A 42,927-nucleotide genomic window follows, 5' to 3' on the forward strand; every position below is an offset into this window, starting at 1 on the left:
AGGCGCCAACACCAAGATCAAGTTCCTGAAGCGGCAGATGTACGGCCGAGCCGGCTTCGCGCTCCTACGACAACGAATCCTGCTCGCATAGACCAGTCACCCCGACCACCGTTTCTGTGCCAGAGCCGAATGATCGACACTGGGCACCGGCCCTCCAAGGAAGGCATATGCCGGTTCCCCGACGTCCGAGCCCCACGGGTCGCCGCTTGCACCGAGCTGCGGCCGGCCCTCGTTTCAAGATCATCCTCGCTCGTCTTTCCACAGGTGGTGCTATACGGTCAGCAGGTGAGAATCGAGCGTCATTGGTGGAACGGGGACCGGAGTCCGCGGGGACGCCGCGACGTCTACATCCGCACCGACGGCCAACGATGGGAAGTAGAGGCGCAAACCGGCGGCCTCGCAGGCCGGTCGAAGCTGCACCTCTGTCCCAGTCGGGCGTCGGCACAGATCCTCGCCGACGCGTGGCTGGGTGGTCGTCCGGAATGGCGTGAGATGGCGCCCTGACAGTCGGCGTCAGGAGCACTCCTGGCAAACCTGCTGACCATCGCGCTGCGCGGCGCGCTGACTGCGGTGGTGCACCAGGAAGCAGTGCGCGCATCGGAACTCGTCCGGCTGCATCGGCACGACCGCCACGGTCAGTTCCTCGCCGGACAGGTCCGCGCCGGGTAACTCGAAGTTCTCGGCAACCTCGGCATCGTCCGCGTCGACTCTCGCTGACTGCGACGCTGCGCCACGCGCCTTGAGTTCCTCCAGGCTGTCGTCTTCAACCTCAACACCGGGTCGGTACGGTGCGTCGTAGTCGGTGGGCTTGCTCATCCTGATGGCCTCTCCGGATTGGTTCATGGGTTTGACTGAGGCCGTCGAAGACAGACACCCTGCTGCTCCCGCTCTGCTGCCGCGGCCACCGCCGTGGGAACTGGGAGCCGTGTGCCGACGAAGGCTCGACCAGTGGGTCAGCCACTTCGGCGGTTACCCCACTGGCGCGGGCTCTGGACCGAGCCCCGCCCACTGAGGCGCTGACCCTTTCCATAGGGTTGAGGCGAGGCAACCTTGCCCTTCGCGCGCCGGGCGGCCCGATTTGCGTAGACGGCAGGCTCGTCGGCCTGGGACTCGGCCGTGGTTGGCGTGTCGGCATCCTCGGTGTGGGCGTCTTGAACAGGTTCGAGCTCCGGCATCGGAATCTCCCTGGATTCGTGGGGCGCCCTGCGGGCCATCGCCCAGCCCCGGCGGACGCGGACTGCTCGACGCCGATGTGGGCACGTTGACGGTATCGCAACGCCGAGCCTGTCCGATCGACGGACCGTGGCCTCCGTGCGGGTCCCCTGGGTGCTGCTGCTAGGCCGCCGCCCGCCATACTTGGCTCGCCGCAACCACCAGCGGCGGCGGGACCCGCTTGACATGAGCACGTCTACGCGGCCTCGCCCCGTCACCAGGCATCGCTATGGGCGAGAGTAGGCGCCCTTCGGGGGACAGTCTGCCCCGGCCAGTAGCGCACCACGGTGATGCAGCAGTAGCCTGCGTCGCAGCGACATAGACCAGAGCGCCGGCTCATGCGCACCCAGGCGGATATCAAGCGGGGCGCCCGTGATCGGGTAACCTGGTGGCGCAGCGGGCCGTTAGCTCAATGGCAGAGCTGAGGACTTTTAATCCTTAGGTTCTGGGTTCGAGTCCCAGGCGGCCCACCTTTGAACTGGGAAAATAGCCCACCATCACCACCTTTTACCTCTTCCTATCGGGGTATTTGTCGGGTTTTTGGCTTTAGTGTACGAGCGCCCACCGAGCACCCAACCCTGGAATGACGCTTGGCGACATCACGCGTCGCCGCTGGTCAGGGGTGCGTCCCGGCGCCGCGAGGCGACACAGTCCCCTGTGTAGATCTCCATGGTGATGGCGAACTGAGCGTGCCGAGAGGATCTGCATCGCCACCCGGGGATGCGCGTCCAGGTCTGCAAGGAGCGAGGCGCAGGTACGCCGGGCATCCCGGACGGTGATCCGCCGGGCTCCCGCCACATCGCAAGCGCCGGTCCCTGAAGCGGTTGAAGTTGCGCGGCTCGACCGGCCGACCGTTGCGGGTGGCGAAGACGAGGTCCGACGGCTGCCAGGCCGGGCCGGTGGCGTCCCGGGCGGCGGTCTGTGCGGCGCGGCGGCTGTCGAGCGCCACGGTGGAGATGTCCGGCAGGGGCAGGGTGGCGTAGTCCCCGTCAGGCGACCCGCCTGGCTACCGGTGAAACCGTCACGACTGGCCCCTGAGCTGCGGAATGCGGTTCGGGTTCTGCCACATTGAGTCCACCCAAAACGGATACTCAAACGGAGGGGGTCAAACCGGCAGCACGCGCCACAAGCCGGGTCGCGCTGATGATCCACACCTTGCGGCACGGTCCCCCGCATGGCGTACTTGTCGCGTCCGGCGGGGAGGGGCGTCGTAGGTTGGCGGGATGCAGTCCCTCGCCGCTCACCTTTGCGCCCTGACCCAGGAGCAGCTCACCGCTCTGGTCGCGAAACGTCGCGACGCGACCATCGAGCCTGCGCCGCAGACCGCCGACCAGCTCGCCGTACGGCTGCTTCACCCGTCGTCGATGGTGGCTGCCTGTGCGTTGCTTACCCTGCCGCAGCTCCAGGTGGGCGAGGCCGCCGCGGCGCTGGGCGATGGGTGCACCACTGCGCGGCTGGCGGCGCTGTTGGGCGTACCGGAGGGCGACGCGGACCTGGCCGCGGCGCTGCGCCGGCTCACCGGGCTCGCCCTGATCTGGCCGTACGCCGACGGCTTCGCGGCGGCACATCTGAGCCCGATGTGGCCGCACCCGCTGGGCCTCGGACCCGGTGCCGCCGAGCTGCTCGCCGGACGGAACATGAACGAGCTGCGCAGGCTGGCGAAGGTGTACGGCATCCCCGTAGCGGGCCGCGGCAAGGACGAGTTGATCGTTGCGCTGGTCGGCTGGCTGGCGCGGCCGGAGAACGTGCGCCGACTCGTGGCGCAGGCCCCCGCCGATGTTCGCGCCCGGCTCGCCGCGCTCGCCTCGCGGCCGGCACCGTCCTTCCATGTGCGAGGGATCATGTTCGGGTCGGCCGGGGTGGGGCTGCCGTGGGCCGCCGAGCGTGGTCTCGTCGTCGGCTCCGCGTGGGGCGTCGAGGAGATGCCCCGCGAGGTGGCGCTCGCGCTGCGGGAGGGCTATGTCGCTGCGTTCGACCCGCAGCCGCCGGCCCTGCCTACCACTCCCGTCGAGCCCAGGGACGCCGAACGGGAGGCCGCAGCCGCCGCCTCGCAGACCCTCGCCGCCATCACCGCGATCGCCGGAACCATGAGCGGCGGCCCGGTGCCGCTGCTCAAGACCGGCGGTCTGGGCGTACGCGAGGTCCGCCGAATCGCCAAGTCGTCCGGCCTGGACGAGGACCATATCCGCCTGATCATCGAACTGCTCGCCGCGGGCGGCCTCACCGAGGCCTCGGACACCGGTCTGGCCCTCTCGGCGGCCTATGACGAGTTCGCCGCCACCGAACCCGCGGACCAGCTGCTGGACCTCGTCGACACCTGGCTGACGATGCCCGCGTGCCCGCTCGCCCCCGCCGACTCCACCGCGGTCTCCTCCCGTGTCCTCTACTGGAACGAGGGCGAGGAGATGATTTTGACGGGTCTGCGTGCCCTGGCCTTGCGTACGCTCGCCGATGTCTTACCCGAAGGGCATGCCACCGACCCCGGCGCGCTCGCCGACCGGCTGGCCTGGCAGAGCCCCGTCCTGACCGACCAGGCCGACGAGGATCTGCACCGATATGTCACTGGCATCTGGCGGGAAGCCCACCGGCTCGGCCTGCTTGCTCACGGAACAGCGACGAGGCTCTGCCGTAGCCTGCTGACCGGTGACGCCGACGCGACTCATCGGCACGCTCAGGCCATGCTGCCCCGGTCCCGCAGCACGGTCCTGTTGCAAAACGACCTCACCGCGGTGGTGACCGGCACCCCGTCGGCCAACCTGCTGGCGCTGCTGGACGGCGCGGCCCGGCCGGAGTCCCGCAGCGGCGCCTGGACCTGGCGCTTCTCGCCGGCCAGCGTCCGCGGCGCACTCGACGCCGGAAGCACCCCGGCGGATCTGCTGGCCCGGATCACCGAGGTGGCCGAAGGCGGCCGGGTGCCGCAGACACTCACGTACCTGATCAACGACGTAGCCCGCCGATACGGCCGCGTTCAGGTACGCCCAGCCGGCTGCTGCCTGTGCAGCGACGACGAAACGCTGCTCACCGAAATCCTCAACACCCGCTCGCTGCAGGCCCTGCACCTGGTCCGGCTCGCCCCGACCGTGCTCGCCACCGCAAAATCGCAGGCCGAAACCCTGGCCGCACTGCGCGCCGCCGGCCACGCCCCGGCCGGCCTCCGCCTCGACGGCAGCCCAGCGATCGAGATCCCGCAACGACGCCGCGCCGATCCATCACCCACCGAGCCGGACAGTGGTGACAGCTTTCCGCTGCCACGCCTGAGCGACCCGGCCGACGTCGCACGGGCCCTGCTCGGCAACCGCTGATCCCCCGCCACCCGGACTACCTTGAGCGGGCCGAGTCGTTTCCCGGCCGCCTAGCTGTAGCCAGGTGCCACCTCCGGTTTACAACGCGTCCGACCTGCTGTTTCTCAGCAGAATTGTGAGCCGACCAGCGAGGCTCGGGGCGGGACGGGGTCCGGCGTTCAGGCCGGGCGCCGCCACCGTTCAAGGACCCGATCGATGTCGTCCCGGACCCGTTCCCGAGCCTGCTCCCGGGGCACACCGGCCATCAGCAGCTCGTCGTACGCGGTGTCCTCGTGCCGCACGGAGGCGACCACGGCCCGGGTCACGGCGTCCGGGTCAAGGGCCCGACCGGCTGCGCTGCGCCCCACCCGGCCGCTGCCGCGGGTGCCGGTGTGTCGGCTGATCGCCGCCGCCCGCATCGGCGGACAGTTGGGGAACAGCCGGCCGATCCGTTCGGCCAGATCCTGCCGGAACCGCTCGTCCGCGGCCGCTCGCCGCTGCCGGTCCCGCTCGCGGCGGCGGGCACGGGCCTCCTCGTCGGAGAGGCACTGGCGCTCGGCCTGCTCGACCGCGGCCTCCTCGACCAGCAGTCCCTGCCGCTCGTGGCGCTTCCGGGAGCGGCTGAACCGCACCACCACCGCCGAGAGCCGGCTGGCCTGTCTGGCCCGACGGGTCAGCGCCGCGTCGCCGGCTGGCAGGAACACCAGGTGATCGAGGTCAGCGCAGGTGAGACACGCCGGCCCGGCGTCCTCCATCATCAGCATGTCGGCGTCCGTGCGCCCGCAGCCGACGCAGGTGAACGCCTTCAGCGGCTGCACCACCACCAGGTCCGGCGGCTTGCTCTGCCGGGCACCCAGCCGCTCCCGCTGCCGCTCCGGCAGGTCCGCCGGCGTCCAGTGCGTGCGGTACGTCAATTCCAGCGTGAGATCGCCGGCGGCGGTGAAGCGCAGCGGCCGCCGGTCGCGGGTGGCGGCGAGATACTCGACCTGGCTGGGGCGCAGGCCACGACTGGCTACCCAGCGACGGAACACCTCCAGCGCGTCAGCGAGCCGGTCCGCCGACACCGCCGCGACCGCTTCCAGGTGCGGCGCCCGGCCCTGCCGCCAGTCCGTGACCAGCCCGAGCGGCACCCAGCCCATCCCGGTCAGCACGTCGAGCGGGCTCACGTAACGCTTGTGCCGCAATGCCTGTTCGGCAGCGGCCACCACCCGGCGCTCCAGCTTCGAGGCGGGCTGCATGGATGGCAGCCTACCCATGCGACGCTCCGCCCGTCGGCGGCGCCGCCCGTCGGCAGCCTCTCAGCCGGTCTGCGAACTGAAGACTCTGCACACGGCCTACCCCGACGGAGTGCCGGACGACGACTTGGTGACCGTCACCGGCAGGCGCCTGATCCGCTCACGAGCTGATCTGCTGCACGATGGCCGCGAGCTCCCGGTCGGGTCTGACATGACGCTGGTAGAGCGGGCTGCACGGTGTCGCGGCCAGCCGCACGGCGAGGTCGAGGAGGTTCGGCTTGGCGGCGTTGCGCCAGGTGTCGGCGAGGAAGGCGAAGTCGGTCATGATGCCGACGATGCTGCGGTTGGCCGTCGGCGCGATGCGCCACTGGCGCATCTGGTCGACCTCGGCGCGGATCACCAGGTCGGGCACGCTGTGGGCGGCGAGCACCGCGCCGACCTGGTCGGCGGCCCGGGTCGGCATGGTGGCGGCCGGCGCGAGGGGCATGAGCACCGGCAGCAATGTGCGTTCGTTGACGAGCAGCGCGACCTGCGGTCGCCACGGAAGCATGGTGGCGTACCAGTCGCCGAGCAACGTCGTGGACTGCTCGCCGTCATGCGGGGCGGATAGGCCGATGCGTTGGCGTAGCTTCGCGGTCGCTCGCAGGATGAACATCCGCCCATCCTGCAGCCTGTGCGCGCCGCTCCGAGGGTGGCGATGGGCTCGGTGGATGCGGTCGCTCGGGACGTAGCGCGGGGGCTGTCGTAGGGTGCTGCGGTGGGTTCACTCAGCCGGGCCGAGTTGGACGCGTTGGTCGGCGAGGCGACGGTCGACGCTTACGACGACGATGAGCAGCTGACCGGCCTCTACACAATGATCGAGGACAATCTGTCGGTGCCGTTCACGACGCAGGTTCTGGGTGTCGAGGTGACGGTGCGGTGGGTTGACCTGCGCCACGGCGAAGTGGTCGCGATCTGCCATCGCGGCCGGATCCGTCAGGCGATCGGGATTCTGGATCTTCCATTGCCGGAGCCGCCACCGCCCGGCGCGGAGTGGATCGATGCGTACCGGCATTGGGCGGGCAAATAATCATCATGGCGGATGGAGCCGGCGGTGAGTGAGTACCAGTACTACGAGTTCGTGGCGGTCGACCGGCCGTTGACGTCGACGCAGCAGCGTGAGCTGCGGTCGTTGTCGACGCGGGCGCGGATCACGTCGTCGAGTTTCGTCAACGACTACCAGTGGGGTGGCCTGAAGGGTGACCCGCGGGAGTGGATGCAGCGGTACTTCGACGCGTTCCTGTACCTGGCGAACTGGGGCACGCACCGGGTCGCGCTGCGGCTACCGATCGCGGTGCTCGATCCGCGCACGGCCGCCCAGTACTGCGTCGGGGATTCGGCCTGTTCGTGGGCGACCCGTACGCACGTGATCCTCGATCTGCATAGCGAGGACGAGGACGGCGACGACGTCTACGAGGGCGGGGGTCACCTCGCCGCGATCCTTCCCGCTCGGGCCGAGTTGGCCGCCGGCGATCGGCGGCTTTTGTACCTGGCGTGGCTGCTGTGCGTACAGGGCCGGGAGCTGGACGACGACGAGCCGGAGCCGCCCGTCCCACCCGGCCTGCAGGACCTCTCCGGGCCGCTGCACGCCCTGGTCGACTTCCTGCGGCTGGACCCGGATCTGCTCGCCGTGGCGGCCGAGACGAGCGCGCCGCTGAAGGAGAAGACGCCGTCGACATCGGCCCTGTCCCGCTGGGTGAAGGCGCTGCCCGAGTCGGAGAAGGACGACGTTGTCCTACGGCTGTTGCGCGGCGACGACGCTCACCTGCGGTCGGAGCTGCTGGCCCGCTTCCACGGCACGACCCCGAACGAGAGCACCGGTGGTCGCCGCACGGTCGGGGAGCTGTTGGCTGCCGCGGGGGAACGCTGGTTGGAACGGCAGCGGCTCGCCCGCGAGCGTGAGGCGGCCGAGCGGGAGCGTCGTAAGCGGGCTGCTGCCGCCGCCCGCGAGCAACACCTGAACGCGCTCGCCGGGCGACAGGAGCAGGCGTGGCAGCAGGTGGCCGCGATGATCGAGACGAAGAAGCCGAAGGAGTACTACGCCGCCGTGGCGCTGCTGTCTGACTTGAAGGCGCTGGCCGAACGGGACGGCGACACCGAGGCGTTCCACCGGCGGGTGCGGCAGCTGCGGGAGCGGCATGCCCGTAAGCCGAGCCTGCTGGACCGCCTCGACCGGGTCGGGCTCCGCTGACTCGGCAACCGATCAACCGCCGCCGTCGACCGCGGTGAAACCGAGTTGGGCGTAGGAGCGGGATCGTTTGCGCCACATGGCGGCGAGCACGTTGACGTGTTCGTCGACGTAGTCGTGGACCTCGGCGGTGGACTTGCCGGGATGGGCGCGCAGAATCCGGCCGACGTACTGCACCATGCTGCCCTTGAACGAGACGGGATGGGCCAGGAACAGGGTGTCCAGTTTCGGGCAGTCGTAGCCTTCGCCCACGTACTTGTCGGTGGCGACGACCAGCAGCGGTGGCCCGTCGGCGGGCGGGTCGGCGAGGAAGGCGAGGACCTGCTTGAGGTCTTTGGTCTTGCGGGTGGCGTAGAGCAGGTGGGGTTCGTGGCCGAGGTCGCGTAGCCGCTGGGCGAGGGCCTCGACGTGGGCGGTCTGCCGGGTCAGGACCAGGCAGTTGCGGCCGCGTGCGAGGGCGGCGTGTACGTCCTGGCAGATCTGCTCGTCGCGGGTGTCGTCGGCGACCAGGCCGCCGAACACCACGGAGGTGATCGCTCCGGGCTTGGTGGTGTCGGCGTCGTCGGGCAGCGCGTAGCTGGTGTGGTGGATGTGCAGGCCGCGCCGCAGGGCACCCGGGTCACCTTTGTCGATCATCGGGATGGTGTGCCGCTTCGGCCCGCAGTGCATGAAGATGACCGGTCCGAGGCCGTCGCGGCGGTACGCGGTGGCGGTCAGGCCGACCCATCGCCGGGCGGGGATGCGGCGTAGTACTTTCTCGATGGTGGGGGCGCCCGCGTGGTGGGCCTCGTCGACGATGACCAGCCCGTACCCGCCCAGCCGCTGTGCGGCGTCGTCCATGCGGGCGACGGTCTGGATCATGGCCAGGTCGATGTGCCCGGTCGGTTTGGTCTTGCCGCCGCCGATCTGCCCGATCTGCCCGGGGTCGACGTCGAGGACCGTGGTGAGGCGGTCGCGCCACTGGTCCATCAGCGGAGCCCGGTCCACCAGGACGAGGGTGGGTGTGCGGTGGTGGGCGATGAGGGCGCAACCCATGACGGTCTTTTTCCCGATCCGGGTGGGGCTTCCAACACGCCGTGCTCGTGGCGGGCGATGTCGGCGACCGCGGCGGGCTGACGGTCCCGCAACGTCGCGATGAACGTTACGTCGATGGGCGGCGGGTCAGCGCGCCGGTCGGTGATGTCGAGCCGGCTGCCAGCCTGCGCCACCAGTTCGGTGGCCTTGTCCGCCATCGCCCGAGGCAGGTACAGGAACTCCAGATCTTCTCGGTAGCAGCGCACGAAACGCGGGGTGTTCCAGTTCGACAGGCGCAGGTTCTCGTTCTTGTAGAACTCCGGGTTGGCCAGCGACGCGGCGTGCTTGAGTGAGGCCAGCAACGACGCCGGCAGCCCGGCCCGGCGGATCGCGAGCATCCCCGCCCACTCGGCATGGACCACGGCTGGTGCAGCCGCCTCGGGGCGCAGCGTCGACCGGAACAGCACTGCCTCCGGGCCGACCGCCACCGGCCGCAGTTCGGCGACGAGCCGCTGCACGTCGGCCAGGCCGAGCCGGTCGACGTCCGCGAGGAACGCCCACTGATCTGGATACGCGGCGAACGTCTCCGGGTCGACGAAGACTGTCGTGCCGAGATCGCGGCACTGCTTCTGCAGCGGCAACGCGATCAGGTTGCCCAGCCCTTCACCCTTCGCCGGCAGGTGATCCTGAGCAGGGAAGAACCGGTCGTAGCTGTCCAGCCCCAACTCCCCGCGAACGGCCATCGCCTCACGCAACAACCCGAACCCCAACGCCCGCGCGTCCAACGCCGGCACGGGCTCGGTGAAGAAGGTCCACACATGGGCGCCCTGCCCGGAGCGGGATATCTCGACCGCGGTCGGAACGCCGACGCTGTCGGCGGCCTGGACGTACGCCTGGGCATCAAGCTGCCACTGCTCGCCGTCGAAGTCACAGGCCAGGAGCCGACACGAGTCATCGGCCAGCATCGGGTACAGCCCGATGCTGATCCGCCCGGACAGGTGGTCGTGGAGCACCGCATCGGTCAACGGCCGGTACCGGCGGGCCTCCTTCGCCTCCTGCCACGACTGCCCCGGCAGCCGCTCCAACTGCGGGTACCAGCCCTTGCGGCCATCCTTCTCCCACCGCTGGGCGTACACGTCGTCGCGCCCCACGAACAGGGACCGGAACAGGGCCACCCGCTCCGCCGCGAGCCGCTCCCCAGCACCAGCCGGGACCGATCCACCGGCGGCCGACTGCCCCTGCGTCGTTGCCCCAGCGGCCGGCGCCAACAGCCGAGCAACGTCGGCCCGCAACGCGGCCAGTTCCGCGCGAAGCACGGCCAACTCCTCTGCACAGCCGCAGGCGCAGCCAGCAGTTGCAGGATCGATCGATGTCGCCGTCACCACCCCATTGAACAAGCCGCCGCCGTATCCAGCCCCAGGCCCTCCGGCGAGTCGCATGCTCGGGGTCAGCTGCTCCGTGGGAGCTTCAACGTTCGCGGCGGACGGACCGACTCATAGTCAGCCCGGGCTGCGCGGCAGGCCCGCCGCTGCTGCCCGGAACCGGGACCTGCCGCCCGGCGGGGTTGCGGAGTGCCGGGGCCGTTGTCTACGGAGCGGGTATGCCACTGCGTTCAATAGGGTGTGACGTTCGAGGAGTACGCCTTCGCCCGGGTCTCGGCGCTTCTGCGACTTGCCCGCCTGCTCACCGGTGACGAGCATCGGGCCGAGGACCTCCTTCAGGACACCCTCGCCCGGGCGTACGCCCGGTGGGCGCGTATCTCCCGGATGGAGCAACCTGACCTGTACGTACGCCGGATGCTCGTCAACGGCCACCATTCGTGGTGGCGCCGACGCAGCAGCAGGGAGGTTCTGGTCACCGTCGTGGCCGAGCGCCCGGGTACGAGCGACGAGAGCGCCGAGGTTGCCGAGCGGGACGCCCTGTGGCAACTCGTCCGCGCCCTGCCCTCGCGGCAACGCACGGTCATCGTCCTGCGGTATTACGAGGATCTCGACGACTGGACGATCGCGGAAATCCTGGACTGCTCCACCGGCACGGTCCGTACGCATGCGAAGCGCGCCCTGGCGGCGCTGCGCAATCGGCTGGGCCGAGACACCGTCGAACCGATGGGAGTGCTCTGATGTCATCCGACCTCGATCAACGCCTCGCCGTGACGCTCGACGCCCATGCGGGAGCCGACGTCGACCCGGCACCGATCGTGGCACAGGCCGTCCTTCGCGGGCGGCGCCTGCGGCGACGACGTCGCGGGCTGGTCACCGCGTGCGTGGCGGCAGCGTTTGCGGTCCTGGCGGCTGCATTCATGGTGATACCACTCGGACAGACGCCCAGGCAGGCAGGGCTTCTGCTGCCGGCGTCGTCGAACGAGCCCGGCGCCGCCGAGCGGCCCGACCTCGTCGGCGCCGATCCCGCCGTCGTACATTTCACGGCCGACACCCTGGTTTCCGGCGCACGGCACGCCACCTGGACCACGGGCCGCGGCGTCGAAAGCGTCGAGTTCCAGGGCGGAACCCGTCCGGCGCGATTTGTGCTGGCAGGCAGCGCGGCGACGCTGGACGGCGTTCGGCAGACGTTGTCGTCCTCGGGCCGGCCCCAGCCGCCGGCAGACGTACGCGTCGGCGAGCAGCCGGGAAACGCCTGGGTCGATCCGGCGCCGACGGGCAGGTCGGGCTTGTGGTTCGTGCGCTGGCAACCCGTCGACGGCCTATGGGCTCGACTCGAGATCTACGCGGACAACCGCAACGAGGCGGTTAGTGCGGCAGGCCGCGTACGCTTCGACGGCGCCCGGCGCTGCGCGGTACCGTTCCGCCTGCAATCGCTGCCCGCCGGTGCCCGCCTGCTGGAATGCTCGGTCCAGCTCAGCATGGACCGCCCGGATGCCTTCGCCGAAGGATCGCTCGTGGTGGGTGATTCCTCCGGTCGCTGGCTCACCGTTCGAGCCCAACGCCCGGCGGTGGACATCGGCGCCGACGCCGGTGATCTGACAGCCGGACCCTACCGGGTGCGCCGACAGGGCAGCGACGTGCTGGAAATGTGGGTCAAGCCCTGCCAGGTGGAACTCTTCCTCGACGGGCGGGGCCACGGATACGCGGACCTGGATGGCTTGACCGTCCTGGGCGGCTACCGGCCGGCCACTACGATCACCGACCCCGACACCTGGTGAAACACCGCCGTACGGCACCAGTGAGAGGGGCCGGAAACCGGCCGTAGCGCGTCCGGCGGGTAGCCGGGGAAGGAGCAGGCATGTCACCCGAGCCGCGAGCCGGGCCTCGCGCTCGCGGTCCAGGTCGCTGTGGTCAGCGCCCGCGACACGGCGTCCGGACCCATCAGTCAGGCCGGAGAGACGACGGCTGACAGCAACGAGACAGCAACGGACCGGATCGTGGGCACGAGACGGGCGATCATGCTGGCCCTGAACCGGGCGAGGAGCGAGCGGCGGACTCGCACGCGGCAGGCGAAATCGATGCGTACTCAGGTTCCGCCCGTTCAACGGCGAAGCCCCGGCATCAGCCGAGGCTTCGCGAGTGCGCGACAAGCATGAGGGCAACGACAGAGACGCCTTCGTGCCCCTCGCGTCAACTAAGGGTCACACGTTCGCCGTCGAATTCGGCAACGAACTCAGCCTTGCTGCCAAGGGCAGCGATGTACCGGGCGACCGTGCCGACCTCAGCCTTCGGTAGTTCGCCGCTCTCGATGGCGGCGACGCGCGGCTGGGAAACGTTCATGCGGTCGGCAACCTGCTGCTGAGTCAGGCCACGCCTCTCGCGCATCTCGCGCAGTCGCGCTGCGCGTACCTCGCCGCGCATGCGCTCCTTGTGCTGCTCAACCTTGTCCTCGTCGAGGTTCATGCGGGAGCGGACATCCCGCCAGCTACGCGCCATCAGTGCTGTCCCTTCAGCTCTCGCAGGTGCTCGGCGAACTTCTTGTCGGCTTCGAGAATGCTGGTTTCGTACCAGCCCTTCCAGTTGCCGCTCTTGTCACCCGCCACCAGCAGGATGGCTTCCCGCTGAGGGTCGAAGGCGAACAGGATGCGGATCTCGGTTCCCCCTGCCGAGCCGGGCCGCAGCTCCTTCATGTTCTTGTAGTTCGAGCCCTTGACTCGGTCGACGAACGGTCGACCGAGCGCCGGGCCCTCGGCGGCGAGCAGATCTATGGCCGCAGCGACCTGCTCAGCGGAGTCGGGCTCAGACGCCACCGGGCATTTTCAGGCCGATCCATCCGGACGAAGCAGCAGACGAGCGCGGGACGCACCGGCGGCGGGCGCTCGACCCCACAGCGAGATCACTGCGGGATCCAGGTTCGCGCCGACGGGTCCCAGACGCCGATCGCTGTTGCATCGAGCACGGGGTCGAAAATCTGGCTCGCGAGGCTAATGGCGGTGTCGTAGTCAGGAACGGTGCCGGGTGCCTCTGCTGCGACTCTCGGGTAGCGTGCGGCCCAGCCAACGGCGTCGGGCACGACGAATCGTTCGGGAAGTTCGATCTTGCGCATCGCCGCGTTGCTGACGACAGCGGTGCGCAGCGTATCGGCGCTGATGGCGTGTGTGATGGCGATGATGGCGATGTCGACGAGGTCCTTGACCCGGGTGCTGCTCGCGGGCTGCCCGTCTCGGGCGTAGGTACCGATGGTCGCGCAGAGCTTGTCGGCCAGGTGGTCGGCGATCGGAAAGACGCGATAGTTCGGCCGAACGAGTCCCTCGATGGTCAGTGGCGTCAGCGGAGCGACGACGTCTGGTGTGCCTGTCATGACGGTGCCGACAACAACATCGATGTGGAAGCCGGCAAACGACGTCGGGCCGAGTCGGGCGTTGACGTGTACGCGGGCTCCTTTGGCCTCCTCTTGGAGGGAAGCGACGCGGGTGACGTCGAAGGCGAAATGATCGCCCAGGTCGATCCGGAGCGCGGCGCGCAGTGCGTCGACGGCGTCGTTGACATCGGCGTCGGTAGCGTTGAAGAACACGTCGACGTCCTTGCTGTGCCGGGCCGTGGCGAGCCGGGCCAACAGCGCCCCAGCGCCCTTGAGCACCCACCGGTCGGCGTCATCGGATCTGAACAACCGGGCGAGTGCCCGGTCGTAGGCGAACTGACGCTGGAGTTCGTCGAGTCGGTAGCGGCGGTCAACTCGCGCGATCTGCCCGAAGCGTTCCTTGAGTGCCGTCCTGAACGCCGAAGGCGTCTCATACCGAAACGTGGGCCGGCCGGTCATCTACGCGTCTCCTCGCCGACGAGTACCCGGACGAACTCTGCCGGGTCGGAGTGGCCGTAGGCGGCCGCGTGGGGCGCGACGATGGCCTTGAGCGCGTCTCTGTGCAGAAGGCCCAGAGCGAGGGCGTCCTGCACGACCTGTGCCACTGCGGACTCGTCCTCCCCATCGGCGAGCAGATCGTCGATGATCGCTGGCACGGTCCGTACCGGCAGCCCACTCCAGACCTCCCAACTATCCGGGGCGATCTGCGAACGTACGCGGAGCTTGATGTCGTGGCGGCGAGGCCGCAGCCGGGTGGTCGCGTAGAACTCGTGCTCGTGTGGAATCAGGTCACCGAGGCCGCGCAGATGCGCGGCACTGCGGTGGCTGACGATGGCATCGGGGGTGGCGGCGCGTTCGTGCCACGACTTGGCGCCCCCGAGTTGCAGCCAGGCCGCGCGTAGCCGATCCAACTCCGGGTCCTCGGGCACGCCCGTGAGCCGGTACACGCGCGCGGCCTGATCCGCGATGGCAAGCGTGCCGTCATCGACGAGTCGTTTCAGGTCCTGCCGGGACACACCAAGACCGCGAGCTTGTCCCGCAGTGATCATGCCCCACTGCTCGCTGGCCACCGGGCTGATCGCAGCCAGCGCCGTACGCCTCGACATGGAGCAAGCGTAACACTATTGCGACGATCGCTCCATCCGGGCATGCAGTGGTGGCGAGTCCCCGGGGTCACGGCGGAGCGGGCAACGAGCGGGCGCACCGGCATCACGGGTGCTCCACGGGTGCTCGGATGTTCCGATGCCGGACGGATTCACGGCACGACTCCCGGATTCGCATCTCTGCCAGCCACTCACCGCGGCGTCACTCTCGATAGGCGCGCCGCGGACCAGCATCAACACGGCCGGACGACGCGCCCGGAATCCGGACGGCGCGCGGATAATAGCACTCTGTCCCCTTCTGGCTACTTTTAATCCTTAGGTTCTGGGTTCGAGTCCCAGGCGGCCCACTTCAAGTCCTGACATCGCTGTTGACCTGCGTTTTGTGGTTCGTACGGGTAGCGGGAGCCGCTGCGGCGGTCGGGTGTGGTGGTCAGGCCACCGCCACGTTGATCGCGCGACGGGAGGCGTGAATTCCCGCACGTCCGCGCTGGATCCGCATGCCCGGGGTGCCGGTTCAGCGGCTGTGGGAGCCGCCCCTCACACCTTCAGGACATCCACGTCGTACAGCGCTATCGACGTGTCGCGGGAGGCCAGAGTCATCCTTTCGGCGGTCGCCTGTGCCACCAGCATGCGGTCGAAGGGATCGCGGTGATGCGGTGGCAGGCGGCGGGCGGCGATGGCGTGGGCGTGGGTTACCGGGAGTGCGCGAAAGTTCGTGGGCGGGGTAGCGGGTGTGGTCTGTCAGGCTGGTGATCAGCCGCCACTGCTCGCGGCGCAGGCTGCCGTCGGCGAGGGTGACGGTGACCTGCGCTTCGATGACCCGCACCAGGATGAGAGCGGGTAGGGTGCCGTAGCCGATGCGGGCCAGGTAGGAGCCGTCGGGTAGGCGATGCGCGATGGTCGGGCGGCGGCGGGCGGATGAGCGGACCAGGAGCTGCGCGCCGGTGGCGCCGACGTCGCGCAGGAATTCCGCGGCGTCGAAGCCGGCGTCGGCCAGCAGCAGCATCGTGCGGTCCAGGACGCCCAGAAGCCGCTGCGCGTAAGCCAGTTCGCCTTCTGTTTCGGGGCCGAAGGCCGCGGCGAGCAGGGCGCGGGTCCCGCACTCGATCACCACGAGCAGCCGTAGCAGCGGGTAGCCGAACTCCAGCTTGTCTCCTACGCGTTTGGGGTAGCGCCAGGTGACCTGCTCCTCGTCGGGCACGTGCAGGTGGGTGCCGTCGATGGCCACGGTACGCAGGCCCCGGTAGAACACGCCGGGCTGACCGGGCAGGCCGACGGCACCGGCCAGGGTCTCGAACAGGCGCCGTAGCGGCGCTACTCCGACCCGGCGGCGAGCGCGTGACAGTGAGGAGATACTCGGCCGCGTCAGGCACAAGCCGGCCAGGGCCGCGGTCAGCTTCCCCCAGGCCGCTCGGTAGGAACAGCGTTCGAGCAGAGCGAGCGCGAGGACGAAGTACACCACGACCCGAGACGGCAGCAGCCGCAGCCGCTTCTCGCGTGTCCCGGTTTCTTCCAGCACCGCGTCGACCAGGTCGAAGTCGATGATCTGGGTCAACTCGCCCAGATGTCCGGGCGCGTGCACACCCCCGGCTACCTCGATCGACCGGGTGATGACAGACTTCTCCTGCAACGGGACTCCTGAGGCATGATCTTCTTGCTCGACACAAGTTGATCTACCAGGAGTCCCGTTCTCACTAACCAGCAGGGGTTGACCCGCCGATCACAGCCCTAACGCAACGGCGTTGCAGGTCAGGGGGGCCGGCGATCTTGCCCGCGCTCTGCTTGATGGTGATCTCCCACAGGCTGACCGGGGAGAGGAAGATGTCCGGGTCGTGGCGTAGCCGATCGAGGAACTCGTCGCCGAGAGTCGCATCGCCCGTGATGGCCCACAGCGCGACATGAGTGTCCAGCAGCAGGGTCATGCGCCGATGCCGAAGTCAGCGGCGATCTCGGCGTTGGTCTGGGGTGAGTCCCAGTCGCCGGAGAGATCAGGCCACGTGCAGCACCAAAGTGCAGCAGCTGTGGAAGCTGGGGCCTTACCCAGGCCGCTGGCGGTGTGTCGGCCACCAGGGCCGAGCGTCCGCACCTTCCGCCACTTGGCGGAGACGTACGTCACAACGCCCTCCATATGGCGGTAGGGCCTGGCCGTCCGGGCTCATAGGCTGCTTGCGTGCCGAGATGGCGCCATTCCCCACCGTGAAGGGTCTCGAAATGTCCAGCTCTCAACTGCGCTCGACGCGGGCAATCGCTATCAGCGGCATTTTGGGACTAATGCCGGGCGTCTGCAGCACGAGGCTCGAGGACGACTCTGACACCGAGCTGGCCGCAGCTGCTGACCGCGGAAAACCCGAGTCGCTGGTCTTCGTTAGTCCGGCGCGGGATTACGCCGCCCGGAAGACAATCGGTGACTGCATGCGAAAAGCCGCTGAGGCTCGGGGAATCGACCATACCGACATGGGTCCGAGTGGCGGAGCGGTGATCGCCACCTTCCAACTCGACCGTATCCAGCAGGCCATCGCCAATAAGCCTGACGGGTTCAAGGCCCGCTCGTGACCGCCGGCTCCGTCTCCACTGCGAATGGATGGTTGAACCAGGTGCCTTCGCTGCTGAATCCAGATGTTGCTGCCCTGCTGCGCGAGGAGGAGCAAGCGTCGATATTCGACCTCGACACAAGCGACCACAGCGTCACAAGCGACTATCACAGCGTTGTTGCGGCAGCGAGGACAAAATTCGGTCCGGCGATCGACCGGATGCGCGGCCCGTTCGACCTCGCGTCCTGGGAAGTCGATGTCCGAGACGATGCTCTCGAACTTCCGCACTCAATACCGATCCGGATCTATGAGCCGGTCGCGCTATATCGGGCCGCGACGACGATGGTCTACTTCCACGGTGGTGGGTGGGTCCTCGGAACCCTTGACACCTTGGACCCCGAACTTCGCTGGTTCAGCCATCGCCTGGGGTGCAAGATCGTCGCCGTCGACTACCGCTTGGCGCCGGAGCACCCATACCCTGCCGCTTTCTTGGACTGTCTAGGCGTAGTTCAGAAGCTGCACGAACTCTGGCCCAACGAACGCTTGTGTGTCGCCGGCGACAGCGCAGGAGGGAACCTCGCCGCCGCAGTGGGAATCGCGTGCCGGGATCTTGGCATCCCTCTGGTCGGCCAACTCCTTATCTATCCGGCGGTAGACCCGACGCAAGAACACCCATCCCACGAACAGTACGCGCAGGGATATCTGCTGACTCGCGCCGACATGGCGATGTACTGGGCGTGCTACCTCCCGGACAGACGAACGTGGGCGACTCCGACTGCGGTACCCCTCGTGGAAGCCGATCTATCCCGCGTGGCGCCAGCCGTCGTCGTCACTGCCGGCTTTGACCCGCTGAGCGACGAGGGCCATGAATACGCGGCCAGGCTGCGACTCAGCGGCGTTCGAGCGGAACATCTCCGGTCACCAGGACTTCCGCATGGGTTCATCACAATGACGGGGAGGATTCCTGCGGCCGCGGAGGCCGTGGAGCAGTTCCTCTTCCACTTTGCCGACGTCATCGACAGCGGCCCTCAAGGTTGAGCAGCACCATGCGCTGTCGATGGATTAGATCTTGCCCTTGCGGTCCCGAACGCGCTACGGATGGACCGCTCCGCCTAGGCGGTAACATTTCGTTCAGATGCCCCACTTCGGGCAGCTCCAACCGAGCTGGCGTGCAGACCCCAAAGGAGCAGTGCCAGGCCGAGGCGATCCCGGCTCTCAGGGAGCCGGACGTTGAATCGCAATACCTTCGAAACCCGGCTCAATCGGTAAGCGATGGAGCTGTGGTGCATGTGCAGAGCCTTGGCCGTCTCGCGCTCAGATCCGGACACGCAGAGCGTGCGCAGCAACTGGATGTCCGTGCCGCCGTCCCGGAGAGAGGCGAGTTCGGACATGGCTACAACATCGCGATTGCCAACCACGATCCCTGGAGGCAGCTCGGAGAGAAGAACCAAGCAGCCCAGATCCGACACACGCACTACGTTTTGTCGGACGGCGAGCGAGGCGAACCGTACGCCCTGACGAGCCGACCGCCACGCTTTGGAGGACTCCTCAACCGGTATGGGGTCACCGATGCACGCCAGGACGCCGTTGCCGAGGATCCCGTCCTCCAACGGTCCCGATGCGACGATGAGCGCACCGAGGGTGCTGGACAGGGCAGTGCCTGCGACGTGACGCCCTGTCGCGTGGGCCATCTCGGCACGGATTTTCGTCATCGCTTGGTGCATGTCGGTACGTGCATTCAGCGCGATCACGTCGACGAGTTGCCCGGGGGAGAATCCGAGGAGTCGTACGGCCTTCGAGCGATCGACCTCGGTCGCGTCTTCGTCCAACAGTACCTGCACGATCGCGGGGTTGCTGAGGCCCAGAGGCGAGGGCGTCGTCGTGTGTCTGGACCGGCTCTGGCTTGCGGCGACAGTCAACGCCATTCGGTCGACGATGAGGTCGTCCCAGTCACGCTTCGCCCCCGGTCGCTCAACCCACACACGGCCGATGTCGCCGCCCTCGAGGCGTACCTCGGCGACGATCGCGTCCTCCGAGGGACCGCACGGCTCTTGGAGTTCACCGTCGGCGTCCACAGCGCACGCCGTTCCGTGGCGACCGACGATCGCCCCTGCCGTGCCCTCCGCGAGCACGGCAGTGGCCCGAACGATCGCCTCGAGATCGGCGCCGTGGACGACAAGCTGGTCGAAGAACTCGATCAGTCGGATGCCCCGCTCAGCGTCCGAGTCAAGATCCGCGACCTTGCGCAAAAGGCCCTGCACGCAGGCATGATAGGGCAGACAGCCCCGACGTGCCCACTGTTTCCTCGACATCGCGTTCAGTCGTCCCCGCGCGGCCGAGTGCCGCTCCGGGGCTGTCGCCTGGAAGTGCCCTGCGCCGGTGGAAGGAGCGCATGATGGCGCCGAAGCGGCCAATCGATGCTGAGCTTGCGGCGCTGGCCACCTTGCTCCCCGAGATCGACCTTCGCGACCCAGAAGGAGCGAGGGAGATCGAACGGACGATCATCGGCGAGCTACGCCGAAGCTCACGTGCCGACGACTACGAGCGGATCCAGCTGCGCCGCCCCGACGGCTCGGAGCTCTCGGTCGCTCTGCACCGCCCGAGCCGGCCAAAGGCAACGGGCGGCCCAATTCCGGTGCTGGTGTTCCTGCATGGTGGCGGCTTCATCATGGGTGGACTCCATACCGAGCGTGAGCGATGCGCCCAGTACGCCGAAGCAGCCAAGTGTGCAGTCGTATCGGTCGACTATCGGCTCGCCCCAGAGGCCCGATTCCCGGCGGCGCTCGAGGACTGCCTGGCCGTCCTCGACTGGCTGGGCCGTGAAGCTGACGTGCACGGGTTCGATCGGGAGCGCGTGGCAATCGGCGGCCTGAGCGCTGGGGGAGCGCTCGCTGCGGCAACCGTCCTGTGTCTGCGGGACTCCCGTGAAGGCGTGCCCCAGACCCCTGACCTGCCACTTCCCGGCGACGGAGCGTTCTCCGTTCGCCTGGTCCTGCAGATGCTCCTCTTCCCGGTACTGGACGCATCCATGACAACCGTGTCGGCACGTGAATACACGGATACGCCGATACTCAAGGCGTCGATGTTGCCCGTCATGTGGCATCACTACCTTGGAGATCGCGGCGAGGTACCACGCTGGGCCTCGCCGTCTTCCGCTCAGAATCTGACCGGGTGTCCGCCGGCATTTATCGCGATCGCGCAGTTCGACCCACTGCGCGATGAGGGTCTTCACTTCGCGCAGCGACTGCTCTCCGCGGGGGTCCCCGTGGACCTTCACCTCTACTCGCGCACCTATCACTCGTTCGACACATTCCACACGACGCGGATGGGGCAGGTTGCCCGGCAGCACCAAGCTGAGGTGTTGACCGCCGCCTTTCGATAGGTCGACACCCAAACCGACTCAATGCCGCCGCAACCAGACAGGGGATCGGCGGACGACACGGAAACCAGGAGAAAGCAAGATGAAGAATAGCACACCACACACCGGAATCGTGGCCCTAGCTGTCGTGATGGGAGTCGCTTTGACAGCGTGTTCCACTCCAAAGAAGGAATCAAAAACCCCGACGCGGACTCAAGACATCAAGACGCTTCAGTTCGTCAACCCGTTGCCGGACACCAACGTGTGGAAGCAGATCAGCGACTGCATGGGCGAGCAAGCCGAGGCGCAGGGGATCGACTACACAGAGAGCGGCCCTCCGGCGTCGAAGCCTGCTGACGCGACGGTGATGATCCAGCAAATCCAGGATGCGGTCGCAGCTGGCAGGGACGCGATCGTGACCTTTCCAGCCTCTGGCGCGTTCGGTCCGGTTCTCAAGCAGGCTCAGAACTCGGGTGCTCTCACAGCCACCCTGTATGGCGATGGCTCCCCGGAGAGCGGAGCGACTGTCAATGCAGGGGTCGACTGGGGAGTGATTGGCAAAAAGTACGTCGACGCCATCGCCGCCCTTCCGGGGAAGCATGTGGTCGGCCTCGTCGCCGAGGCACCAACGGGCGTGGGTAAGTCCTGGATCGACGGAGTTAGGAAGGCTGCGGAGAACACCGATAACGTGACCGTTGTGGGTGAGGTCTACATCGGCGCCGACGCCTCGAAGGCGCTTCCTGAGGTCACGAGCCTTCTAACAGCGCATCCAGACATCGACATCGTCGCTTCGAACACCGGAATCATGACGCAGGGCGCTGTCGCCGCCATCAAGTCCAGGGGGCTTAAGGACCGCGTTCACCTGCTCGTGATCAACAACGCCAACGGCGGTCCCGAAGCGGTTCGCGACGGTTATGCCATCGGCGTGTACCTGCAGGACCTGTGCGATCTCGCCAAGCGCACCGTCGACGGCGTCGTTCAAGCATCCCGAGGCAAGGAGGTGCCCCTTATCGAGGTCGCGGACGTCATTGCGACCAAGGACAACCTCCAGGAGTACCTGAACAAGGGTTGGAACTGATGAGCGAGCCCGTGCTGGAACTGCGCCACGTGCAGAAGTTCTTCGGGTCCGTCTCCGCGCTCGTAGACATGTCGCTGACTGCATTCCCTGGGGAAATGCATGCCATCGTTGGTGACAACGGGGCTGGAAAGTCGACCGCCATCAAGATCATTACTGGCATCCACAATGCGGACGAGGGTGAGGTTCATTTCCTTGGTGAGCCTCTTCCGCAGCGCCGATCCGCGTCACATCTGACTGATCATGGCATCGCCGTCGTGTATCAGGACCTGGCTCTTGTCGAGTGCCTCGACATCGCGACGAACCTTTCCCTCGGTCGGCTGCCAAAGCGTTTCGGTATCCTCGATCGGAAGCGAATGCGTCGAGAGGCGAGCACAGTTTTGGCGGATCTCAAGGTCCGAGTGACCGACGTTTCCACTCCCGTCGGGCTCTTGTCCGGTGGCCAACGGCAGATCATCGCCATCGCTCGGGCCGTTCGACTCGACAAGCCTCTTATGCTTCTCGACGAGCCGACTGCCGCCCTCGGCGTGCAGGAGACAGCTCACGTGGGCGAAATCATCGATGAGCTCAAGCCCAAAGGCAAGGCAATTGTGTGCGTGAGCCACGACATCGACTTCGTCTTCCAACGCGCAGACCGCATTACCGTCCTTCGGCTCGGCAGAACCGTCGGCACCCGACGGGTCACTGACACGACCCGTTCGGAAATCATCGGGATGATCACAGGCGCGATCGGTCCGGACACGGATGGAGCCCCGGCATGACCAGCGTTGCACCCGCGGCCGCAGGAGACGCGCGGATGAAGGAAGCCACTCCGACTCTGCTTGGGCTACGTCGCGTATTCGCGCGGCAGGAGGTGTCGTTGCTCCTGGTCGTCCTAGCGATTGGGTTTGTGGCGTCCTTGCGATCGCCCCTTTTCTTGACGCATTCGAACATCTTGCAGGTCCTCGAAGGCAGCGTCATCTACTTCGTCATGGCGTGCGGGTCCGCCCTGCTCGTCATCGGGGGAGGGCTGGACTTTTCCGTGGGCGCCACCTTCACGCTCGGGGGACTCGTAACGGCGAAACTCCTGGCTTCTGGTGTTCCGGTACCTTTCGCCATTCTTATCGGGCTCTCCATATGTGTCGTCGTCGGCGCGGTAAACTACTGCGTCATCACTTACTGGCACGTCCCGCCAATCATTGCGACTCTTGGAGTGTTCTACGTCCTGGTCGGGGTGACGACTCAACTGACGGACGGCCTCGACGTGGTCCCGCTCCCGTACGAATTCGAGCTTCTGGCCCAGAGCAGTGTCGCGGGGATCCCGAACACGGTCATCTTTGCGGTGCTCGCTGGTCTTGCCACCTGGTTTCTGCTCGAGCACACGGCCTTTGGAGTGAACATCCGCGCGCTGGGAGGCAATCGCGGTGCTGCGATCGGCAACGGTCTACCCGTTGCCCGTTTGGACTTCGCCGTGTACGCCGCTGCCGCAATCACGGCGGGGGCTGCCGGCATCCTGTATGCATCGCGGGTCGGATCCGGCCAGGTCAATGCCGGTGGCGCTACCTCAACTCTCATGGTCATCACTGCTGTGCTGATCGGCGGCGTCAGCTTGCTGGGTGGTCTGGGGAGCATCCAAGGAGTTGCGATCGGCAGCGTACTGCTGTCGCTGATCGACAACGCCCTCGTGCTCACCCGCGTTCCGCCGACATACAACAGCATCATCATCGGCGCGATTCTCGTCGGTGCAGTCGCCTTGGACCACCTCCGTCGCGTGCGGTTGTACCGGAGGCGATGACAGGTGAGCCGCCTAACAACCCAGTTTCTCGAAATTCGCAAAGGTCTCCGACTTCGAGACGCTCATCGCGACGCCAAGCTGTCGGCCAGCGAGCGGTGACGCCGGCAACGACTATCGGAGCCGGTCGCTGAAACACGGTACCGTAGCACACCTCACTCTCGGCGACATCCAGCTCGCCCACCGACCGGGCGGGTGGGGCCAGCAGAATCCACACGGCTGCCAGGCGCGCCGTACGAAATTCAATCGAGGCGCATCGATGTTAAATCACGTTGATCCGCGATGCGGGCGGCCCAGATACGACCCATCCGGGCTCTCCGTCGGGATTGTTCACTTCGGCGTTGGGAATTTCCACAGGTCGCACCAGGCCATGTTCCTGGACCGGCTGTTCGAGCGGGGCGAGGACCTCGACTGGGCGATCTGCGGCGTCGGCCTGCTGCCCGGCGACCGGCGCATGCGGGACGCCCTCGCCGGCCAGGACACGACCTACACGTTGGTCGAGCGCCGGCCGGGCGGGTCGAGCACCGCCCGCACCATCGGCGCGATCGTCGAGTACCTTTTCGCGCCCGACGATTCCGAGCGGGTGCTGGAACGGCTGGCCGACCCGGCGACCCGGATCGTCTCGTTGACCATCACCGAGGGCGGCTACAACACCAGCGACACCACCGGCGAGTTCGACGGATCGAACCCCGCAGTGCGGCAGGACCTGCGACCCGGCGCGGCGCCGGCCACCGTCTTCGGCTACGTCGTCGAGGGCCTCGCCCGCCGCCGCGCCAGGGGCATCCCGCCCTTCACCGTCATGTCGTGTGACAACCTGTCCAGCAACGGCGACGTAGCCCGCAAGGCGTTCGTCGCCTACGCGCGGCTGCGCGACCCAGGTCTCGCCGACTGGATCGACGAGACCGTCGCCTTCCCCAACGGCATGGTCGACCGGATCACGCCGGTCACCACGGACGCCGACCGGGCGTACGTCGCCCGGGAGTTCGCCGTCGAGGACGTCTGGCCGGTGCTGTGCGAACCGTTCGTCCAGTGGGTCCTGGAGGACCACTTCACGCTGGGGCGGCCCGCCTTCGAACGCGTCGGTGTCCAGGTCGTCGCGGACGTCGCACCCTACGAACTGATGAAGCTGCGGCTACTCAACGCGAGCCATCAGGCCCTGGCGTACCCCGGCTACCTGCTCGGACACCGTCTGGCCCACGAGGCCGCCTCCGACTCCCGGCTGGTCGAGCTGCTCACCCGGTACATGGACGAGGAGGCCACCCCGACGCTGCGGCCGGTGCCGGACATCGACCTCGCCGCCTACAAGCGCTCGCTCCTCGACCGGTTCGCCAACCCGTACGTCCGCGACACCCTGGCCCGGCTGGCCACCGACGCCTCCGACCGGATCCCGAAGTTTCTCCTGCCGGTCGTGCACGACCGGGCCCGGCTCGGCCAGCCGGCACCGATGGCCGCGCTGGTCGTCGCGGGCTGGGCCGTGTTCGCCGCGGACGTCGACGAGCCCGGCGCGCCGGACCGGCAGAACGCCGCCGTCGCCGCGGCCGTGCGACGCCAGCAGGTGGACCCGATCGGGTTCCTGCGCGACGCCGACCTGTTCGGCGACCTGGCCGAACGTCCGGTCTTCGCCGACGCGTTCGCCGCGAGCTACCGCGACATCCGAGCGGGCGGCATCGCCGCCGCCCTCGCGGCCCGCCTCGGCTCGTCCGCTGACGTCTCCTGATCCGTCGTTACCCGTCCTGATCCCTCGCCCGTCCTGAGAGGAGAGCCATGTCCGCCGCATTACCGGGCCCGTGGTCCCGTGCCGAGGCCCGCTGGGTGGCCGCCGACCCCGAGCGGGTCGAGTTCACGCCCGGGCTCGCTGTGGCAACAGGGGCGGTGGCGGCATGACGGGCCCCGCCCGGGCGTTCGTGATCGGCGAGGCACTGATCGACGTCATCGTCCGTCCCGACGGTACCGACGAGATCCCCGGCGGCAGCCCAGCCAACGTCGCCCGGGGCCTCGCCCGGCTCGGTGTGCCGACCGCGCTGCTCACCAGGATCGGCGACGACGACCGCGGCCGGCTCCTGCTGGCGCACCTGGCCAGCGCCGGCGTCGACGTGCTGCCCGCAAGCGTTCACTATGGACGGACCGGGTCCGCGACGGCCACCGTCGACGCCGCTGGCGACGCGAGCTACGCCTTCGACATCGACTGGGACATCGACCCGGCCGCGATCCCCGACGAGGCAACCGTCGTGCACACCGGCTCCATCGCCGCCTTCCTGGAGCCGGGTGCCGGGAAGGTCCGCGCGCTGCTTCGTGACCTGCGGGGGCGGGCGACGCTGACCTTCGACCCGAACGTCCGCCCCGCGGTCCTCGGCGCCGACCCCGTCCCGGCCCGGGTGACCTTCGAGGCCGTGGCGTCGCTCGTCGACGTGGTCAAACTCAGCGCCGAGGACGCCCACTGGCTATACCCCGGCCGCACGCTCGACGCGGTCGCCGAGCACATCGTCGGCGCCGGTCCCCGGCTCGTCGCCGTGACGCGCGGCGCCGCCGGCTCCACGCTCCACGTGCCGGGGCACACCGTGCGCATCAGGGCGGCCGCGGTCGACGTGGTCGACACGGTGGGCGCCGGGGACAGCTACATGGCCGGGCTGATCCTCGGCCTGCTCGAAACACCACCCGCCGCACTGCACCGGCTCGGCGCCCTCGCTGCGGCCGCCGCGGCCTACACCGTGTCCCACCGTGGCGCCGAGCTGCCCAGGTACCGCGACGTCGCAGCCCATACTTCAGAAGCGAGCTGATCGACCATGCAGCTGTTCGAGGGCTGCCTCGAGCCGTCTCGCCCCGTCAGGTGAACACACATTGGGCCCGGCCGCCAGCCCGGATCAGCGCCGCCGCGGACCGCGCCGAAGACGCCGCCGGCCGGATCGCGGCGGCGGCACTCGACGAGATACCCGACGGCGGCACCATCGCCGTGGACGCCGGGGCGATCACCGCACGGATGGTGGCAATGCTGCCCCACGGCCGCGCCATGATCGTGGTGGTCAACTCACCGCCCTGATCACGCGGCTGCCCGCCCGCCGGACGATCACCGCGTTCCTTGTCGGCGGCCGACTGCGCAGCGACACGTTGACGGCCACGGACACGTGGGCCCTGCGCACCTGGGCGTCGCTGTACGTCGACGTGGCCTTTGTTTGCCCCTCGGGCTGCTCCGTGCGGGGCCTCAGCGCGGCCGACCCGGCGCTGGCGGCGGCCGGCCGCGCGTTGATCGCGGCGGCGGGCCGCACCGTGGTGCTGGCCGAGCGGACCCGAATCGGCCGGAACGACCCGGCACGCTTCGCCGCGCTGTCCGACGTCAGCCTGTTCATCACCGACCATCGGCCCAGCGACGCGGAGGCCGCCGCGATGGAGGCCGAGGGCGCGAGGTTTCGCCGGGTCTGACAGGGACAGCCGGTCGGGTAGGAAGAGCGCTGCGGCGGTCGGGTGTGGTGGTCAGGCCACCGCCACGTTGATCGCGCGACGGGAGGCGTGAATTCCCGCACGTCCGCGCTGGATCCGCATGCCCGGGGTGCCGGTTCAGCGGCTGTGGGAGCCGCCCCTCACACCTTCAGGACATCCACGTCGTACAGCGCTATCGACGTGTCGCGGGAGGCCAGAGTCATCCTTTCGGCGGTCGCCTGTGCCACCAGCATGCGGTCGAAGGGATCGCGGTGATGCGGTGGCAGGCGGCGGGCGGCGATGGCGTGGGCGTGGGTTACCGGGAGTGCGCGAAAGCCCATGTCCCTTACCCGCTCGGCCAGGTCAGGGGGGCCGGCGATCTTGCCCGCGCTCTGCTTGATGGTGATCTCCCACAGGCTGACCGGGGAGAGGAAGATGTCCGGGTCGTGGCGTAGCCGATCGAGGAACTCGTCGCCGAGAGTCGCATCGCCCGTGATGGCCCACAGCGCGACATGAGTGTCCAGCAGCAGGGTCATGCGCCGATGCCGAAGTCAGCGGCGATCTCGGCGTTGGTCTGGGGTGAGTCCCAGTCGCCGGAGAGATCCAACTGACCGGCGAGGGAGCCGACTGCGGTGCGGTTGGCCCGCCGTACCAGCGGCACGACCTTCGCCACCGGAGTGCCTGCCCGGTCGATGATGATCTCCTCGCCGTCGGGTCGTCGGGTACCGCTCGATGCCAGTGAGCTGGGCAAACTCAGTGATAGTGGGTCACCAGCGATGGTGGCGGTGTGGTTCGCATGGTGGTACCTCCGGCCCACGTTTGAACTGGAAGGTGGCTCAGCACCACTACCCCCATTTCCATCTATATGAAGTTTGCTCGATTGTGTGTGAACGCGGAGCATGGCCTGGATGCACCAGGATAAGGCTGTGCTCGCCGAACCGACGATGCTCCTCGTCCACAGTCCGCTCCTCACCGCAGCGACGTGGGACGCTCTGCGGCCGCACCTCGAAGCGGCGGGGTGGCGCGTGGCCGTACCGGACCTCCGCCCTCTGGTCGACGCACCGTCCTTCCACGCGGCGGTCTGCGCCGCGGCGGCTGCCAGCGTCACCCCCGGTGCGCCCACCGTCGTCGTCGGCCACAGCCGGGCGGGTGCCTACCTGCCCGGCATCGCCGACGCGGTCGGCGGCGACCGGCTGGACGTCGTCTTCCTGGACGCCCGGCTGCCGCACCCGGGCACCAGTTGGGTCGGATCGCTGCCGCCGGAACGCGTCGCCTGGCTGCGGGAGATGGCGGTGTCGGGCCGGCTGCCGACGTGGGACACCTGGTTCCCCGCCAACTCCCTCGACGAGCTCCTGCCCGACCCTGGCCAGCGTCAGGTGCTGCACGGCCTACCCGAACTGCCGTGGCAGGTCGTCTCCGAGGTGCTGCCCGCGCCGGGCGGGGCGTGGAACTCCGCCAGGCACGTCTATCTCCAGTTGAGCGCCGCGTACCAGTCCACGGCCGAGCAGGCGAAGGAACGCGGGTACCGGGTCCGGCGCATGGACGCCGACCACCTGGCGATGGTCACGCAGCCGGCGACGGTCACGGATCTCCTTCTGTCGGCATTACGGAAATAGCCGGCTCGTTGGTCCGAGTGCTGAGGTCGGCGTACTGGCACAGACCCAGGGCCACGCGCGGCCTGGCGTGGGTACCTGCGGTTGCCGCGGCCTGGAAACATCGAAGGCGGTCGCGAGTCGCCCTGGAGGGCACATGTCCAACCGCGGTTCTGGCTTGGTGTTGCTGGTCTTGAGTTTCCCGCTGCTGATGCTGGGCATCCGGGACTGGAAGGAGGCCGATCGGGAGGCGGGTGTCCGCGCGTGGCAGCTACAGCAGGCCGCGTCGGCCTCGGATCCACGCGTACGCGCGGACTTCGCGGACTACGCCGAGAGCACCCTGTACCGGCAGCAGGACGCCGAGCAGAGCCGCAACTGGCTGCTGGGCATGGCGGTCATCGGCGCTGGCGCCGGCATCGTGCTGCTGTTCACCGGACGCCGCCGGGCGGCCACCGTCGAGGAGTCCGAGGAGGTCGCCGCGGCGGCCGAACCGCCGCCGCCCCGCTTCCGCCCGTGCCGGGCCTGCCAGTGGCGGATGTCGGTCGAGGCGAGCGCGTGTCCGCGTTGCGGCTGCCCACACGAGCCGGAATCGGCGGTCGTGGAGAGTGCGTCGCCGCTGCCGATGCGCAGGGCGCAGTTCGCGTTCTACCTCGCGCTGCTCGTCCTCGGGCTCGGCTCGGCCGTCGTGATCTACACGGTTCTGTTCGACGGACTGTCGGAGACCGAGCTGGTGCGGATCTCGCCGTACTGGTTGTTCCCGAGCGTGTTCGGATACTACGGGCTGGTGGCGCTGCGGATGGAAGCGCGATTGCAGGCCAGCCACCGGGACAATGTCTCGGATCAGCTTCTGGACGTCATCAAGGAGATCGGCGGCCACCTGGGACAGGCGTTCGCGTTCCTGGTCCACGCGCCGTTCCTGATCGTCAAGAGCCGCCAGCCGTGGGTCGTCGCGTTCGTCGGTTCGCTGATCTGGGCGATGGCACTGGTGGTGTTCTTCGACGTGGTCTTCCCCGGGCTGTAGGGCCGGCGGCGGATAGCGCCATGGATGCTCGGACCCGGTCCCGGCTACCTCGTCATGCCGCGTGCCGCGGCCCGGCGGGGACTTCATGGTCTACTTCCGCAGCCGATGGGCCGACCACCTGTACCGCAGCGTCTCGCCGGACGGGATCACCTGTGCGAGCAGCGTGACGGGCGGCACGGCGAGGGGTAGGTCCGCGCGCGGCGGGGAATCCCCGGCGGCATGAGGATGACCAGCACCCCGGCCGTGGCGGCGTCGGGCGAGCAGACCGGCCCCGACGGGGTCCGCCAGCCCGGCGGCGAGGTGCACGCCTGGCTGCCCGGCCAGAACCAGACGCTGTGCGGGCTGCCGCTGAGCCGTACCAGGCTGCGCCGGTTCCCGCACGTCCCGTTCGAGTATTCCTCGACCGACGTCCTCACCGAGGCGGACCCGGTGGGGTGGGTCTGCCCGCGCTGCCTGGCCGCCACGGGGGGCCGCCGGGACCGGAAGCAGAAGCAGAGCTGGGTACGCACCTCGCCGCGTCCCTGACCCGGCTGCGGGGTTTGCTTCCGGCCCAGCGGGTACCGGGCCTGGCATGCGGATCGTGGTGGTGGGGGCCAGCGGCAACGTCGGGACGGCGCTGGTGCGCCGGCTGCGCCGGGAGCGGGGGGTGGAGCTGGTCGGGGTGGCGCGCCGGCTGCCGGGCCGGGAGGCCGGTGAGCCGTACGACTCGGTGGAGTGGCACTCGTGCGACATCGGGGCGCCGGGTGCCGCCGACCAGCTCGGGGTGATCTTCGCCGGGGCGGACGTGGTGGTGCACCTGGCCTGGCAGATCCAGCCCAGCCACGACCAGCGGATACTGCGCCGAACGAACGTCGACGGCAGTCGGGCGGTGGTCGGGGCGGTACTGCGCGCCGGCGTGGGCGCGCTGGTGTACGCGTCCTCCGTCGGCGCGTACGCGTCCGGCCCGAAGGACCACCCGGTCAGCGAGCGGTGGCCTGCGACGGGGGTGCCCGGGTCGTCGTACAGCGAGCACAAGGCCGAGGTGGAGGCGCTGCTCGACGAGGTGGAACGGGAGCACCCGGGGCTGCGGGTGGTGCGGATGCGGCCGGGCCTGACGTTCCAGCGCGCCGCCGGCACGCAGATCACCCGGTACTTCCTCGGGCCGCTGGCCCCGGTGCGCCTGCTCCGGTACGGCCGCATCCCCCTCGTGCCCAGCAACCGCCGGCTGCGGATGCAGGCGGTGCACGCCGACGACGTGGCCGACGCGTACGCCCGGGCGGTGCTCGGGGACGCGCGGGGCGCGTTCAACCTGGCGGCCGACCCGGTGCTCACCCCGGAGCTGGTGGCCCGGCACTTCCACGGCTGGACCGTGCCGGTGGCCGCCCCGGTGCTGCGGGGCGCGGCGGCGCTGACCTGGCTGGCCCGGCTGCAACCGATCGACGCTGGCTGGGTGGAGCTGGCCCTGCACGCGCCGCTGATGTCCAGCGGGCGGGCCGAGGCCGAGCTGGGCTGGCGGCCCGCGGTGGATTCCGTGACGGCACTGCGCGACCTCTTCACCGGCATGGCCGAGCGGGCCCACACCGACAGCCCGCCGCTGTCCGCCGCCCCCGCCCTCCCGGGCCGCCCGGCCGGCCTCCTGAAGGCCCGCCCGGCGGGCGAGGGCAACCCGTACTGACGTGCCCCGGCCGGACATGTCCCCGGTGATCATGGGGTTGGCGGTGCGACACGCCGGGGCGGGGACCGCCAACCCCATGATCACCGAGGCGAGGCCGGCGAGGCGAGGCGAGGCCGGCGAGGCGAGGCGGGGCCGGTGGGGCGGGGCGGGCGCGGCGGGCGCGGCGGGGTGGGGTTGGTCAGAAGGTGGCGTGCAGGTGGGGGAGGTGGCGGGGGAAGAGGCGGCGTAGCTCGGCGGCGGCGTCCGGCGGCACCCGGCCCAGGCTGCGGACGTCCACCTCCGCCGGGTCCAGCACCCCGTACGCCAGCGCGGAGAGCCCCGCGGCGGTGAGCGTCGCGGCGGGCGCGTCGCCCCCGGCGGTCCCCGCCACCAGCTCCAGCCGGCCGGTCGTGCCGTCGAGCAGGTGGCTGCCGCCCAGCCAGCGGTCCCCGGTCAGCTCGACGCGAACCCGTCCCGGGCCCGCCGGCAGGCCGGCCAGCGCGTCCAGGGAGAGCAGCCGGGCCATCGGCGCCGGCGACCCGGGCTGCGCGAGGCGGGCCTCGACGTGCACGTCCAGGTCGGTCAGCCACAGCTCGGGCAACTCGTCGGGCGGCACCCGCAGGCGTACGCGCTCCACCTGGTCGACGTGCCGGGCGAGGAACTGCAGCAGCAGGGCCCGCGCGTACGGGTCGGTGACCAGGAGGTCGTCGGCGGTCAGCTCGCCGCCGTAGTCGTCGATCGTGTACGTCAGCACGCCGACCGTCGTACCGTCGCGGCGAACGGTGACCAGCCACCGGGCGTCGTCGTCGCGCAGCGACACCGCGCGGGCCTCGGGGAAGAGGGCGAAGCCGTGCCGCTCGGCCACGCAGCGCTCGGTGAACGCCCGGTGCTCCGCGTACCCGGTGCCGATCCGCTCCCAGCCCAGCTCGCCGGGCAGCTCGGCGCGCAGCAGCGGGGCCAGTCCGGCCGGGGAGAACGCGACCGTACGCGACATGGGCAGCCCGACGTAGCCGAAGTGCTCGTAGAACGAGGCGCGAAACGGGTACAGCGCGCTCAGCCGGTACCCTTCGTCGCGCATCTCGTCGAGCAGTTGGTGCAGCAGGGCGCGGACGTGCCCCCGCCGGCGGGCCAGGGGATGGCTGGCCACCCCGGAGATGCCGGCCATCGGCAGCACACACCCGCGCAGGTTCTGCCGCATCGGGATGGCCGAGGCCGTGGCGAGCGCCTCGCCGTCCTCCTCGACGACCAGCGTGCGGTTGGCCGCCCCGTACGGCAGGTAGCGGCGGAACGCCTCGATCCGCTCGGGCCGCTTCGGGGACGCCTCGAAGGCGTACGCCTGGAGCGGGAAGGAGGTGGTCTGCCGCTCCTCGGCGGTCACCCGGCGGATGGTCATCCGCCCATACCAACCCGCCCGCCGGGCGGGCGCAACCGCAATTGCCGCGGGTCGCCCGGCGCGCGGCCCGGCCGCGGCTTCAGCCGAGCGGCAGGTGGCGCAGGTGCCGACGGCGGCGGAGCCGGAGGCTGAACACCGCCGCCACGACGACGACCATCCCGACGGTGACCGCCAGCCCGTGCAGCGAGCCGCGGGCCAGGTACCCGTCGTCGGTGTGGTCCACCGCCCAGGTGGCGATCTCCCGGCTCGACCAGAACGGGGTCAGCTTCGCCCCGGCGCCGGCCGGGTCGATCAGCATCTGCACCGTCACGATGGTCAGCAGCAGCAGGGTGCCCTCCAACTCGCGGGGGAGCAGCGCGCCGATCAGGATGCCCAGCGGCGCGGCGACGGCGACGCAGCAGAGCATGGCCACGGCCACCCCGCCGTACCGCAGGTCGGGCGCGTCGAACGCGATGAGCAGGAAGAAGGGCAGGGCGATGACCAGCCCGGCCACCCACAGCCCGAACATCCGGCCCAGGTAGAGGTGGTGCGGGCGGTAGCCGGCCAGCCGCAGCCGCGGCTCCAGCTCCCGGGCGGCGCTGGTGGCGAACAGCGCGGCGGTGCTCACCGCCCAGCTGATCCCGAGCAGCAGCGAGCGCACGGACTGCCCGACGTAGGCGTCCCGCCGGATCAGGTAGAAGGTGAGCGGCAGCAGCAGCATCAGCGCCAGCACGCCCCGGCGGCGCAGCAGCTCCCGCAGGGTCATCTCGGCGACGGTGACCATCCGGTTCACGCCCGTCCTCCCCACCCGGCCCCGCCGTCGCGCACCGTCCCGCCCGCCGGGGTGAGGTCGAGGACGGCGTCCACCCGGTCGAGCTGGTTGAGCAGGTGGGTCACCACCACGATCGCCCGGCCGGCGTCGCGCAGCCGGCCGAGCTGCTCCCAGAAGTCGACGTACGTGCCGCGGTCGAAGCCCTGGTACGGCTCGTCGAGCAGCAGCACGTCCGGCTCGGCCAGGGTGGACATGGTCAGGTTGAGCTTCTGCCGGGTGCCGCCGGACAGGTGCCGGGTCAGCACGTCCCCCGGGGCGTCCCAGCCGAGCTGCCGGGCGGCGGCCCGCCCCGCCCGGCGGGCCTGCCCCCGGGCCAGGCCCTGCCCCGTCCCGACCAGCACGAAGTGCTCGTCGGGGAGGAGGAAGTCGGAGGTGCCGCCCTGCTGCGGGCAGTACCCGAGCCGGCCGGTGACCGTCACCTCGCCCTCGTCCGGGGAGATCAGGCCGGCGCAGATCCGCAGGAACGTGCTCTTGCCGCAGCCGTTCGCGCCGACGATCGCCGCGATCTGGCCCGCCCGTACGGTGAGGCCGGCGTCGCGGAGCACGGTGCGCCGGCCGTACCGCTTGGTGATGCCCCGGGCCTGTAGCCGGACCGGGCCGGGCGCCGCGGGCGCCGGCGGCGGCGCGCCGATGCTCTCCGCGATGGCGGCGGCGTACCGGCCGGGAGGTCCGAACACGACGGCCGGGTCGCCGCCGCCGTCGCGCAGGTGCGTGGCTGCCTCTGCCACGACGTGCCGGGCGTCGTCGGGGCGGACCCGCCGGTGGTGCAGTTCGGCCGCGAACGCGCGCAGCCACTCGTCGGGGTTCATCGCTCGGCCCTTTCCGTCAGGAGCCCGGTCACCGGGGTGACGAACGCGGCCCAGTCCCGCCCGCCCTGGCGCAGCGCCGCCCGCCCGAGATCCGTGATCTGGTAGTACTTGCGGGCCGGCCCGGCCGTGCCCTCCCGCCATTGCGCGGTGACCAGCCCGGTGCGTTGCAGGCGCAGCAGCACCGGGTAGAGGGTGCCGCCCTGGATCGGCCCGATCCCGGCCGTGTCGAGCGCCTGGGCCAGCTGGTAGCCGTACGACTCGCGGTCGCGTAGCAGGCCGAGCACGCAGAGGTCGAGCACGCCACGCAGCCACTGGCCCCGACGCTCGATGTCCACGCGGCGACACTAGCGACACCATCTATATTGCACAACTATCTAGCCGGGCGCGGCCCCGCCCGTGCCGAGGTGCCGGGCGTGCCTGTGCCGGCGTGCCGGGCGTGCCTGTGCGGGCGTGCCTGTCGACCTGGACGGGGCGGGTCGCCGGGCCGACGCCCGGCCGGCGCCGGCCCGGGGGCGGGGCTGTCAGGCCGCGGTGACGTCGGAGACGACGACGGTCACGTTGTCCGGTGCGCCGGCCTGGTGGGCGAGCTTCACCAACTGCTCGCCGCACTGCTGGCGGTCGCCGTACTGGGCCAGGGTGGCGGCGATGGCGGTGTCCTCCACGTAGTCGGAGAGCCCGTCGCTGCACAGCAGCAGCCGGTCACCGGCCAGGAGGGTGATCGTGCCGATCGCCGGTGGCGTGTCGACGCCCTGCACGGCCCGGGTCACCAGCGACCGCTGCGGGTGGTGCCGCGCCTGGTCCGGGGAGAGCGCGCCCTGGTCGACCAGCGCCTGGACGAACGTGTCGTCCCGGGTGAGCTGGGTGAGCTGGTTGTCGCGCAACAGGTAGCAGCGGGAGTCACCGACCTGCGCGAGGACGAGGACGTCCCCGGCGAGCAGGCCGGCGGTGAGGGTCGTACCCATGCCCTCGCGGGCCGGGTCGGCGGAGATGGCGGCCCGGATGCGCTGGTTGGCGGTGCTCACCACGGCCCGCAGCGCCTCGGCGGCCTCCTCCGGGGCGGTCGGCGGTTGCAGCTCGTCGAGGATGCGGACGACGATCTCGCTCGCCAGTTCCCCGGCGGGCAGGCCGCCCATGCCGTCGGCCACCGCGACCAGGCGGTCACCGGCGAGGGCGGAGTCCTCGTTGTTGCTCCGGACGAGGCCGACATCGTTGAGGATGGCCGAGCGAAGGATCATCGTCATGGGTCAAGCTTGCCAAGATCACCCTCGCGCCGTCTGTACGCACTAGTGCGTAGGGTGGAAAGAATGATGCCGGTGTCCATGGTCGGGCGCGCCGGAGAGCTGGCGGAGCTCGACCGGGCATGGTCCACACTGGCGGTCGACGGCCGGCCCGGCCCGGTCGTCGCGGTGCTCACCGGCGCCGCGGGTGTCGGCAAGAGCCTGCTGGTCGCGGCGGCGCTGGAGGCGTTCACCCCGCGGCCGGCGGTGCTGCTCAGCGGCGCGGCCCGGCTGCACAGCCCCGCCCCGTACGACTGGCTCGCCGCGGTGCTCAGCGGGCGCGACACCGGCCGCCTCGGCCTGCCGTCCGACGCGCTCGCCTGGCTGGCCCAGCACCCGACGGCGCCGCGGGAACGCTACGCCCCGGGCACCCTGCTGCGGCTCGCCGTCCGCACGGTCCGGCTGCTGGTGGGGGCCGGCCCGGCGGTGCTGGTGGTGGAGGACCTGCACGCCCTGGACCCGGCCAGCCTCAACCTGCTCGGCGAGCTGGCCGCCGCGCCGGACCTGCCGGCGCTGCTGCTGGTGGCGAGCCGGCCCGCCGCGGACGCGGTCGCACCGGACCTCGCGGCCCGCGTCCTGTCCCGGCTCTGCGGGGTACGCGGCGCCGTCCGCCAGCACCTGGGCCCGCTCGGCCCGGCCGGGGTGGCCGAGGTGCTGACCCAGGTGTACGCGGGGAGCCCTCCCGCGCCCCGCCTGGTCGACGCGGTCTGGCAGCGCACCGGCGGCAACCCGTACGTGCTGACCGAACTGCTCGCCGCGCACGCCGGCCAGGGGCCGGACGCGCTGCTGCGGCACCCGCTGCCGGAGCACCTGCGCGTCCCGTCGCCGCGGCCCGCGGTCCCGCCCGACGCCGAGCTGACCGGCCGGGAGGTGGAGGTGCTCGGCTGCCTGGTCGCGGGGATGTCCAACAAGCAGGCGGCCCGGGCGCTCGGCATCTCGGTGCGGACGGTCACCGTGCACGTGTCGAACCTGCTGCGCAAGACCGGTTCGGCGTCGCGTACGGAGGCGGCGTTGTGGGCGGTGCAGCACCAGGTGCCGGCGCGGCAGGGCTGACGGGCTCACCCCCGCCGGCGATGCGAACCGGGGCGTGGGCGTCGATGGCAGCGGCAGGGCTGGGCTGGCGGCTCACCGGCGCGGGTAACGCAGCAGGAGGCTCGCCGACACCTCCTCGTCGCCGACCGCCGCGTAGCTGTGCGGCACGTCGGACGTCCAGCGCAGGTGGCCGCCGACCCCGGCGGTCAGCGGGGCGTCCGCCGGCCCGGCGCGGAGCACCCCGGCGAAGACCGTGACGTGCTCGGTGACCCCGGGCTGGTGCGCGGGCGAGAGCTGCCCCGGCCCCGGGGCGACCCGCATCCGGTACAGCTCGTACGTCGCGTCCGCCTCGGTGAACACCTCCAGCAGCGTCGCGCTCACTGCCGCGCCGCTCACGGTCGGGGTGGTGGCCGGCCCGGCGAGCACGGCGGTCAGCGGCACCCCGAGCTGGGCGGTGACCGCGTACAGGGTCTCCAGGGTCGGGTTGCGGGTGCCGTTCTCCAGGCCGGAGAGCGTCGCCTTTCCCACCCCGGCCAGCCTGGCCAGGGTCGACAGGGACATCCCCCGTTCCTCGCGCAGTTCGCGTACGCGGCGGCCGACCGGGCCGGCGCCGGTGTCGATGGCCCGTCCCCGGGCTGGTGCAGGCAGCTCCACCCCGCTATGGTGCTACACGCTCTGCGTTCCGTAAACGGAACGATCGGGAGGGGGAGACGTGGCCGGCCTGCTACAACCCGTGCTCGCCGGGGTGGTGACCGCGCTCGTCGGCTTCGCCAGCTCGTTCACCGTCGTGCTGGCCGGGCTGCGGGCCGTCGGCGCCAGCGAGGCCCAGGCCGCCTCGGGCCTGCTCGCGGTCTGCGTCGCGTCCGGGGCCTGCGCCGTGTGGCTGGGGCTGCGGCACCGGCTGCCCATGGCCGTGGCCTGGTCCACGCCCGGCGCGGCCCTGCTGGTGGCCACGGGTCCGGTGCCGGGCGGCTGGCCGTCGGCCGTCGGCGCGTTCGTCGTCTGCGGGGCGCTGATCGTCGCCGCCGGGCTGTTCCCCCCGCTCTCCCGGGCGGTGGCCGCCATCCCCGGCCCGGTCGCCAGCGCGATGCTGGCCGGCGTGCTGCTGCCGCTGTGCACCGCCCCGGTCCACGCGCTGGTCGAGGTGCCGCGGCTGGCGGCGCCCGTGGTCGTCACCTGGCTGGTGCTGCACCGGTTCGCGCGGCGCTGGGCCGTGCCCGCCGCGCTCGTCGTGGCGGCGGTCGCCATCGCGCTGACCACACCCGGCGGGATCGGCGCGCACGGCCTGCGGCCCGTGGTCGCCCTCACCACGCCCGAGTGGACCGTGCCGGCCGTCGTGGGGCTGGCGCTGCCGCTGTTCCTGGTCACCATGGCCGCGCAGAACGTCCCCGGCATGGCGGTGCTCGCCGGGTACGGCTACCGCCCGCCGCTCGGCTCGGCGCTGCGGGTCACCGGCCTGGCGAGCGCGCTCGGCGCCCCGGTCGGCGGGCACGCGGTGAACCTCGCGGCGATCACCGCCGCGCTCGCGGCCGGCCCGGACGCCCATCCGGCCCCGGAGCGCCGCTGGGTCGCCTCGGTCACCGCCGGCGTCGGCCTGGCCCTGCTGGGCCTCACCGCCGGGGTCGCCACGGCCCTCGTGCTGCTGTCCCCGCCCGTGCTCATCGAGGCGGTGGCCGGGCTCGCGCTGCTCGCCGCGCTGGCCGGGGCGGTGTCCGCGGCGGTCGCCGATCCGGACGCCCGGGAGGCAGCCGTGGTGACCTTCGTGGTCACCGCCTCCGGGGTGAGCCTGTTGGGCGTCGGCGGCGCATTCTGGGGACTGGTCGTCGGCTGGCTGGTGCTGCTGCTCTTCCGCCGCCAGCGGCCGCGGCCGCGGGTGCCGCGGGAGCCACCCGCCCCGGCGCCGGCGTCACCCGCCCCGGCGCCGGCCGGGACGGCGAACTGAAGCCCATGTCGGCGACATGGCGGGATCCGGGCAGCATGGACACCCCCATGTCGGCGACATGGCGGGATCCGGACACCCCCGGGCGGGTCACTCCTCCCGGGGCAGGCTCGCGGCGGGGACGTCGAGGCGTACCCGGCCGTCGGTGACGGCGGTGATCTGGTCCGCGAGCACGTACACCGCGCCCGTCGGGGCGAGGTCGGTGGAGACCTTCAGATAGCCCGTACGCAGCAGGCGGGCGGCCAGGTCGGCCGGGACGTCCGGCTCCTCGACGGCCGTCGCCCCGATCAACTCGTCCAGGCTGCCGCCCGGGTCGACGGTCGGCGCCTGGACCGTCACCGCGTTCGGGTCGCCCCGCTGGACGAGGTCCACCGTGCCGATCTCGGCGCCGGTCACGTCGACCACCGGCATCCCGGTGGTGACGCGGGAGATGCCCGCCTGCTGATCGATGCCGCGCTGCTTCATCCAAGCGTGGTTCCCGACCCGCTGCCCGACTAAACGCGCACTGCCCGTACCGCGGCCCTTGGAAGTGCCACCCGATTGATGGGTTCGTTTTCGAATTACGGTGTGAGTGGAGTGTCGGGGATGGTGCGTGGAGGCGTTCGGGGAAAGCGTTCGGGCCCTCGTTTGCACGTGTCAGGTCCAGCGGCGACGGCGCCACGGGGTCGCCGCGTAGGCTGCAACGCCTGCGGCGAAGAGTGAGGCGCTGAGGAAGAGGCTGGGCAGGTCATCGTAGGGGCGTGCGCTGAACTCCCACCAGTGGTATCGCTGGTTTCCGCCGTATCCCCAGTACCACAACACGACGGCGGTTGCTGCGGGCAGGGTCCAGGCTAGTCGCCATCCGAGGATTGATCCTGCGATCAGAGCAAGTCCGAACCAGGCGGTCCAGGCACGAGCGGTGATTGCGAGTACCGCTGGGTGCAGCACGATTGCACAGATGGCCAGGTAGATCGCTAAGCAGCCGAGACTCAGGCCGGTTAGATAGCGGCGCTGCATCGACATCAGGTGCTGGGTTGCGACCACTTCCAGGTCGGCGAGCGGGCTGGTCAGCGCGAGGACGGGTAGTACGGCGGCGCCCATGGCGATCATGCGCCACAGGGGAATTGTCGCCCTGCTCGCTTCGACGGCGGTGGGGATCGGTGTCTGCACCAAGCCGAACCAGGCGGCAAGACCGCCCAGCAGAACCGTGACGGCCAGGACGGACCGAGCAGGCCTGACAGCGAGAAACAGCCGGAGCCCGCTTGTTGCCACGGGCACGTCAGTGTCCGGGCCGACAGTAACGCCCACGGAGATCACTCACCTCTCCTTCAGTCCAGCGGAACTGATCGGTGCGGGGCAGATCTTTGGCGACGGCCCGTCCCTTCGCCCACGCCTGCTGCAACCCCTCTGGGGCGTTGGTGTGGTAGTCGGGGCTCCCTCCGCCAACCAGATAGGCCTCCAGCCACTTGTCGACGACCGCAAGTCGGATCTGGTCCGGTTCGGTGATCTCCATCCAGTCGCACGCCTGGAGGTCCTGCAAGCCGAAAGTCACGTTGGTGATCGCCTTGCCGATGTCACCGGCGTAAGACCACCGGCTCCCCTCCAAGATGTGAAAGACCGGCGAGTCGGCCTCGTAGTCGAGGTGTTTCGTCCCGTCGGGTCCGATGTAACTGCTCTTCACCAGTCCGATTTCGTTGATTAGCGGTGGACGCTTGAAGGCGCTGGGAAGCTGGTCGATGCGTGCGTTGATCTCCCGCAACTCTGGAAGATACTTCTCGTGCTCGGGCCAGATACACAGCCTCGTCGAACCGTCGAGGCAGAGCGCCTTGTCGCCCAGCGGTTCCCGGTCGGCAACCACGGCAGTAACGCCCATGACCACAAGGAGGGACAACGCTACCGGGAGCAGTGCGGCGGCTCTGCGTCGCCGCTGCCGCGGCGCCTCGACGCCGGCCAGCCACAGGGTGACCAGCAGCAGGGCCGCAGCGAGGCCCAGGCGGAGGGCCATCGGCACCGGAGCGACCGCTACCTCCGGCCGGCCGGACACCACGACGAATCCGACACGGTCCAGTAACACGGTGAGAAGCAGGAAGCCCATCGCCGCCGCAAAAGCAGAGAAGACGGGGCCGAGCAGCCGGCCGCACGCCCAGCCGAGAGCGACCGCCAACAGGATCGCGAACAGACCGAGCAGAACGTAACCCAGCCACAGATGCACGCCCGGCGGAAAGGTGCGGGCGGTCACCGTAAAGGCCACCACTTGGCCGATCAGGTAAGGAACCAGCAGCACGGCGAGGGCCGCGGCGAGTCGGTGCGCCTCGACACGTGCGGGATGGACACGCGCCGCCCTCAGTTGCTCCTCGACCCCCTGCCGCGTGGGTGCGCTCGCCGCCCATGCTGCCGCGCCGGCTCCGAACACCCCCAACAGGTACGCGGGTACCTGCCCGGCCGCACCATGTGGGCTCGTCTAGCAGCACAAGCCGGGGCTGCCCGACAACCGCCCAGGCAATACCGGCACGTCTGCGCATGCCGCCGGAGAGGCTGCCCATCTTCGACCGCCTGCGGTCGGTGAGGTCGACCATCTCCAGCGCCTCGCCGACCGACCGTCGCCACCGCTTGGCCGGGAGCCCTCGCATCCAGGCCGCATAAGTCACGAAGTCGGTGACTGTCATCTTCGGGTCGAAGCCGAACTCTTGCGGCAAATAGCCGATCCGGTCGCGAACGAACCGGGCGGATTTCTCCCCTGATACCTGTATGCCATCGATGTATATGCGGCCGTTTCGTGGTGGCATGACGGTCGCGAGTGTGCGGAGCAAAGTAGTCTTACCTGCCCCGTTCGGGCCCAAGAGGGCGGTGATCCCTGGTTGCAGTGCGGCGCTCAGGTTGTCGATGACAGTCGACGTTCCATAGCCCTGGGAAAGTGTGTCGAGTACTACGCTCATGCAAAAGGCTCTCTCGTTTCAGGTAATACGCGAATGAAGGAGTGTGGCTGTCAGCCACACTCCTTCACCCATCACCAGCAGTTGTTACACGTAGGTCGGCAAGTGGCGGCGTCGGTGCTTTCTGTTGCGGCCTGCCAGTGCAGGGTCTCATGTGGATGGCATGCTTGTTCTCGACGGCAGGGGGCAGGGTGGGCAGGTCGGCTCCTCGCCCTGCTTGCGCCGCTTGGCCAGCTTGTTCATGGGGAAGGTCAGAGGAAGTGCAAGCGCCGTCGCGGTCGGCGGTCAGGTGTGCCCGTCCGGTGTCGGGGTCCACGCGCCCGGCGGGCGGGGGGACAGTTCGCGCCAGCCGTCCGTGCCGGCGAGCAGCGCGCGCACGGTCTCCTCCGCCTCCTCCACGCTGTCGTACTCGTAGAACCGGGAGACTCCCTCGGCGCCGCCGGCCCGCTGCTCGACGTGCCACCGGTCGGCGTCCACCCGGAGGAAGACGTCCCGCCGGGCCAGCCGCCCCCACCTGCCGTTCCACCAGTGCCTACGCTGCTCCATGCCCGGACTCTATCGAACACCTGTACGACACGAGTCGGCCCCCGCGGGAATCCCACGGGGGCCGGCGTGCGGGGTGCGCGTCAGCGCGGAGCGGGGGGCTCGGCGCGGCGGCCGAGCACGTCGTCCAGGGCGCCGCGCTGCTGGGCGGGGGTGGCGTGACCGGCGGCGACCAGCGCGTCCCGGATCTCGGTCAGCAGCTTGATCTCCTCGCTCGGCGCCTTCGGCGGCGGCTCCTCGCCCCGCTGCCGCCGCTCGGCCAGCTTGTTCATCGGGAAGACCACGAGGAAGTAGAGGGCCGCCGCAGTCAGCAGGAAGGTGATCGCCGCGTTGACGAAGGCCACCCAGTCGAACGGGATCTCACCGCGGAACTTCGGCGTGGTCCCGCTGATGCCTTTCTTACTGCCGGTGATCAGCAGGATGAAGACCCTGACCAGTGGTTCGAGGAACGACTTGGTCAGCTGCGTGACCACCCCGGTGAACGCCGCGCCGATGACGACGCCGACCGCGAGGTCGACGACGTTTCCGCGCATGATGAAGTCCTTGAAGCCCTTGAGCATCCGTACTCCCGTGCTGTCCGGTTTACCGTTGTCCGGAGCAACCTATGCCGTTCGGAGAATCTCAGCGATTCTCTTCCTGCTTCGTAGGTCCGTGCCCTGGCGTGCCGGGGTCTTACAGGTCCTCCACAGGCGTTTGGTGTCTCCGGGGAACTGCCCGGCGACATGACTGTCAGGTGGCGGCGTGCATGGCGGCCAGCAGGTTCCGGGCGGCGTTGTGGTCCCGCTGGTGGATGCTGCCGCACTGGCACGTCCACACCCTGTCGGACAGGGTCAGGCCGGTGTTGATCGCCGCGCAGTCGCCGCAGGTTTTGCTTGACGGGTACCAGCGGTCGGCCGCCCACAGCGTCGATCCGTACCAGGCGGTCTTGTATTCCAACTGCCGCAGGAACTCGCCGAACCCGGCGTCGGACACGGCGCGGGCCAGGCGACGGTTGCGGAGCA

At 69.8% G+C, this 42,927-nt stretch carries 45 protein-coding genes, 1 tRNA gene and 5 pseudogenes; 22 read left to right on the top strand and 29 right to left on the bottom strand.

Features of this window, described 5'->3' with window-relative positions:
• Nucleotides 1-513: 513 nt before the first annotated feature.
• Nucleotides 514-816, bottom strand: coding sequence for a DUF4193 domain-containing protein (locus ABGB16_RS24465; RefSeq protein ID WP_347670437.1), 303 nt, complete (start codon nucleotides 814-816; stop codon nucleotides 514-516).
• A gap of 794 nt (nucleotides 817-1,610) precedes the next feature.
• On the opposite strand from ABGB16_RS24465, the gene ABGB16_RS24470 reads away from it, so the two are divergent.
• Nucleotides 1,611-1,682: transfer RNA gene (locus ABGB16_RS24470), tRNA-Lys, on the top strand.
• Nucleotides 1,683-2,435: 753 nt separating this feature from the next.
• Nucleotides 2,436-4,514 carry a helicase-associated domain-containing protein gene (locus tag ABGB16_RS24475; protein WP_347670438.1) on the top strand — a complete coding sequence of 693 codons (2,079 nt, stop codon included), beginning with the start codon at nucleotides 2,436-2,438 and terminating at the stop codon, nucleotides 4,512-4,514.
• A 158-nt stretch (nucleotides 4,515-4,672) separates the two neighbouring features.
• Here ABGB16_RS24475 and ABGB16_RS24480 read toward each other — a convergent pair whose 3' ends face one another.
• Together ABGB16_RS24480 and ABGB16_RS24485 are read right to left on the bottom strand one after the other, a co-directional pair.
• Nucleotides 4,673-5,731 carry a DUF2293 domain-containing protein gene (locus tag ABGB16_RS24480; protein WP_347670439.1) on the bottom strand — a complete coding sequence of 353 codons (1,059 nt, stop codon included), beginning with the start codon at nucleotides 5,729-5,731 and terminating at the stop codon, nucleotides 4,673-4,675.
• Between the two features lie 157 nt (nucleotides 5,732-5,888).
• Nucleotides 5,889-6,383 (bottom strand): hypothetical protein, encoded by a 495-nt coding sequence (locus ABGB16_RS24485; RefSeq protein ID WP_347670440.1) that lies wholly within the window; start codon nucleotides 6,381-6,383, stop codon nucleotides 5,889-5,891.
• 102 nt (nucleotides 6,384-6,485) lie between these two features.
• On the opposite strand from ABGB16_RS24485, the gene ABGB16_RS24490 reads away from it, so the two are divergent.
• Nucleotides 6,486-6,797 carry a calcium-binding protein gene (locus ABGB16_RS24490; protein WP_347670441.1) on the top strand — a complete coding sequence of 104 codons (312 nt, stop codon included), beginning with the start codon at nucleotides 6,486-6,488 and terminating at the stop codon, nucleotides 6,795-6,797.
• Nucleotides 6,798-6,821: 24 nt separating this feature from the next.
• On the top strand, nucleotides 6,822-7,958 hold the full coding sequence (locus tag ABGB16_RS24495; protein ID WP_347670442.1) for a hypothetical protein: 1,137 nt from the start codon (nucleotides 6,822-6,824) through the stop codon (nucleotides 7,956-7,958).
• Between the two features lie 12 nt (nucleotides 7,959-7,970).
• On the opposite strand, the gene ABGB16_RS24500 is transcribed toward ABGB16_RS24495, so the two are convergent.
• Both ABGB16_RS24500 and ABGB16_RS24505 read right to left on the bottom strand, forming a co-directional pair.
• Nucleotides 7,971-8,942 (bottom strand): DEAD/DEAH box helicase family protein, encoded by a 972-nt coding sequence (locus ABGB16_RS24500; protein WP_347670443.1) that lies wholly within the window; start codon nucleotides 8,940-8,942, stop codon nucleotides 7,971-7,973.
• Nucleotides 8,924-10,285 (bottom strand): hypothetical protein, encoded by a 1,362-nt coding sequence (locus tag ABGB16_RS24505; protein WP_347670444.1) that lies wholly within the window; start codon nucleotides 10,283-10,285, stop codon nucleotides 8,924-8,926. Before ABGB16_RS24505 ends, ABGB16_RS24500 begins: the two co-directional genes overlap by 19 nt.
• Before the next feature lie 306 nt (nucleotides 10,286-10,591).
• Between ABGB16_RS24505 and ABGB16_RS24510 the strand changes: the two genes are divergently transcribed.
• Nucleotides 10,592-11,089, top strand: coding sequence for a SigE family RNA polymerase sigma factor (locus ABGB16_RS24510; RefSeq protein ID WP_347670445.1), 498 nt, complete (start codon nucleotides 10,592-10,594; stop codon nucleotides 11,087-11,089).
• Complete coding sequence (locus ABGB16_RS24515; protein ID WP_347670446.1) at nucleotides 11,089-12,129, top strand: hypothetical protein; 1,041 nt, start codon at nucleotides 11,089-11,091, stop codon at nucleotides 12,127-12,129. Before ABGB16_RS24510 ends, ABGB16_RS24515 begins: the two co-directional genes overlap by 1 nt.
• Before the next feature lie 412 nt (nucleotides 12,130-12,541).
• Here the strand turns inward: ABGB16_RS24515 and ABGB16_RS24520 are convergent, their stop codons facing one another.
• From ABGB16_RS24520 to ABGB16_RS24555, 8 genes and pseudogenes are all read right to left on the bottom strand, one after another.
• Nucleotides 12,542-12,814: a helix-turn-helix transcriptional regulator gene (locus tag ABGB16_RS24520; RefSeq protein WP_347670447.1), complete on the bottom strand. Its 273-nt coding sequence runs from the start codon at nucleotides 12,812-12,814 to the stop codon at nucleotides 12,542-12,544.
• A 32-nt stretch (nucleotides 12,815-12,846) separates the two neighbouring features.
• Complete coding sequence (locus ABGB16_RS24525; RefSeq protein WP_347670448.1) at nucleotides 12,847-13,161, bottom strand: type II toxin-antitoxin system RelE/ParE family toxin; 315 nt, start codon at nucleotides 13,159-13,161, stop codon at nucleotides 12,847-12,849.
• An 86-nt stretch (nucleotides 13,162-13,247) separates the two neighbouring features.
• Nucleotides 13,248-14,171 (bottom strand): nucleotidyl transferase AbiEii/AbiGii toxin family protein, encoded by a 924-nt coding sequence (locus ABGB16_RS24530; RefSeq protein WP_347670449.1) that lies wholly within the window; start codon nucleotides 14,169-14,171, stop codon nucleotides 13,248-13,250.
• The gene (locus ABGB16_RS24535) at nucleotides 14,168-14,818 is read right to left on the bottom strand and encodes a type IV toxin-antitoxin system AbiEi family antitoxin domain-containing protein (protein WP_347670450.1); all 651 of its coding nucleotides are present in this window, start codon (nucleotides 14,816-14,818) and stop codon (nucleotides 14,168-14,170) included. Before ABGB16_RS24535 ends, ABGB16_RS24530 begins: the two co-directional genes overlap by 4 nt.
• A 534-nt stretch (nucleotides 14,819-15,352) precedes the next feature.
• Nucleotides 15,353-15,526 (bottom strand): annotated as a pseudogene (locus tag ABGB16_RS24540) (type II toxin-antitoxin system VapC family toxin); the annotation flags it as partial.
• Between the two features lie 220 nt (nucleotides 15,527-15,746).
• Nucleotides 15,747-16,397: pseudogene (locus ABGB16_RS24545) on the bottom strand (transposase domain-containing protein); the annotation flags it as partial.
• A 163-nt stretch (nucleotides 16,398-16,560) separates the two neighbouring features.
• Nucleotides 16,561-16,737 (bottom strand): annotated as a pseudogene (locus tag ABGB16_RS24550) (PIN domain-containing protein); the annotation flags it as partial.
• A pseudogene (locus tag ABGB16_RS24555) lies at nucleotides 16,734-16,805 on the bottom strand (prevent-host-death protein); the annotation flags it as partial. The pseudogenes ABGB16_RS24550 and ABGB16_RS24555, both read right to left, overlap by 4 nt.
• Nucleotides 16,806-17,011: 206 nt before the next feature.
• On the opposite strand from ABGB16_RS24555, the gene ABGB16_RS24560 reads away from it, so the two are divergent.
• Together ABGB16_RS24560 and ABGB16_RS24565 are read left to right on the top strand one after the other, a co-directional pair.
• Nucleotides 17,012-17,368, top strand: a complete 357-nt coding sequence (locus ABGB16_RS24560; protein ID WP_347670451.1) for a hypothetical protein — start codon at nucleotides 17,012-17,014, stop codon at nucleotides 17,366-17,368.
• A 41-nt stretch (nucleotides 17,369-17,409) separates the two neighbouring features.
• Nucleotides 17,410-18,384 carry an alpha/beta hydrolase gene (locus ABGB16_RS24565; protein WP_347670452.1) on the top strand — a complete coding sequence of 325 codons (975 nt, stop codon included), beginning with the start codon at nucleotides 17,410-17,412 and terminating at the stop codon, nucleotides 18,382-18,384.
• A 74-nt stretch (nucleotides 18,385-18,458) separates the two neighbouring features.
• On the opposite strand, the gene ABGB16_RS24570 is transcribed toward ABGB16_RS24565, so the two are convergent.
• On the bottom strand, nucleotides 18,459-19,607 hold the full coding sequence (locus tag ABGB16_RS24570) for a helix-turn-helix domain-containing protein (RefSeq protein WP_347670453.1): 1,149 nt from the start codon (nucleotides 19,605-19,607) through the stop codon (nucleotides 18,459-18,461).
• A 131-nt stretch (nucleotides 19,608-19,738) separates the two neighbouring features.
• Between ABGB16_RS24570 and ABGB16_RS24575 the strand changes: the two genes are divergently transcribed.
• From ABGB16_RS24575 to ABGB16_RS24610, 8 genes are all read left to right on the top strand, one after another.
• Nucleotides 19,739-20,728: an alpha/beta hydrolase gene (locus ABGB16_RS24575; RefSeq protein WP_347670454.1), complete on the top strand. Its 990-nt coding sequence runs from the start codon at nucleotides 19,739-19,741 to the stop codon at nucleotides 20,726-20,728.
• A 79-nt stretch (nucleotides 20,729-20,807) separates the two neighbouring features.
• A complete protein-coding gene (locus ABGB16_RS24580) occupies nucleotides 20,808-21,782 on the top strand; it encodes a sugar ABC transporter substrate-binding protein (RefSeq protein ID WP_347670455.1) in 975 nt (324 codons plus the stop codon).
• The gene (locus ABGB16_RS24585) at nucleotides 21,782-22,540 is read left to right on the top strand and encodes an ATP-binding cassette domain-containing protein (RefSeq protein WP_347670456.1); all 759 of its coding nucleotides are present in this window, start codon (nucleotides 21,782-21,784) and stop codon (nucleotides 22,538-22,540) included. The genes ABGB16_RS24580 and ABGB16_RS24585 overlap by 1 nt, the downstream gene beginning before the upstream one ends.
• Nucleotides 22,537-23,553 (top strand): ABC transporter permease, encoded by a 1,017-nt coding sequence (locus ABGB16_RS24590; protein WP_347670457.1) that lies wholly within the window; start codon nucleotides 22,537-22,539, stop codon nucleotides 23,551-23,553. The genes ABGB16_RS24585 and ABGB16_RS24590 overlap by 4 nt, the downstream gene beginning before the upstream one ends.
• A 256-nt stretch (nucleotides 23,554-23,809) precedes the next feature.
• The gene (locus ABGB16_RS24595) at nucleotides 23,810-25,267 is read left to right on the top strand and encodes a mannitol dehydrogenase family protein (RefSeq protein WP_347670458.1); all 1,458 of its coding nucleotides are present in this window, start codon (nucleotides 23,810-23,812) and stop codon (nucleotides 25,265-25,267) included.
• 163 nt (nucleotides 25,268-25,430) lie between these two features.
• Nucleotides 25,431-26,327 carry a carbohydrate kinase gene (locus ABGB16_RS24600; RefSeq protein WP_347670459.1) on the top strand — a complete coding sequence of 299 codons (897 nt, stop codon included), beginning with the start codon at nucleotides 25,431-25,433 and terminating at the stop codon, nucleotides 26,325-26,327.
• A 50-nt stretch (nucleotides 26,328-26,377) separates the two neighbouring features.
• Entirely contained in the window at nucleotides 26,378-26,587 is a 210-nt protein-coding gene (locus tag ABGB16_RS24605) for a hypothetical protein (RefSeq protein WP_347670480.1), read from the top strand.
• Between the two features lie 8 nt (nucleotides 26,588-26,595).
• Nucleotides 26,596-26,967, top strand: a complete 372-nt coding sequence (locus ABGB16_RS24610; protein ID WP_347670477.1) for a hypothetical protein — start codon at nucleotides 26,596-26,598, stop codon at nucleotides 26,965-26,967.
• A gap of 158 nt (nucleotides 26,968-27,125) precedes the next feature.
• On the opposite strand, the gene ABGB16_RS24615 is transcribed toward ABGB16_RS24610, so the two are convergent.
• Complete coding sequence (locus tag ABGB16_RS24615; protein WP_347670460.1) at nucleotides 27,126-27,500, bottom strand: type II toxin-antitoxin system VapC family toxin; 375 nt, start codon at nucleotides 27,498-27,500, stop codon at nucleotides 27,126-27,128.
• The gene (locus ABGB16_RS24620; protein WP_347670461.1) at nucleotides 27,497-27,715 is read right to left on the bottom strand and encodes a prevent-host-death protein; all 219 of its coding nucleotides are present in this window, start codon (nucleotides 27,713-27,715) and stop codon (nucleotides 27,497-27,499) included. Before ABGB16_RS24620 ends, ABGB16_RS24615 begins: the two co-directional genes overlap by 4 nt.
• A gap of 157 nt (nucleotides 27,716-27,872) precedes the next feature.
• Between ABGB16_RS24620 and ABGB16_RS24625 the strand changes: the two genes are divergently transcribed.
• The 4 genes from ABGB16_RS24625 to ABGB16_RS24640 all read left to right on the top strand — a co-directional run bounded on the left by ABGB16_RS24625 (nucleotide 27,873) and on the right by ABGB16_RS24640 (nucleotide 31,231).
• On the top strand, nucleotides 27,873-28,580 hold the full coding sequence (locus ABGB16_RS24625; RefSeq protein WP_347670462.1) for a hypothetical protein: 708 nt from the start codon (nucleotides 27,873-27,875) through the stop codon (nucleotides 28,578-28,580).
• A gap of 154 nt (nucleotides 28,581-28,734) precedes the next feature.
• Nucleotides 28,735-29,577, top strand: a complete 843-nt coding sequence (locus ABGB16_RS24630; RefSeq protein ID WP_347670463.1) for a hypothetical protein — start codon at nucleotides 28,735-28,737, stop codon at nucleotides 29,575-29,577.
• 219 nt (nucleotides 29,578-29,796) lie between these two features.
• Entirely contained in the window at nucleotides 29,797-30,102 is a 306-nt protein-coding gene (locus ABGB16_RS24635; RefSeq protein ID WP_347670464.1) for a hypothetical protein, read from the top strand.
• A 46-nt stretch (nucleotides 30,103-30,148) separates the two neighbouring features.
• Nucleotides 30,149-31,231, top strand: coding sequence for an NAD-dependent epimerase/dehydratase family protein (locus ABGB16_RS24640; RefSeq protein ID WP_347670465.1), 1,083 nt, complete (start codon nucleotides 30,149-30,151; stop codon nucleotides 31,229-31,231).
• Between the two features lie 178 nt (nucleotides 31,232-31,409).
• Here the strand turns inward: ABGB16_RS24640 and ABGB16_RS24645 are convergent, their stop codons facing one another.
• The 5 genes from ABGB16_RS24645 to ABGB16_RS24665 all read right to left on the bottom strand — a co-directional run bounded on the left by ABGB16_RS24645 (nucleotide 31,410) and on the right by ABGB16_RS24665 (nucleotide 35,464).
• A complete protein-coding gene (locus ABGB16_RS24645) occupies nucleotides 31,410-32,603 on the bottom strand; it encodes a GNAT family N-acetyltransferase (protein WP_347670466.1) in 1,194 nt (397 codons plus the stop codon).
• A 79-nt stretch (nucleotides 32,604-32,682) separates the two neighbouring features.
• The gene (locus ABGB16_RS24650; protein WP_347670478.1) at nucleotides 32,683-33,366 is read right to left on the bottom strand and encodes an ABC transporter permease; all 684 of its coding nucleotides are present in this window, start codon (nucleotides 33,364-33,366) and stop codon (nucleotides 32,683-32,685) included.
• Nucleotides 33,367-33,371: 5 nt separating this feature from the next.
• Nucleotides 33,372-34,223: an ATP-binding cassette domain-containing protein gene (locus tag ABGB16_RS24655; RefSeq protein ID WP_347670467.1), complete on the bottom strand. Its 852-nt coding sequence runs from the start codon at nucleotides 34,221-34,223 to the stop codon at nucleotides 33,372-33,374.
• A complete protein-coding gene (locus ABGB16_RS24660) occupies nucleotides 34,220-34,558 on the bottom strand; it encodes a PadR family transcriptional regulator (RefSeq protein ID WP_347670468.1) in 339 nt (112 codons plus the stop codon). The genes ABGB16_RS24655 and ABGB16_RS24660 overlap by 4 nt, the downstream gene beginning before the upstream one ends.
• Nucleotides 34,559-34,744: 186 nt before the next feature.
• Complete coding sequence (locus ABGB16_RS24665) at nucleotides 34,745-35,464, bottom strand: PP2C family serine/threonine-protein phosphatase (RefSeq protein WP_347670469.1); 720 nt, start codon at nucleotides 35,462-35,464, stop codon at nucleotides 34,745-34,747.
• Between the two features lie 63 nt (nucleotides 35,465-35,527).
• Here ABGB16_RS24665 and ABGB16_RS24670 point away from each other — a divergent pair, with 63 nt between their 5' ends.
• The gene (locus tag ABGB16_RS24670) at nucleotides 35,528-36,553 is read left to right on the top strand and encodes an AAA family ATPase (protein WP_347670470.1); all 1,026 of its coding nucleotides are present in this window, start codon (nucleotides 35,528-35,530) and stop codon (nucleotides 36,551-36,553) included.
• Nucleotides 36,554-36,625: 72 nt separating this feature from the next.
• Here the strand turns inward: ABGB16_RS24670 and ABGB16_RS24675 are convergent, their stop codons facing one another.
• On the bottom strand, nucleotides 36,626-37,093 hold the full coding sequence (locus ABGB16_RS24675; protein ID WP_347670479.1) for a helix-turn-helix domain-containing protein: 468 nt from the start codon (nucleotides 37,091-37,093) through the stop codon (nucleotides 36,626-36,628).
• Nucleotides 37,094-37,244: 151 nt separating this feature from the next.
• Between ABGB16_RS24675 and ABGB16_RS24680 the strand changes: the two genes are divergently transcribed.
• Entirely contained in the window at nucleotides 37,245-38,474 is a 1,230-nt protein-coding gene (locus ABGB16_RS24680; RefSeq protein WP_347670471.1) for a benzoate/H(+) symporter BenE family transporter, read from the top strand.
• Nucleotides 38,475-38,561: 87 nt separating this feature from the next.
• Here ABGB16_RS24680 and ABGB16_RS24685 read toward each other — a convergent pair whose 3' ends face one another.
• From ABGB16_RS24685 to ABGB16_RS24715, 7 genes and pseudogenes are all read right to left on the bottom strand, one after another.
• Nucleotides 38,562-38,921 carry a hypothetical protein gene (locus ABGB16_RS24685; protein WP_145777574.1) on the bottom strand — a complete coding sequence of 120 codons (360 nt, stop codon included), beginning with the start codon at nucleotides 38,919-38,921 and terminating at the stop codon, nucleotides 38,562-38,564.
• 186 nt (nucleotides 38,922-39,107) lie between these two features.
• A complete protein-coding gene (locus ABGB16_RS24690) occupies nucleotides 39,108-39,767 on the bottom strand; it encodes a hypothetical protein (RefSeq protein WP_347670472.1) in 660 nt (219 codons plus the stop codon).
• Nucleotides 39,730-40,869 carry a hypothetical protein gene (locus tag ABGB16_RS24695; protein ID WP_347670473.1) on the bottom strand — a complete coding sequence of 380 codons (1,140 nt, stop codon included), beginning with the start codon at nucleotides 40,867-40,869 and terminating at the stop codon, nucleotides 39,730-39,732. Before ABGB16_RS24695 ends, ABGB16_RS24690 begins: the two co-directional genes overlap by 38 nt.
• 43 nt (nucleotides 40,870-40,912) lie before the next feature.
• Nucleotides 40,913-41,386 (bottom strand): annotated as a pseudogene (locus ABGB16_RS24700) (ATP-binding cassette domain-containing protein); the annotation flags it as partial.
• A 282-nt stretch (nucleotides 41,387-41,668) separates the two neighbouring features.
• Nucleotides 41,669-41,929, bottom strand: coding sequence for a hypothetical protein (locus ABGB16_RS24705; protein ID WP_347670474.1), 261 nt, complete (start codon nucleotides 41,927-41,929; stop codon nucleotides 41,669-41,671).
• Nucleotides 41,930-42,009: 80 nt separating this feature from the next.
• Nucleotides 42,010-42,486, bottom strand: coding sequence for a large conductance mechanosensitive channel protein MscL (gene mscL, locus ABGB16_RS24710; RefSeq protein ID WP_347670475.1), 477 nt, complete (start codon nucleotides 42,484-42,486; stop codon nucleotides 42,010-42,012).
• A gap of 169 nt (nucleotides 42,487-42,655) precedes the next feature.
• Nucleotides 42,656-42,927, bottom strand: a 272-nt coding sequence (locus ABGB16_RS24715) for a zinc ribbon domain-containing protein (protein WP_347670476.1), incomplete at its 5' end; no start/stop codon positions are given.

The sequence above is a fragment of the Micromonospora sp. B11E3 genome, from assembly GCF_039871625.1.
GTDB lineage: Bacteria > Actinomycetota > Actinomycetes > Mycobacteriales > Micromonosporaceae > Micromonospora.

Excerpts from the sequence above, each read along its gene's own strand:
- ABGB16_RS24665 (WP_347670469.1), bottom strand. The coding sequence starts at position 35,464 with ATGACGATGATCCTTCGCTCGGCCATCCTCAACGATGTCGGCCTCGTC.
- ABGB16_RS24480 (WP_347670439.1), bottom strand. The coding sequence starts at position 5,731 with ATGCAGCCCGCCTCGAAGCTGGAGCGCCGGGTGGTGGCCGCTGCCGAA.
- ABGB16_RS24590 (WP_347670457.1), top strand. The coding sequence starts at position 22,537 with ATGACCAGCGTTGCACCCGCGGCCGCAGGAGACGCGCGGATGAAGGAA.
- ABGB16_RS24520 (WP_347670447.1), bottom strand. The coding sequence starts at position 12,814 with ATGAACCTCGACGAGGACAAGGTTGAGCAGCACAAGGAGCGCATGCGC.
- ABGB16_RS24575 (WP_347670454.1), top strand. The coding sequence starts at position 19,739 with ATGATGGCGCCGAAGCGGCCAATCGATGCTGAGCTTGCGGCGCTGGCC.
- mscL (WP_347670475.1), bottom strand. The coding sequence starts at position 42,486 with ATGCTCAAGGGCTTCAAGGACTTCATCATGCGCGGAAACGTCGTCGAC.
- ABGB16_RS24635 (WP_347670464.1), top strand. The coding sequence starts at position 29,797 with ATGAGGATGACCAGCACCCCGGCCGTGGCGGCGTCGGGCGAGCAGACC.
- ABGB16_RS24625 (WP_347670462.1), top strand. The coding sequence starts at position 27,873 with ATGCACCAGGATAAGGCTGTGCTCGCCGAACCGACGATGCTCCTCGTC.
- ABGB16_RS24655 (WP_347670467.1), bottom strand. The coding sequence starts at position 34,223 with ATGAACCCCGACGAGTGGCTGCGCGCGTTCGCGGCCGAACTGCACCAC.
- ABGB16_RS24585 (WP_347670456.1), top strand. The coding sequence starts at position 21,782 with ATGAGCGAGCCCGTGCTGGAACTGCGCCACGTGCAGAAGTTCTTCGGG.
- ABGB16_RS24535 (WP_347670450.1), bottom strand. The coding sequence starts at position 14,818 with ATGTCGAGGCGTACGGCGCTGGCTGCGATCAGCCCGGTGGCCAGCGAG.
- ABGB16_RS24595 (WP_347670458.1), top strand. The coding sequence starts at position 23,810 with ATGTTAAATCACGTTGATCCGCGATGCGGGCGGCCCAGATACGACCCA.
- ABGB16_RS24650 (WP_347670478.1), bottom strand. The coding sequence starts at position 33,366 with ATGGTCACCGTCGCCGAGATGACCCTGCGGGAGCTGCTGCGCCGCCGG.
- ABGB16_RS24465 (WP_347670437.1), bottom strand. The coding sequence starts at position 816 with ATGAGCAAGCCCACCGACTACGACGCACCGTACCGACCCGGTGTTGAG.
- ABGB16_RS24645 (WP_347670466.1), bottom strand. The coding sequence starts at position 32,603 with ATGACCATCCGCCGGGTGACCGCCGAGGAGCGGCAGACCACCTCCTTC.
- ABGB16_RS24640 (WP_347670465.1), top strand. The coding sequence starts at position 30,149 with ATGCGGATCGTGGTGGTGGGGGCCAGCGGCAACGTCGGGACGGCGCTG.
- ABGB16_RS24615 (WP_347670460.1), bottom strand. The coding sequence starts at position 27,500 with ATGACCCTGCTGCTGGACACTCATGTCGCGCTGTGGGCCATCACGGGC.
- ABGB16_RS24675 (WP_347670479.1), bottom strand. The coding sequence starts at position 37,093 with ATGTCCCTGTCGACCCTGGCCAGGCTGGCCGGGGTGGGAAAGGCGACG.
- ABGB16_RS24580 (WP_347670455.1), top strand. The coding sequence starts at position 20,808 with ATGAAGAATAGCACACCACACACCGGAATCGTGGCCCTAGCTGTCGTG.
- ABGB16_RS24485 (WP_347670440.1), bottom strand. The coding sequence starts at position 6,383 with ATGTTCATCCTGCGAGCGACCGCGAAGCTACGCCAACGCATCGGCCTA.
- ABGB16_RS24475 (WP_347670438.1), top strand. The coding sequence starts at position 2,436 with ATGCAGTCCCTCGCCGCTCACCTTTGCGCCCTGACCCAGGAGCAGCTC.
- ABGB16_RS24515 (WP_347670446.1), top strand. The coding sequence starts at position 11,089 with ATGTCATCCGACCTCGATCAACGCCTCGCCGTGACGCTCGACGCCCAT.
- ABGB16_RS24705 (WP_347670474.1), bottom strand. The coding sequence starts at position 41,929 with ATGGAGCAGCGTAGGCACTGGTGGAACGGCAGGTGGGGGCGGCTGGCC.
- ABGB16_RS24600 (WP_347670459.1), top strand. The coding sequence starts at position 25,431 with ATGACGGGCCCCGCCCGGGCGTTCGTGATCGGCGAGGCACTGATCGAC.
- ABGB16_RS24530 (WP_347670449.1), bottom strand. The coding sequence starts at position 14,171 with ATGACCGGCCGGCCCACGTTTCGGTATGAGACGCCTTCGGCGTTCAGG.
- ABGB16_RS24670 (WP_347670470.1), top strand. The coding sequence starts at position 35,528 with ATGATGCCGGTGTCCATGGTCGGGCGCGCCGGAGAGCTGGCGGAGCTC.